Here is a 57,671-nt window from a genome sequence, read left to right as displayed (position 1 = left end):
CCGGTCGTCGCGCACGCTGATTTCTTCAAACGGCAGCGGCGTGATGACATGTTTGTAGTACTTGATCGGCCATTTCAATTCATGCAGCACATAATGCATCGTGTAGAGGAAGTTTTGCGAATCCGATTCGAAACCGATGTAACCGCGATGCAGTGATTTTTGATATTCTTTGTTCTTGGTATAAAACGTATTCTCGCCGTTCGCGCATAACGTATAGCCCTGCAAAAAAAACGGATGCGCCGCATAGCGGACAATATCGTAATTTGTATTTTGCCGGCATTGGACGACGACGTTCTTCGCCATCAGATCGCCGTTGTTTTCCCACAGCCTGAAATACGTCGCGATATCGGCCGGATCGCCGATTTCTTTCAGCGTCAAGACATCCGGCCAGAAGGAATAGACGAAGCCCTCGCCCGCTTCTTCCAGCAGGATGCGCAGCGCCAAACGCGTGCTTAAAAGCAGCTCTTCTTTTTCTTCCCAACTGGCATCGCGATAATGTTCCGGATACTCATAGTTGCGGAAAATATAATAAGGCATCGCCGCGATATCGAGTTTCTTACCGCGCACGCCGCGCGGAATCCACTCTTGAATCGGCGTGAAGTTGTTGGTTTCCATATAGTCTTCGACCATTTTCGCCCCGCGCTGCGAGCAGGCCAGCGAAAGCAGCGGCTTGTCCTTATGGCGGCTGAAGACGCCCGCCAAATCCTGCATCACCATCGCAAACCCGGAATTGTCATGCCCCTCCTGTTGCGGCAGCATGAGATGCAGCGCCTTGGAAGGATGAAAGAACTCCTTACTTTTGATTGCTCCTATTCTGCACATTCTAATCTCCACCTTTTCATCCTTGTTTTATAGAAAGCAAAAGAAAAAAGACGCCTACGAAAATCGGATGCCGATGTTGTCCACCGCATCCAGGACTTTCCGCAGGGTCTTTTATACCCACGGTGTTGTGCAGCACTGCACCTGTACCGCTTGGACCAGACCGCCTCACGGCGCGGAACCCTAGGTACACTCCCGAAAAACTTACGTCCTCGTCACACATCCACCATGTGCCGATTAGTTCTTATTATAAAAAGAGGAGCCAATGCTGTCAATATGCATTTTTAATAAAATATTATTCTGATAAATCCTTGAGTTTCGCGCCACAAGTACGCGTATCCCCTTCTCTCTTTGTATATTTATTCATATCTAGGTACTCAAGAATCGGCATTGCATACTTGCGCGATGTGTTAATCAAGTCCCGCAATTCGCTTACTGAGAGCGTTGCATGGCGCTGAAAATGTTCTTGAATAACAGTGACAATGTTTTGAATTGTTTTGCTGTATACGTGTATGCCGCCCATGCGAATCAATACGCCCTGACGCACAAGCGTCGCCCAAACAACTTTTCGCCGCTCTTCCGGAATGTTCAGCTGTTTTTGCAGCCAGTCTTCCTGAACGTCTTCTAAACCGATCTTTTCCAAGATCTCCTGCGCCTTGGCGATCAGCTCCCGTTCCCACCTTGCATGCCGCTCTGCATGTTCCGTCAAGGCAAGATCTCCGCCAAGCGCCTTCAGCCAGCCGGCGGCAACGAAACGCCGCACCAGGCATTCAAACGTCTTTTCCGCCAGATGTAGGCGTTGGCGCAGCGCCTCCTTACTGATGCCGCTGCGTTCGGGTTCCTCGGCATGAAAAACTTCCAGCGCTGCTTTCAGTTTTTCTTCTTTCTCGTTCAGCCATGCCGCTCTTACATAACCGCTCTCCAGCGAAGTGATCTCTTCAGCCTCAAGCAGCGCCGCCAACGCGTCGAGCAGAGGTTTGGGCGCGCGGTATCCGGCAAGGCTCAAGACTTCCGTTTTATTTAGCGGCTCATCGGCATCCGCTAGCAGTGCCGAGAGAAATTCCTTTTCGTCCTTGCCGGTCAAGGCTTCACCGAGTCGAACCCGACTTTCTTTCGGCGGCGTCCGCCGCGCGCCCGGTCGAAGCATCGTGACTCCAGCCAGCAGATACTGCGGCGAATATTGCCGGATGATCCCCCGATCACCAGGTGCCGCCGCGACCTCTTCTTCGAGCACCAAGCGTCCGACCTCGGCCGGCCGATCTTTGAAGCGATAGAGCCGTCCGATATATTCTCCCGTGCCGATATGCAGGCGGATCCGGCTGCCGCTGTCGACTTCCTCACGCCATTCAAGCCTTACATCCCATACCGCGCCGACTTCGCCGACATGCTCTGCGCTCAGCACCATGCCACGCGCCAGGGCTTCGCTTTCGACGCCGACAATGTTTATCGCGGCGCGTTGTCCGGCAACGACGCGTTCGACTTTTTTTCCATGCCACTCGACGCCCCGCACGCGCACTTGCGCGCCCACAGGATCGAGACGAAGCAAATCTCCGACCGTCGCTTCTCCGCTTAAAAGCGAACCGGTCACTACCGCGCCATGCCCTTTAATGCTGAAGACCCTGTCGATCCAGAGGCGAAACGGCGCTTTGCTGTCGCGCACCCCTGCCAACCTGGCCTGTGCAAGCAAAACGTCTTTCAGTTCTTCGACCCCTTCGCCGCTAAAGGCCGATACACGGCAGCTAGGCGCCGTTTCAAGAAACGTCCCCGCCAGTAACTCCTTTACTTCCGCTTCGACCAGTTCAAGCCACTCCGCATCCACCTTGTCGATCTTGTTGATCACGATGACGCCGCGCTTTACGCCATAAAGACTCAGCATCGCCAGATGCTCGCGCGTTTGCGGCATGACGCCTTCATCTGCCGCGATGACGAGCATGACCAGATCCATGCCGCCCGTTCCGGCCAGCATATTCTTGAGAAAACGTTCATGCCCCGGCACATCGACAATTCCGGCCATGATGTCTTCGGCCAGGGGCAAAAGCGCAAAGCCAAGATCGATCGAGATGCCGCGCTCTTTCTCTTCTTTCAGCCGGTCTGTCTCCGTCCCGGTCAACGCCTTTATCAAGGCCGATTTCCCATGATCGACATGTCCGGCCGTACCAATAATCAGATACTTCATCGTTTCCTCTCTGCCTCCCACGCCGCACAGGCCGCTGCAATTTCAGCCGCATCCGCCGGAAACAAGCTTCTGACATCCACGAGCAGTCGCCCCTCTTGCACACGGACGATGATCGGAATCTGCCAGGCGCGCAAATGGCGTTCTACGCTTGCCGCTTCCGCTTCAGGCGGTATGATCGCTACGCCACAGCTGGCAAACTCGATCTCCGGCAGCGTGCCGCCGCCAGCCATCGACGACATCTCGCACTTTTTAATGCTCCAGCCTTTTTTCTCGAGCGGCGCCAGTTCTTCGGCAAGTTGCTGCTGCATGTTTGCCAATGTCTCTTGTGTTGCCGTCAGCATCCGCAGAACGGGGATTTTTTCTTCCTTGCCAACCAGATAATCGCACAACGTTCCTTCGAGCGCCGCTAATGACAGTTTATCGATGCGCAGCGCTCTTAAGAGTTGATGCTTCTTGATCTTTTCGATGTATTGCCGCTTGCCCGCGATGATGCCCGCTTGCCCTGCGCCCATCAATTTATCGGCGCTGCAGGTGACAAGGTCAAAACCTGCCGCGATTTTCTCCGCGACGGTCGGTTCCTGCCAGCCCGGCAGCGCAAGCGGCAACAGGAGTCCGCCGCCCAGATCTTCCACGACCGGTATCGCCTTCCTGCGTCCCAGCTCCACGATATCCGCATCCTCAGGCTGCGACGTGAAGCCGATGATCCGGTAATTGCTGGTATGCACCTTCATCAGCAATGCCGTTTCCTCGCTGATTGCCGCTTCATAATCCCTTAGATGCGTCTTGTTTGTCGTCCCAACCTCCAATAATTTCGCACCGCTTTCTTCCATTACAGCCGGAATGCGAAAGGAACCGCCGATTTCAACCAGTTCGCCGCGGCTTACAACGACTTCCTTCCCTTTCGCCATGGCAGCGAGCAAAAGCATGACCGCCGCTGCATTGTTGTTGACGACGACGGCATCTTCGGCGCCGGTCAAGCGGCAGATTTTTTCTACGACAAGGCTGTAGCGACTGCCGCGTACGCCGGCTTGCAGGTCAAACTCCAAATTGCTATAGCCGCTGGCGCTTTCCTGGATCAGCTGCAGCGCCGTTTCACTCAGCGGCGCACGGCCTAAATTGGTGTGCAAGACGACGCCGGTAGCATTAATCACACGCCGCAAGCGAGGCTTAACAGCCCGCAACGCCTCTTTTACGCCGCCCTGCACGATCGTTTCCAGCGCAGATGGAATTTCACGCTCACCGGCCAAAACGCGTTCTCTGACCTGGCTGACCGCTTTTCGCGCACAATCCGTCAGTAAACTCGCCGGCAACCTTTTGGCTGTTTCGTCCTGCAGCATCATTTCCAACACCTTATCGACGCCAGGCAAGCGCCTGAGAGAGGCTTGCAATTCATCCCTTTTGCTTCGTTCCGCCATCTTGTTTCCTCCTATTGTCTCGCCGCTTTCAAGCGTGTTTAGTTTTTGCTTACAATATAATGTATATTTTATTATTTGTTATCTTTCCTTTTCTTACGTTTCTACCTTTGTCATTCAGTCTCCTTGTTTCGCTTGACTAATTCTACGCAAAAGGCGTTTTAAAGCAAAAAAACACGACTGCTAAGCAGCCGTGTTTTTTTGCTATTTTTTCTGTGCCTGCGGTTCAACCAAATGCTTCATTTCACAAGCGCCTTTGAAGACCGCACCCTCGCCAATGATCAGGACGCCGACCTTGATGTCGCCGTAAATCTTCGCACTCGCCAACAGCTCCATCTTCTCGGCGATTTCAACGTTGCCGTGAATCGTGCCGCCAATGATCGCATTACGCGCTTTGACATTGGCGGTAATGATCGCCGTATCGCCAACCATCAAATCTCCGGTCGTTTGCAACTCCCCTTCAAACTGACCGTCGACTCTTATCGTTCCTTTGCCGGATACAACCCCTTTGAAGGTCGTATCTTTACCAATAATCGTGCTCATATCCCCAGTCAAAACGCCACTGCTTTTTTTCAAGCCAAACATCATATCCTCCCTTTCTTAAACCCCTTACTTCCCAACTTTTCTCCCAGCTTAGAAAAACGGTCAAAAGCAGCTGCCTTTGACCGTTTCGGCTTCGCATTCACTATTAATTTAAAAAGCTAACCGGATTTACCGCCGTTCCATTCACCCTGATTTCATAATGGCAATGCGAACCCGTGCTGTAACCGGTACTTCCCATATAGGCGATGACTTCACCCTTTTTAACGTGCTGTCCAACCTGCGCCACAATTTGAGAGTTATGGCCATATAATGTTTCAATGCCGCCGCCATGGTTAATCTTGATCAATTTTCCATAACCGCCGTCCCAGCCGCTGCCGGTCACTTCTCCGTCTGCAGTCGCAACGATAGGTGTTCCTACTCCGTTCGCGATATCGATTCCGGGATGCCAATCGCTGCCGCCGCCGCCAAACGGCGAACCGCGCCAACCAAAGCGCGAGGTCACATCGCCATTCGTCGGCCAGATGGAAGGCGTCGCAGCCGCGCGGCTTTGTTTCGCCTTGATCTGTTCTTTCAATTCAAGCAAACTTTCTTCGCGGCTTTTCAAATCGGCTTTTAACGCAACCGTCACTTCATTCAATTGTGAAACCGTAGGTTTTGCGGTCGGACCGCCTTGCCCGCCCTGGTTAGAGCCATTCAGGTTCGGACGCACCGTTCCCGCACGCGACGTCCCCGTCGCTTCTTCCAGATTCATCATGCGGCGAACTTCACTGTCTAAATTATTAAGCCGTTCCATGTCCGCCTGCAAACCCGCGGTCGACTTTGCCAACTGCTCGATCTGCTGCAATTGGCTGCCATTGGTTTGCCGCAGCGCATCCAGTTCCGCTTTTTCAGAAGTCGCTTCCGCAACGGTATAGCGATAATTAAGGAATGCGCCCACCGAGGCCATTACAATCGCGCAACACAGTACCGCACCTATTTTTAATAAATTGACCGGGATTCGTACGCTTTTCACCGCTTTGCCGTCATGCGGCACCAACATAAAAGTGAAAAATTGATTTCGTTTTGCCTGTTGTTTAGTCTTTAACGCCAAACTTTCGCCCTCCTTACAGCACTACTAAGGGAGGCTGTTGAAAAAAGTCCATCTGTTATTGCTTAGCTTCGCAGTACCAGATCATGTCCCTGACAGTACCTCCAGTAGCCAAACCTTTTTCAACAGTCTCTTTTTGCATTTTTACATACTTTTTCTCTATTCGCCGCAAAAGAAAAAAATCCTGCTTTTACGCAGGTTTTTTTTCCATCGCCATTTGCAGTGCCTTACGTTCTTCTTCCGAAAGCAAATACGCAGATTCTCCATTTGTGATCGGCTTTGCATAGGTTCTCGATTCGCTGCGGCTATAGATGCTCGAGAAGACGACGCCGTTGTTTTTTTCGTCCAGCATCGCAATTGCAAAGCTCAAATCGCTTGCGATATCGGGAAAAGCGTTAAAGCGAACCACGCCAAAGCGTTGGATGCATCCCAGCAGCTGTTGGCGCAAGCGCGCGCATTCTTTCTCAAGCGCCTCGCATTGACGGCTCGTTTGCCGCACTTCCGCCACATGTTCGAGCAGAAGCTTCTCTAAATTCACGCCGTCCATACCCTTCGTCATCGTTTCATACTTGCGGCTCAAACCTACCATCTTAATATTAATGCTGATAAAGACAAGCAATGCCGCCAGCAATAATCCCGTCATCGCAAGGATCAATTCCGGCAGATTTCCCATGATCAGATCGGTCAATTCCTTTATATCCATACTACGCAACCACTCTTTCTTTCTGTTTTACTTTTTCTTAGCACGCACTTTCCGTTTTTAAGACGGCTTCGAGCGTTTCAAGAACGATTTTTATTTCCGCTTCGTTATTATAAATTCCTGGGCTAAAACGCACCGCGCCGCTTTCCAGACTGCCGAGCGTCTTATGCGCCCACGGTGCGCAGTGCAGACCGCTGCGCGACGCGATCGCCGCCGTTTCTTCCAATGCACGGCTTATCATGCCGCTGTCGATCCCCTCGACCGCAAAACTGACAACCGCCGTGCGTTCTGCCGCAAAACCCGGCCCAAGCCGCTTTACTTTCGGCAGCACGCCAAGCCCTTCCCAGAGAAGCTGCGCCAACTTCAATTCATGTCGACAGATCGCATCCTGCCCCTTAGCCGCAATATACTCTACTCCGGCCAACAAACCTGCAATGCCAGGAACGTTCGGCGTGCCGCTTTCCAGTCGATCCGGCATAAAAGAAGGCTGTTCTTCGGATTCCGAAAGACTTCCCGTCCCCCCATAGCGCAACGGCTTGCAAGAAAGAGTCTCTTCGATATATAAAGCGCCGACGCCCTGAGGACTTAGCAACCCTTTATGTCCACTAAATGCGACTGCTGAGAAGAGGCCGGCTTGAACATCAATTTCCTTCACACCAATGGTTTGACATGCATCTACGATGCAGCGCACATTTCGTTCCGCCGCCAGACGCCCAATTTCATGGATCGGAAATACCGTGCCGCTCACATTCGATGCGTGCGTGAGGACAATCCACTGCGCACCCGACAAGGCTTCTTTCAACATGCTCCAATTCAGTTCCCCCTGTGCGTTACACGAAACCTTACGTATGATGACACCGGTTTGTTGTAGTTGCCAGAGCGGACGAGCCACCGCATTATGTTCCATCGACGTCGTTACGACGATATCTCCGGGTTTAATTAAACCAAACAACGCCATACTCAAAGCATCGGTGGCATTTTGCGCAAACGCGATTTGCGTTGCGATCGGCGCACGAATCAATTCGGCCAGCGCTTCACGCGCTTCATAGAGCACTTCTGCCGCCTTCCTTGCCTTCTGATAACCGCCTCTGCCCGGGCTTCCGCCCGCGCGCAAAGCCTCTTCCGTTTTTTGATAAACAGATTCCGGTTTCGGCCAACTTGTCGCGGCATTATCCAGATATATCATCTTCATCTCCACCTTTTAACAAGACGTCAAACGTCAGGCAAAACACAATCATGTTTCACGTGAAACATGATTGTGTTTTATTTATACGATTAATTGCCCCGGTACTCGCACTCCCGCTGTCGGTTGCATCATCTGCGTCAATGTTTCAATGATTCGTTCCAAGTCATCTTGCGAGTAAAATTCGATTTCTATTCTACTTTTCAGTTTTCCAGGCTTAATCTTAACCTGCGTCCCTAAGACCATCTTGAGCTGATCTTCGGCTTCTTCCACAAAAACGCCTCTGATCGGTTCAACTTCTTTCTTCGCTCTGTTCTTTTCTCCTACGCCTTTAATGATGCGTTTTACCAATTCTTCTGCATCACGTGAAGACAAACCTTCTGCGATGATCGTCTCAGCAGCTTCCAGCTGCACTTCACGATCCTCTAAGGTCAAGAGAGGTCTTGCTTGCCCCATGCTCAATGTTCCACGTGAAACATGATCTTGCACATCCGGCGATAAATTCAGCATGCGCACCGTATTTGCGATCAACGAACGACTTCGACCAATTTTACGCGCGACTTCTTCCTGCGTCAGGCCGAATTCTTCCATCAAACGCCGGTAAGCCGCAGCTTCTTCAATCGGATTCAGGCTCTCACGCTGAATGTTTTCAATTAGCGCGATTTCCATCATCTCTCCGTCGGTCAACTCTTTTACAACCGCCGGAATTTCTTTTAAACCAGCACGCTGCGAGGCGCGCCAGCGTCGTTCGCCAGCAACAAGTTCAAACCCTTGCATCGTCTTTCGTACAACGATCGGCTGCAAAATGCCGTATTGACGGATGGATTGCACTAATTCATTCAGCGCGTCTTCATCAAACAAACGTCTTGGCTGAAACTGATTGGCGACGATATCTTTTACCATAACCCAGTCTGTCGCCCCATTCTTCTTTTGCACCGTCTCAACCTGATGACTGGCGCCTCCCATCGGGATTAACGCATCCAAACCACGACCCAGACCACGTCCACCCTTATTCATCACCCACAACCTCCTGCGCTAACTCAAAATACACTTCGGCGCCTTTTGATTTAGGATCATATGTAATAACCGGTTTTCCGTGACTCGGAGCTTCACTCAAACGCACATTGCGCGGAATGATCGTCTGATACACTTTATGACGGAAATGATTCTTCACTTCATCCACTACCTGAATTGAAAGATTCGTCCGGGCGTCAAACATGGTCAACACGACGCCTTCCAAAGTCAGTGCCGGGTTCAGATTGCGCTGCACAAGCGAGATGGTACTCATCAACTGCGTCAATCCTTCTAACGCGTAAAATTCGCACTGAATCGGTACAAGCACCGAATTCGCCGCCGTCAGCGCGTTGATTGTTAATAACCCGAGCGAAGGCGGACAATCGATAATCACATAATCATACTCGAAACGTATTTTATCCAATGCCCGTTTTAATTTTGTTTCACGTGAAATAACAGAAACCAGCTCAATTTCAGCTCCAGCTAATTGAATGGTCGTCGGTAAAAGTTGCAAGTTGGCAAGTTCCGTATCGCAAACAGCGCTCTCCGCCGGAACATCATTTACCAAAACGTCATAGATACTTCTCTCAAGCAGCTTCTTGTTGACGCCTAATCCGCTGCTGGTATTCCCCTGCGGATCGAGATCCAATAGGAGTACTTTTTTCCCTAATTCAGCGATACAAGCACTTAAGTTTACCGCTGTCGTAGTCTTGCCGACGCCGCCTTTTTGGTTGGCGATCGCAATGACTTTCCCCAAAATCCTCACCTCATGTCCTGCATATTCAAAACTTCTTTTCTCATTATACAACAATATTCTACTCCCGTATATTTGCAAAATCATTTCCTTATTAATATAAGCGTATAAAAACAGCGCAAATACTTGCGTAATATACAAAATTATGATATTTTAGGCAGAAACACGCTTTACGGAGGAGGTGTTCGTGTGCCGATTTACAACCCGTCCTTGCAGTCCTTGTCCGCAGCAGAAGTTCAACGGTATGCCGGAATGAAGGAAGCGCACAATTTTCCTCCTGCAGCGATTACAGCCGCCGTTCAGGAAGGCCGTCTACTCGCGGAAGCGAAAAGTTCATGGGAAATATTCCCTTATGATTCTGCCACTTCGACGATCCTGGCTGAGAGAAAAATAGAACTGACCGCCACTAGCATTAAACGCCACTTGCAAGCAAGCCAGCATGTTGTCGTTTTGGCAGTCACCATTGGCGAACTTTTAGAAAAAACCTCCGAACATTATTTTGCCCAGGGTTCCTACAGCCATGCCTTATTGCTTGATGCCGCCGGAACAACCGCTGTTGAAGCGGCAGCCGACCAGCTGGAAGCTTTTATCCGCCAACAATATGCACAAAAAGGCTTTATTTGCACGCGACGTTTCAGCCCAGGTTATGGTAACTGGGATATTCGGTTTCAGCCTGAAATACTGCGCTTAGCAAACGCCGGTCAGGTTAATATTACGTCAACTGAATCCTGCATGTTGCTGCCGCGCAAATCCGTTACCGCGGTCATTGGTCTTCAGCCGACCTATCGCCAGCAAAAGCTGCAGTCCAATAGCACTTGCAGCACCTGCTCTCTTACTAACTGTCTCTCCCGCAGAGAGAAAAGAAAGGATGAAACAAATTGAAGGTATCTGTATTTGATGGAGCCATGGGAACGATGCTGCAAGCCGCCGGATTGCCCGCCGGTTATTGTCCGGAATTGTGGAATCTCGAAAATCCTGCCGCAATCAGCAAGATCCACCAGACTTATATTGCAAACGGCGCTGATATCATTGAGACGAATACGTTTGGCGCCAATCGCATCAAGCTTGAACATTACGGGCTGGCCGATCAAGTCGCGACGCTAAATGAAGCGGCCGTGAAAGCCGCGCGCGCCGCCTGCGCACCGCACACTAAAATCGCCGGCTCAGTCGGGCCGACAGGAAAACTATTGGAACCGCTAGGCGATTTGAACTTCGACACTGCCGTTGACGTCTTTCAAGAACAGATCCGCGCACTTGTCGCAGCCGATGTCGATATGATCATTATTGAAACGATTATCGATCTTCAAGAAATGCGCGCCGCTTTGATTGCGGCAAAAACGGTGACGACGAAACCGGTAATCTGTCAGCTTTCTTTTGGCGCGGACGGCAGGACGATAACCGGTACGGATCCTGAGACGGCAGCGATCGTGTTGAGCGCGTTAGGCGCCGATGTCATCGGCGCAAACTGTTCCCTGGGCCCTGCGCAGCTGCTGCAAGTCATTGAACAATTAGCCCTTCATGCGCAAACGCCGATCAGTGTGCAGCCAAATGCGGGCATGCCGGAACTGATTCACGGCGAAACCGTATTCCCCATGACGCCTGCGGAAATGGCCGAATGGGCGCCTAAGCTTGCCGCTGCCGGAGCCTCCTATATCGGCGGCTGTTGCGGCACCACGCCAGCTCATATTCAAGCAGTCAAAACAGCTTTGCTGCATGTCTCCGTCACACGGCAAGCGCGTCAGCGCCGTTTTGATCTCGCCCTGACCAGTCGCACCCGAACGGTGCATATCGGCAGTAAACAGCCTCTTGCGCTGATCGGCGAACGCATCAATCCGACCGGACGCAAAGCGATGGCTGCCGAAATCAAAGCAGGCAACTTTATCGGCGTCAAGAAAGAAGCCTTAGGACAAGTCGCCGCCGGAGCAAAAATATTGGATGTCAATATGGGCGTTCCGGGAATTGATCAAGCAGCCGCGATGACAACCGTATTTCATGAATTATCCATGTTGGTCGACGTTCCTCTGGTTATTGATACAACCGATGCCGCTGCGCTGGAATGTGCATTGAAAGCCTATCCCGGACGCGCTTTAATCAATTCCGTAAGCGCCGAAAGCGAACGTTTGGCAAGCTTTCTTCCTTTGGCGAAAAAATACGGCGCAGCGATCCTTTGCCTGCCGCTTTCCGACAAAGGCGTTCCGCGCACCGCCGCCGAGCGTCTTCAGTGTGCGCGACAAATTATCGCAGCCGCTTTTGCTGCGGGGCTCAAGCCGAATGACTTCTTGCTTGACGCCCTCGTTTTAACCACGGCAGCGGAACAAAATGCCGCACTCGAAACACTGGCAACACTGCGCTTATACCGCCAAGAACTAGGTTATCCGAGCACAATGGGACTCAGCAATGTCTCCTTTGGTCTGCCGCAGCGCCCGATCGTCAACGCCGCTTTTTGCGCCATGGCGCTTGAAGCAGGCCTGGATGCGCCCATTCTTAACCCCTACGACGAAAGAATGAAAGAAACGCTGGCGGCCGCTGCAGCGCTGCGCGGCGAAGACCCTTGCGGGCAACAATACAGTTTACTGTATGCGCCGAACAGCGCACCGCTTGAAGCAAAATCCGCCGCTTTAACGCTTGATACGCTTGGCCAGATCAAGTCAGCCGTCCTGCAGGGCGAAAAAGAAAGCGTCATACCGCTGGTCGAACAGGCGCTTCAAGAAGGCTTTTCCTCGCTCGTCATCACGGACAACGCGCTTACCGCCGCGATGAACGAGATAGGTATTGCTTTTGGCGCAGGACGCTGCTTCTTACCACAGGTACTCCTTGCAGCAGAAACCATGCGCAGCGCTTTTCTAACGCTAAAAAAACACTTGCCCGCTGAAGCGGAAACCTATCTTGGAACCGTTGTTATTGCAACCGTTAAAGGCGACATTCATGATCTTGGCAAAAACATCGTGGCCGCCTTATTGGAAAACAACGGTTTTAAAGTTATCGATCTTGGCAAAGATGTCGCTCCCGATTGCATCGTCGAAGCCGTACGCATTCATAAACCGGATATTGTCGGTCTCTGTGCGCTGATGACTACGACAATGACTAAGATCGACGAAACCATCGCCGCCATCAAAGAAGCCGGTCTTTCACCCTACACGATTGTCGGCGGCGCCGTTTTAACGAAAGAATATGCGCTCGCCGCAGCCGCCGACTGTTTTGCCGCCAATGGAGTTGACGCCGTCACGCTTGCAAAATCCTTTATGAAAGAAAATAAATAAGGCGCTCTCTTCCTGCTTTACAATAACAAAACAGAAGGCTTTCTTCTGTTTTGTTATTTTTTAACTATTTTTTAATTAATTTCAGAAAAAAACTCAAAAGATCAGCAGGGTTTTTGCTGATGAAACTGGAATTTTACCAGAAATATTACTGAGCGATCTTTCATTATCATTGTGTAATAAAAAGGGGACTATTCCATGGCAGACGAAACATTAAACCGAAAAGAGCCCGCATCCGAAAAGCAGGCGTCTTCTCAGCCACAAAACAACTCGATTGCTGCACCGGCTGTTTCATCTGAACAACAGCCGGTGCTTTCGCCTGCCGAAAATTCGGTAAGCAACCCGACCGATGATCCGAACAAAGCGCTAACTCCCGACGACATCGCAGCTTTGCTTGCTTCGATGGAACCGGAAACGCCTGCGCCTGTCCCTGCAGCAGAACCGGTAGACCCTAATAAGGCGATGAGTCCCGATGATATCGCCGCTTTGCTCGCCTCGATGGAACCGGAAGCACCTGCAGCAGCAGCACCTGCTTCTGTGACGGAAGATCCGGTCGATCCGAATAAAGCAATGAGTCCCGACGATATCGCCGCTTTGCTCGCTTCGATGGAACCGGAAACGTCTGCAGCAACAGCGCCTGCTCCCGCAGCACAAGAACCGGTCGACCCGAATAAAGCGATGAGCCCCGATGATATCGCGGCTTTTCTCGCCTCGATGGAACCGGAAGCACCTGCAGCAGCAGCACCTGCTTCTGCAACAGAACCTGTAGACCCTAATAAGGCGATGAGTCCCGATGATATCGCCGCCTTGCTTGCTTCTATGGAACCGGAAGCACCTGCAGCACAGGAAGCTCCTGCAGCACAGGAAGCTCCTGCCCCTGCAGCAGAACCGATTGATCCGAATAAAGCGATGAGCCCTGACGATATCGCCTCTTTGCTTGCTTCGATGGAACCGGAAGCGCCTGCAGCAGCGGCAACCCCTGCTCCTGTAGCAGAGCCAATCGATCCGAACAAAGCGATGAGTCCTGATGATATCGCCGCTCTGCTTGCCTCAATGGAACCCGAATCTGCCGCAGCTCCCGTAGAGCCTACAGCAGCAACGCCGGCTCCTGTAGCAGAAGAACCGGTCGATCCGAATAAAGCAATGAGTCCCGACGATATTGCGGCTTTGCTCGCCTCGATGGAACCGGAAGCACCTGCTGCTCCCGCAGAGCCTGCAGCAGTAGCTCCTGCCCCTGTGGCGGAAGAGCCAGTCGACCCGAATAAAGCGATGAGCCCGGACGATATTGCAGCTTTGCTCGCTTCGATGGAACCGGAAGCACCTGCTGCTCCCGCAGAGCCTGCAGCAGCAGCTCCTGCCCCTCTGACAGAAGAGCCGATTGACCCGAATAAAGCGATGAGTCCCGATGATATTGCGGCTTTGCTCGCCTCGATGGAACCGGAAGCGCCTGCAGCGGCAGCACCTGCTCCTGTCGCGGAAGAGCCAGTCGACCCGAATAAAGCGATGAGCCCCGATGATATCGCGGCTTTGCTCGCCTCGATGGAACCGGAAGCGCCTGCAGCGGCAGCACCTGCCCCTGTCGCGGAAGAGCCGGTCGACCCGAATAAAGCGATGAGTCCCGATGATATTGCCGCTTTGCTCGCTTCGATGGAACCGGAAACACCTGCAGCAGCAGCGCCTGCTCCTGTCGCGGAAGAGCCGCCTGCCCCGATGGTTGATTCTTCCACTACGTCTTCCGCTAACGCGGCGGAAGACCCGAATAAGCAAATGAATCCGGACGATATTGCCGCTCTCCTTGCTTCGATGGAAGCCGAACCGGAAGCAAAACAAGCAACGCCGGAAGAAGAACCGGCTGCGCAGCGCGAAATTGCAACGACAGCTCCTGCTGCAGATGAAGCTTCCGCTGACCCCAACAAACAAATGAGTCCCGACGATATTGCCGCTTTGCTCGCCACGATGGAGCCTATAAAAGAAACGGCTGAAACAACGTCGGCACAAGCGCCGGAAATCGAAAGTCTGCTCGACGAGCCCCTTGAGAGCACTGCCGTCTCTAAAGATAAGGACGAGGCGCCAGAAATCGACCACTGGGAAATCAAAGAACTTGTCAATAATGTAATCGCTTCGCATGAGGCAGAGCAAAAGACAGCGGCTAACAGCGCCGAAACGGCGGCTCAGCCAACGGTCTGGAAACGCTTTTCCCTTTGGCTTGCCGCTTTATTTTCCGACGATGCCAAGACAGCCGAGGCCGAAACGGCTCCGGCTTTACCTGCCGAAACAACGCCTGCCGAAGCCGAAGAAGGCACTGCCGTAGAAACGCCGGAAGCAGCGGCAGCCACGCCGCTTAAAGGGAAAAAACGTTTGCGCATGGCTTTCAGCAAACGCGGCGTCCTCTTTGTCATGGCCGGTTTAATCAGCGTTGCCAGTATCGGCGGTTTCCTCGGCTACCATTCGACCAGGCTGGCTTCCGATTCGATGTCGCCCTTAGATAAGATCGTCAACCTCGGCGTCACTTTCGAAGAAAAAAGTATGGTGCAGATTGCCGCCAAGGGCAATAAGGAAATGGTGAAAGCCTTCATTGACGCCGGAATGGACGTCAATGCTGTGCGCAAAAGCGACGGTTGGACGCCTTTGATTTCCGCCTCCTTTTACAAACAGCCGGAGATTGTCCAACTTTTGCTGGGTGAAGGAGCCAATCCCAACTTGCAGGATAACATCGGGCGGACCGCCTTGATGCAGGCAGCCAGCGTCGGTGCAGAGAGCATTGTCCGCTTATTGCTCGACCAGGGCGCCAACCCGAATGTCCAGGATAAGTTTGGCCGTACGGCGTTAACAGACGCCTACCGGAAAAGCGAGGCAAAAATTGCCGAACTCTTAAAAGCCGCCGGAGCCGATCCGAATCTGCAGCCGGAAACACGTCCGCCGCTAGCGGCAGGATCAACGTTACCGCCAGGTTTCCCTGCCGGTAAGTTCGGCGCCCCGAATACCGCCAACCAGCCGGTTAATGAGTTTTCTTTGACAGTCGGCAAGGCCGGCGCGATCAATATCGGCATGGCCTTAGAAGACTTGCAGAAAAAATATTCCAATGTCTTGATCAATACGGAGCTTATCAACGGCGAGCGAACCACCTTAGCGGTACTTTATCTCGACAGCAGCAAAAAAACACCTGCCGTGAAAATGGAATTGTCGAACGGGAAGATTAAGTTGGTTTCCACCATTCACATCTATGACTCGCGTTATAAAACCGATAAACAAATCGGTCCCGGCTCCAGCGTTGAAGACGTGCGTTCCAATTACGCGATCAGCGATATCCGCATTATCGACGGTACTCCGTTCCTGGTCGTAAAAAGCATGCGTATGATGTGCGAACTGGACGTCACGAAGGATTCTTCCATTGGCAGCTGGCTGCAAGACGGAAGCATTTCCTCATTACCGGGCGATATGAAAATCAAACAACTGCTGCTCTACTAAAAAAAAGCCGTTTCAGATGCAAGATCTGAAACGGCTTTTTTTTATTTCTTTCCTGTTTTGGGGATTTTGAGATTGATATGGATGTACTCTTCATCCTGTTCCTGTTTTACTTTCACTTTAAAGCCGGTTTTCTTCATCTCGCCGACTACCGTATTGATCGTATTCAAGAAAATCCTCACGTCGCGAACCATCTTAACCATTTGACGCTTCGGCGCTTTCTTTTCTTCCACCTGACTTGCAATATCCTCTAAAAACTCTTCGATCAACTCTTCCGACGCTCTTACGTTCAGCCCCCGCTGACAAATCAAATCCAGCACTTCCTGCTGCAAATTATCATCTTCCAACTTCAGCAGCGCGCGTGCATGGCGCTCCGTCAGACCTTCGCGGGCCAAGATCGTTCTGACCGGCGCAGAGAGTTTCAAGATCCTCAGCTTATTCGCGATCGTGGATTGCTTCTTGCCCATCCGCTTCGCCAATTCTTCCTGCGTCAGAGAAAAATGCTGCAATAACGATTGATAGCCTTCGGCTTCTTCCAGGTAATGCAAATCTTCGCGCTGAAGATTTTCAATCATCGCCAGTTCAGCCATTTCCTTGTCGTCAAAGTCACGAATCAAGACCGGCACCTCTGTCAAGCCAGCCAAAAGAGAGGCACGCAAACGCCGTTCCCCGGCTACCAGTTCATAGCCCTGTTCCCGCCTGCGTACAATCAGAGGCTGTAAAATGCCGTACTCGCGAATCGATGCGGACAGCTCGGCCAACGCTTCTTCGCTAAACGTTTTCCGTGGTTGGAAAGGATTGGCGTTAATCGTTTCTATTTCAACCAATTGGCTGTCCGGCGCGCCGTCTTTTTCCGTCAGCGTCATTTCGGCAGGAGACAAATTCGTTGCCTCAGCTCCCTCGGTCCCACCAATTCCAAGTAATCGGGCCCAACGTTTCATTCCTACACCGCCTTATTCCGATAAGCGGGGCGCTTTCCCGCACTCTTTCGTTTATTCTGCAAAGAAGCGTTAACTTCCTTCGCCCAGCAAAGGCTTTTTCTCCGGCAAGCCTGCCTTCCTGGGATAAGTGGCCGCCGTCTTCTTTATCTTGCGTATATATAAGACCGCCCGGATATCTTCTAAGCCCGGCAATTGAACCGGCTGGACTTTTTCCAGCTTGCCGCCCAGCAAAGAAATGGCGTATTGCGCTTCTTCGATTTCCTCTTTATACTGTGCGCCCTTTAAAGCGACAAAATAGCCGCCAGGCTTGACGAACGGCAGACATAGCTCAACAAGTACAGGCAAGCGCGCTACAGCGCGGGAGACCGCAACCTGGAACATTTCCCGCAATTTCTTATCCCGCGCGCCGTCTTCGGCGCGATGATGCACTAAACGGACATCGTCAATGCCGACCTCTGCTAAAACCGTCGCTAAAAAGGTAAGACGTTTTTGCAAACTGTCCAATAAGGTCAGCTGCAAATCCTCACGATATATTTTCAGCGGTAAGCCGGGAAAACCGGCGCCGGTTCCGACATCGATCACGCTCGCTCCAGGCAGAAAAACGTCCGGATCAAGGCAAGTCAGTGAGTCAATCATGTGCTTCAGCGCTACCTCATCGGCCTGCGTGATCGCGGTCAAGTTCATTTTTTCATTCCACTCCACCAGCAGTTGAAAATAACGCTCGAACCCCGCCAATTGTTTTTCATCTAACACAAGCGCCGCCTTAGCCGCCTCTTCTTGCAAAAATTGTTTGAAATTCACGCTTTCTTATCCTCCCGCCGCCGCTGCTCCAGATAAACCAGCAAAATCGAAATATCCGCCGGAGAAATGCCGGAAATCCGGGAAGCCTGACCGACAGACGACGGCCTGATTTCCTGGAGTTTTTCCCTCGCTTCGCCTGCCAAACCTTGCAGCTTCGTATAATCCATATCAAGCGGCAGCTTTTTCGCTTCCAGTTTCGCCGTGCGCTCGACCTGCTCAATTTGCTTGCTGATATAGCCTTCATACTTTGCCGTTATCTCAATCTGTTCGCATACATCCTTCGCCACGACCGGCAAGTCAAAATGCTCCTGCAGCATCGCATAGGACAATTCCGTACGGCGCAACAAATCAAGCAGCGTGATTCCCGTCCGAAGCGGCGAAGTGTTCAAGCGGGAGAAAATCTCCTGTACCTGCGGCGTCGGCGTAATCGTACGCTTTCGCATCAGCTCCAGCGTTTCCTGGATCGTTTTCTTCTTTTCTTCAAAACGCCGGTAGCGATCCTCTTTTACCAATCCGACGGCGCGCCCCTTTTCCGTCAGGCGCATGTCGGCATTGTCCTGGCGCAGCAGCAAGCGATATTCCGCACGCGACGTCATGATCCGGTACGGCTCATTCGTCCCTTTTGTCACCAAATCATCGATCAAAACACCGATATACGCATCCGCGCGCGACAAAATCAGCGGCGGTTTGCCCTGCACCTTGCAGGCGGCATTGATTCCCGCCATCAATCCCTGCGCGGCCGCTTCCTCATAGCCCGACGTCCCGTTGCTCTGGCCCGCCGAGAACAGACCGCCGATATCTTTAAACTCGAGCGACAAATCAAGTTGCGTCGGATCAATGCAATCATAATCGATCGCATAACCCGGCCGCATAATCTTTACCTGTTCTAAGCCCGGTATTGTCCGCAAAAATTCATATTGCACATCGATCGGCAGACAGGTCGACATGCCCTGCACATACATCTCATTCGTATGCATCCCTTCCGGCTCGACGAAGAGCTGGTGGCTCTCCTTATCCGCAAAACGGACGATCTTCGCCTCGATCGAAGGACAGTAACGCGGCCCGACGCCCTCTACCACGCCCGTATACATCGGCGCACGATGCAGATTATCCTGTATAATCCGGTGTGTACGCGGATTCGTATACGTCAGCCAGCAGGGATGCTGTTCGCGCGTCTTTATGTCGCTCATAAAAGAAAAATTATGCGCTTCCTCATCGCCCGGCTGAATGATCATCTTCGAAAAATCAACCGACCGCTGATCGACCCGCGCAGGCGTTCCCGTCTTAAAACGCATGATGCGAATGCCGAGTTTCTTCAAACATACGCTCAGGTTCTCGGCCGCCCTTTGTCCGTTCGGCCCGCCGGGATAGACGGTCTCGCCTAAGATGATCTTCCCCGCCAAATACGTCCCTGTCGCCAAAATAATGCAGCTCGCCTGATAGGTCTCGCCCGTTTCCACGCGGATTCCGCATATCTTGCCGTCTTCGAGCAGGATTTCTTCCACCAAAAGTTGCTTGACGTCCAGCTTTTCCTGATTTTCTACGGTTTCTTTCATCAGAGCCTGATAGAGATGCTTATCCGCCTGCGAGCGAAGCGCATGTACCGCCGGCCCTTTGCCGGTGTTGAGCATCCGCATCTGGATGCAGGCTCTGTCGGCAGTAAGCCCCATTTCACCGCCCAACGCGTCGAGTTCGCGCACCAAATGACCCTTTGCCGGTCCGCCGACGGACGGATTGCAGGGCATCATCGCGATATTATCCATATTCAACGTCGTCAAAAGCGTACGGCAACCCATGCGAGCCGCGGCCAAAGCCGCTTCACAACCGGCATGTCCCGCTCCGACGACAACTACATCATATTGATCTGCGCAAAACATTGTTCTTCGCTCCTTACCTCAAGAAAACTACTTCCCGATACAAAACTGACTGAAAATCTGCTGGATGATATCTTCGCCCACGGTATCGCCGGTAATCTCGCCCAGACTTTCCCAAACGGAACGCAGGTCGACCACGACAAAATCCGGCGGCAAGCCGGCATCGATCGTCCTGAGCGCATCCTTTGCCTGTTCGCTCGCCTTTTCCAGCAAATCAGCCTGGCGAACATTCTGCAAAAACGCATTTTCCTTCGGGCTGACCGCGCCACTGTAAACCAGCTTGACGATCGCCTCTTCGAGTTCGTCTAGCCCGCTGCCGTCAAGCACCGACAGCTTCAATATTTTTTTACCCGCTATTTCCTGCTGCAAATCCGTCTCTTGCCAAAGCGGCGGCAAATCGCTCTTATTCAGGATAATCATCGCCTCTTTGCCTTCGAGCAATCGCAGCACTTCTTTATCTTCGTCCGTCAGCGGCGCCGACGCATCGAGCAGCAGCAAGATCAGATCGGCCTTCTCGATCAGCGCGCGTGCACGCTCCACGCCAATTTTTTCGACGATATCTTTCGTCTCGCGAATCCCTGCCGTATCGACGATCTTCAGCGGGATTCCACGGATGCTGACGCTTTCTTCGATGATGTCGCGCGTAGTCCCCGGAATATCGGTGACAATCGCGCGCTGTTCACGCAACAGCGCATTTAAGAGACTCGATTTTCCTACATTCGGTTTGCCGATGATCACCGTCTCTAAGCCCTCGCGCAAAATACGGCCCGTCTTGCGACCGGCCAGTAAATGGTCCATCTGCGTGAGCAAAGCCGTCAAACGCGAGCGTACCTCTTGCGTCGTCAACTCATCGATATCTTCTTCCGGAAAATCGATCGTCGCTTCCAAATGCGCAATCAACGCCAAGATTTCATGCCGCATTTCCTTTACTTTGGTCGACAGACTGCCTTGCAACTGGCCGAGCGCCATGCTAAGCGACGCATCGCTCTTGGCCCGGATCAGATCCATGACCGCTTCCGCCTGCACCAGGTCAAGACGACCGTTCATGAAGGCCCGTTTCGTGAATTCGCCGGCTTCCGCCAAACGCGCACCATGGCGCAGCGTAAGTTCGAGCGTACGCCGCAAAGGAACGGGACCGCCATGGCAATGAATCTCTACGACATCTTCTTTTGTATAGGAGCGGGGAGAACGCATGACCACAAGCATCGCTTCATCAACCGCCTGACCGGATAGCGAATCGACGACCTTTCCGTAGGTCAGCTGATGGCTGGCCAGCTGCGCGACCGGACTTTTGTTCGTCGGCTTGAAGAGATTTTCCGCCACTTTTACGGCATTAACGCCGCTAAGACGAATAATTCCTATGCCGCCTTCGCCTACGGCCGTAGCAACGGCGCTGATGGTATCTTCCTGGAACATACTAGCTTCCTCCCGCTTATCATGCAAAATAGGGATAAAACCCAGTAATAAACCTTATTACTGGGTTTTTAAACACTTCGTTCAATTTTTAAGGGCAATGACCACTTTGCGAAAAGGTTCTTCCCCTTCGCTATAGGTGCTAACGCGCCAATCTTCTTGCAACGCCATATGAATGATCTTGCGCTCGCTCGGCGTCATCGGTTCAAGAACCACCGTCTCGCCGCTTCGCTTAACCGTGCCGGCCAGGCGCTGCGCCAGGCGCGTCAACGTGTCGGCACGACGCTGGCGATACTGTTCCACATCAAGAATGACTCTGACTTTTTCTTCCGCATCACGGTTCGCAGTCAAATTGGTCAAATACTGCAGCGCATCGAGCGTTTGTCCATGCTTGCCAATCAGTACGCCCAATCCCTCGCCGCGGATATTGAAAACCGTATGATCCTCTTTCGTTAGCTGGTCCACCTCGATAGCAAGGCCCATCGCCTCACAAACCTGAATCACGAATTCCCGGGCTACGGCCATCGGATCAATCGGCTTCACTTTCACGCCGATTCTGGCCATGCGCCCACCAATCAAACCAAACAATCCTTTACTGGGTTCTTCCAGCACTTGATAGTCGACCCGCTCCGGCGGCACTTGCAATTCTGCCAAGGCCAGTTCCAAAGCTTCTTCAATGGTTTTTCCGGTCTTTTCCACATAATTCATGGTGTCCCTGATCCTCCCCTTATGCTTTGGCTCCCGTACCTCTGTACATGAACCACTGCTGAATGATCTGGAAGATATTGCTTACCACCCAGTACAGTACAAGACCCGCCGGGAAAGTGATGCTGATATAGCCGATAAAGAGCGGCATGAACATCAACATCATCTTACTTTGCTGGTTGCTCGTATCCGTGACTTGTTTTTGCGAAAAATAAGTCGTTATCGCCGATACGATCGGCAATACATAGGTGGGATCCGCGTCAGAAAGATTAGCGAGCCACAAAAAGCTAGGCGTCTGCTCATACGTAAAATCACGGATCGCGAAAAAGATGCCCATCAGAATCGGCATTTGCACGAGCATCGGCAGACAGCCCGATAACGGATTGACGCCGGATTCTTTATACATCATCGCCATTTCTTTATTCATTTTTTCCGGATTTTCCTTAAACTTGGTCTGAATCTCTTTCATCTTAGGCTGCAATTCAGACATCGCTTTCATTGATTTAACCTGTTTGACCGTTAACGGATATAAAACAAGCTTTATCATCAAGGTAATCAAAATAATCGCCACACCATAATTCGCGTAGCCGAGTTTTCCGGTTAATTCATAGCACAGCGTCAACAAATGCTGCAGGGGAATGGATATCCAATCGATCAAACTGCTCACGTCCTCAACAATTTCTAATTACTCATCTATTATAACTAAACCGGATCATAACCGCCAGGATGAAAAGGATGGCAACGCAAAATACGCCCCAAAGCCTTCTTGCTTCCGCGCCATGCTCCGTAAGTTTCAATCGCTTCAATGGCATACTGCGAACACGTCGGCACAAAACGACAAGTAGGCGGTTTGAGCGGTGAAATGAATATACGGTAGAAATTAATTACTACTATGAATATCCGTTTCATCGTCATACCGCCTACTTGTTCAAAATTTTTGCCCTAAGACATAAATCCAAAAAAGCATTCACCGTTTTCTGCAAATCAGCCTCTATCAAAGCCTGTCGACCGACTAACACCATATCAAAGCCCGGTTTAACCCGGAACTGTTGCAAGCGATACGCTTCGCGCAAAAGACGTTTAACCCTGTTGCGCACCACCGCATTGCCCAGGCGTTTGCCAGCGGCAAACCCGATACGACTGATTGCCTGTTCATTAGGAACAAGATGAAGAACAGCCATCCGATTGGCAACAGATCGTCCCGTTCTGTAGACGGTCTGAAATTGGCTGTTATCATGCAAGCGCCCACTCTTAGGCAATTTATATTTCATTGACACGGAAAGGCCTTTTGGATCGGCCTACTACGCAGACAGTTTCTTTCTGCCTCTGGCGCGTCTTCTTTGCAGAACGAGGCGACCGCCTTTGGTTTTCATACGCTCACGGAAACCGTGGGTTCTTTTTTTCCAAAGATTATTTGGCTGATATGTGCGTTTCATGTATTCCCACCTCCTTACTAAATAAAGCACACAGAATTCTCACTGTACAATACCTTGTTTTTAACTATTACAGATTATAGACCAGCCGGGAAACCATGTCAAGCCTCTTGGCGCAGGCTATTCGTTTTACTTGTGGATAACATTCCTATTCTTATTCCCATTTATCTAAATTATTGTTGATAACTCTCCCGTTTTTTGTTAATATAAAACCTGCGAGTTATCCCCATAATCCACATAAATTTCGATCTTATCTACATAATATAATATTTATTCACATTTTTATCAACAACTTTGCAAAAACAGTCGATTCCCGGTAAACACCGGCCTCTTTTCTTCTGTTAGTCTTCGTCAGTTGTCTTTTTTTTTCGCTATCGAGGCATTACCGCCCCATATTTATCAACACTTGTGTATAAACCTGTGGATAACTTATCCCCTTGTTCATTATTTCTGTTAATATCATTTTTATTCGCACCATACAGCCTGGAAAGGAATGACCATATGGAAAATTTAGAAGCCTCAATAATATGGGAACAAGTTTTACAAAAACTAGAACAAGAATTGTCCAAGCTCGTCATTGATACCTGGCTTAAGCCGACCACGCCTATATCCATCAGTGACAGTGCGCTGCGCATCGGAACGCCGAAAAGAATCATCAAGGAATGGCTTGAATCACGCTATCTCCCGATCATTACGGCAACAGTCAATTTCATTACCGGCAAACAGCTGGTTGTTGAATTCATCAATTTGGATCTTGAAGACGAAAAAAATGAAGCGCAAACGACCATGGCCGCCGCCGATATTCCTCTTCCCCCTCCCTCCACGGCGCCATCGGCTTATGCCTACGGTCAATCGCCCTCTTCTTTTCCGCCTCCGGTTCCTCCTGCCCGAGCTTCTGAAGAAGGCCGGTCTTTTCCTGTTTCCCAACTTGGTTCTGATGATGCGCGCGCGATTTTAAATCCCAAATACGTATTTGAAACCTTTGTCATCGGCAACTCCAACCGCCTCGCTCATGCCGCGTCGCTGGCCGTCGCCGAAGCTCCGGCTCAGGCATATAATCCTTTTTTTGTTTACGGCGGCGTAGGACTGGGAAAAACCCATCTGATGCATGCCATCGGGCATCGCATCCTGCAAAATCATCCTGACTTGAAATTGATGTATATATCAAGCGAAAAATTCACGAATGAACTGATCAATTCGATTCGCGACGGCAATCCGGAAAGTTTTCGGCAAAAATATCGCAACATTGACGTCCTGCTTGTGGACGATATTCAATTCCTCTCGAAAAAAGAACATACGCAGGAAGAATTTTTCCATACCTTCAATACCTTGCATGAAGCGAACAAACAGATCATCATCTCCAGTGACCGACCGCCAAGGGAAATTCAAACGCTGGAAGACCGTCTGCGTTCACGTTTCGAGTGGGGCTTGATCACCGATATCCAGCCGCCTGATCTTGAAACGCGCATCGCGATCTTGCGCAAGAAGGCGATGCTCGAAAACCTTAATGTCTCAAATGACGTCATGGTCTATATCGCCAGCCGCATCGACAACAACATCCGTGAACTCGAAGGCGCGTTAATCCGCGTCATGGCCTATGCTTCCCTGACCGGTCAGGATATCAGTATTGATTTGGCTACCGAAGCGCTGAAAGATATTTTCCCGCACGGCAAGCCGAAACAAATAACAATTGAATTGATCCAGGAGGTCATAGGTACCTACTTCAAGGTAAGACAAGAGGAATTGCTGGCCAAGAAACGGACGCGCAATGTCGCCTATCCAAGACAGATTGCAATGTATCTGGCCCGCGAACTAACCGAAACCTCCCTGCCGCGCATCGGCGAGATGTTCGGCGGACGCGATCATACAACGGTCATTCACGCCCATGACAAAATTGCCCGTGAACGAATAGCCGATCCGAAATTAGGTACGACAATCAAAGATCTGATCGCTAAAATAGAAAACTCCTAACGGTATAACTCTGTGGGTAAGCCATAGCATATCCTGTCAGCCATATGTTAATAACATTTTCCACATTTTTTTCTGTGGATTTGTGGATAAGTGGTCTCTAGTTTGCCAACAGTTTATGCACATGCTTCTGCCGTTGTATTTCTTCCCGCCTAATGGCTTATCAACATATCTACAGGCCCTACGACTATTACGACTATCTTTTTACTTATATATATAACCCCGTAATAAGCGAACATGATCGGAGGTCACGCATGAATATCACCTGTAAAAAAGACGCTCTACAGCAAGCGGTGCAAACGGTGCAAAAAGCGATTGCCAGCAAGACGCCCATGCCCATACTGACCGGTATTTATCTTGCAGCCAGAGCAGGCCGCCTGGAACTGCAGGCTACTGATTATGAAATAGGCATCAGCTGCGTCATTGATGCGGAGGTCCACGAAGAAGGCAAGACAGTATTGTCCGGCCGTTATTTTCAGGAAATGGTACGCAAGCTTCCCGGCGACAGCGTGAATCTGGTCTCCAGTGAAGATACGAAGACTATGACGATTACCGCAGGCCCTGCCCAATTCAATTTATTGAATCTGCCGGCGGAAGAATTTCCTGTTTTAAAACCGCTGCAAACCGATACAACGATGACGGTTAAAGATAACGTACTCAAAGAACTGATCAAAAGAACGGTCTTCGCTTGTTCTACGGACGAAGCACGGCCCATCTTCACCGGTGCATTGCTTGAGGTCAGTGAGGACAAGGTGACGATGGTCGCGACAAACACGCATCGTCTTTCGATCAAGCATGACAAGCTTGATCAGGTCACGGCTTCTTTCAAAATGATCATTCCGGGGAAAATTCTTACGGAACTGGCACGTTTGCTGGTTGACGATATCCCGACCGATGTGACTCTTTCCTACCGTCACAATCAGGTTTCGTTTGCCTTTAACGATGTTTATATTATTTCCCGACTGATCGAAGGACAATTTCCGGACTATAACCGGGTTATCCCCGAAAGCTTTGCAACGCATGCCCAATTACCGGCAGATGCGTTTCAGTCTGCGGTGGAACGGGTATCGTTATTGGCAAAAGACGGCGATTATAACGTCATCAAGATGTCGTTCAAAGACGGTGAAGTCGTCATAACCTCCAACAACCCGGATGTCGGCAAAGCCTATGAAGCGGTGGCGATCAAGCTCGAAGGCAGTGATGTCGAAATTGCTTTCAATGCGCGCTATGTGACCGATATTTTGAAAAATGTAGATTGTGATACTTTGCTTTTTTCACTGAACACGCCGCTCAGCGCAGCCAGTATAAGGCCGCTGGATGATACGAGTTACGACTATATCGTCACCCCGGTAAGGACGAATTGATATGGAAAAAATAATCATTAACACGCCCGATATTCAGTTGGATCAATTTTTAAAATGGGCCGGCGTCGTAGAGAGCGGCGGTCAGGTTAAAATTCTCATTGAAGCCGGTATTATCATGGTCAATGGTCAGCTTGCCACGCAAAAACGTAAGAAATTGATACCCGGAGATGTGGTTTCAATTCAGGAAGAGGGAACTTGGCTTGTTGCAGCGGAGTGAGGACGTATGAAGGTTCAGCAATTGATCCTGCGGAATTTTCGTAACTATGACGTGTTGGAATTAAGCCCGGCCGCCGGTATCAACATCCTGCTGGGCAATAATGCACAAGGAAAGACGAATATCATCGAAGCCCTTTATTACAGTGCCTTGGGAAGATCGCACCGCACTTCCAGCGATGAAGAAATGATTCGCTGGGAGCAAGACGGCGGCGCCATACAGGTACTGTTTTCCCGTATGGGCGTTGAACAGGAACTGAGGATTCAATTTTTGCCAAGTAAGGGCAAAAGCTGTTTTCATAACGGGCATAAGATCAAGGCGAAGGACATCGTCGGGATGTTCAATGCGGTATTATTCGCGCCGGAAGATTTGATGCTGGTCAAAGGAGCGCCTGTTCTGCGGCGCCGTTTTCTCGATGGTGAGATTTCACAGGCGAGTCCTTATTATTACCAGCAACTGTTGTCCTATAATCGTATTTTAGGCCAGCGTAATCATCTGCTGAAAAAGATACGCGAACGCAAGGCAAAAGAAGAACTGCTCGACAGCTGGGATCCGCAGTTGGCAAAGGCGGCCGCCTCCATCGTGGGGAAAAGGCTGGAAGCGGTAAAAAAATTGGCGATGCTGGCGAACCTGATGCATCGTAAAATCACCGCGAACCAGGAGAATCTTCAGGTTCAATATCAGCTCTCAGGCATCGGAGAAGGCGATCTTTCTCCGGCGGCTTATGAGAAAGCATTGCTGGAGGGAAGAAGGCAGGATGTCTTTCGCGGCAGCACCGGAGTCGGACCGCACCGCGATGATCTGACGCTTTTGGTCAATAATGTTGCGCTGCGTTCCTTCGGTTCGCAGGGGCAGCAACGAACCGGAGCGTTGTCGCTGAAGCTGGCTGAGCTGGAATATATAAAATCGGAGACGGGCGAATATCCGGTATTATTACTTGATGATGTAATGAGCGAGCTCGATGAAAGCCGGCGTGAACATTTATTGGCTTTTATCAAAGACCGGATTCAAACCTTTATTTCGGCTACCGATGAGGCGTATTTCCCGAAAAATTTCAATAGCTGCTACTATCAGGTTGTACAAGGGCGGGTTACGAAAGCATGAAAAACATGATGAAAGGTCTGAAAGATCTGATTCCGGCGACGATCCGTCATATGGGAATGACAAAAGATTTTAACGGCCATGTCGTCGTTATGCGCTGGCCTGAGATTGTCGGCTGCGAAAATGCGGTGCATTGCAGGGCGCTTTCTGTTCAGCGCGGCGTGGTGTTGGTCGAAGTGGACAGCCCGGTCTGGGGACATCATTTGTCGATGATGAAAAGGGAAATGATCGCCAAGGCCAATGAGTTGATCGGTGAAAAACTTATCGAAGATATTCGATTCAAAGCAGGATATTTTAAAGATAGCCAGAATAAGCAACAAGACGGAGAGTTATCCCCAGTGCAGGAAATACCTGCTTTATGGCAAGTTCGTTTATCCACAGGGGAGCGCGCTTGGTTGGAAGAAACGGTGAAAAGCACTGCGGATCCTGCCTTACGCCGCAAGATGACCCGAATTTTGCGCAAGGAACTTGCTTTACGCAAGTTGCGAAAAGAAAAAAGCTGGCATAAGTGCAGCGCCTGCGATGCATTATGTCCGCCGCAAGATGCGCTTTGCACCACCTGCAATCTTCATAAGCGTGAAGGTATGGTCGTACGATTGCTGGAAATGCTTAGAGAAATACCCTGGCTTCGCTATGCGGAGGCGGCCGAGCAGCTGGCCTGCAGCCGTCAGGAATATCAAGCAGCTTGCGAAATAACGCTGTCCAGATTGGCTAGCGCCTTATATCATGGCGATACGGATCGAATGACGGTAAGCAGTTATCTGATGATAAAAACCGGCGCAAAACCGGAAAATATTACCGAAGGCGCGATTCAAAAAGTTCTGGATGGATTCAGGAGGAAAAAGAAAGATGTTTCTACACCTGGGAGCGGATACGGTGGTTCCCCTGCGCGAAGTAATCGCCATAAATGATTTGAAGCATACGCAGTCTAAGGCGAACGGAATTTTTATCAAGAATATGCGGGAAAAAGATAAGGTAGTGGATGTTTCCGACAATCAACCGAAAAGCTTTGTGATAACCGACGGTCTGGTGTATCTGTCGGCTATTTCGGCATTGACGCTTAAAAAAAGGGCGCATCACTTGAATGGCTTGGAACATGACGAAGCGTAACGTGGAGGTTAAGTATGAGTTTTGATGATGATATGACAGTCAGCGGCAATTATGGCGCCAACCAGATTCAGGTCTTGGAAGGTCTGGAGGCTGTGCGTAAGAGGCCAGGTATGTATATAGGCAGTACGTCTGCCCGCGGTTTGCACCATTTGGTGTACGAAGTGGTCGACAACAGCATCGATGAAGCCTTGGCTGGTTACTGCAATCGGGTAACGGTTACGATCGGCAAGGATAATCAGATTACCGTTACGGACAATGGTCGCGGCATTCCTGTCGATATGCATGAAACGGGAAAACCGGCGGTCGAGGTCGTTTTGACGATTTTGCATGCCGGCGGTAAGTTCGGCGGCGAAGGCTATAAAGTGTCGGGCGGTTTGCATGGCGTCGGCGTATCGGTCGTCAACGCGCTCAGCACCCGTCTGGAGGTAGAGGTCAAGCGCAGCGGCAAGATTCATACGATCGCGTTTGAGCGGGGTTATACGTCAGAGCCATTGACCGTAATCGGCGATACCGAAGAGACCGGGACAAAAGTTACTTTTTGGCCGGACGACACGATTTTTGAAGAAACCGTGTACAGCTTTGATATATTAAAGCAACGTCTCAGAGAACTGGCTTTTTTGAATAAAGGCGTCACGATATTGCTGACCGATGAACGAAACGGTGATAGCCGCGAGTTTTTCTATGAGGGCGGCATCTGCTCGTTCGTCGAATATCTTAACCAGAATAAAGAGGCTGTGCATGCCAAACCGATCTATGTCGAAGGTTTGCGGGATACGACGATGGTCGAAGTGGCGATCCAGTACAATGACAGCTATGTCGAAAATATCTACAGCTTTGTAAATAATATCAACACGCATGAAGGCGGCACGCATCTGAGCGGTTTTAAAATCGCTCTGACCAGGGCGATCAACGATTATGCGCGCAAATTCAACATTCTCAAAGAGAATGAAGAAAATTTGAGCGGCGATGATATTCGCGAAGGTCTGACTGCGGTCATCAGCGTCAAAGTGCAGGAACCGCAGTTCGAAGGGCAGACGAAGACGAAGCTCGGCAACAGCGAAGTACGCGGTATTGTCGATGGTTTGGTCAGCGAAGGCTTGAATGAGTTTTTTGAAGAAAATCCGGTTGTGATCAAGAAAATCATCGAAAAAGCGATCATGGCATCGCGCGCCCGGGAAGCCGCGCGTAAAGCGCGCGAATTGACGCGGCGTAAGAATGCACTGGAATTCAGCTCGTTGCCGGGCAAACTGGCGGACTGTTCGATAAAAGATCCGGAACAGACGGAGATTTATCTGGTCGAAGGTGATTCCGCGGGCGGCAGTGCGAAACAGGGGCGGGATCGTCGCTTTCAGGCAATCCTGCCGCTCAGAGGCAAGATCCTGAACGTGGAAAAAGCGCGTCTTGACAAGATCCTGAACAATGAAGAGATTCGGACGATGATCACGGCTTTCGGCTGCGGCATCGGCGATGACTTCAATGTCGAAAAGGCCCGTTACGGCAAAATCATCATCATGACGGACGCCGACGTGGACGGAGCGCATATCCGGACACTGCTTTTGACCTTCTTTTATCGCTATATGATGCCGTTATTGGAAAGCGGCAAAATCTATATCGCGCAACCGCCTCTCTATTTGGTTAAAAAAGGTCGCGAGAGCTGGTATTTGTACAGCGACGATGAATTGAACACACTCTTGGCTCGGATCGGCCGGGACAATATGAATGTTCAGCGTTATAAAGGCCTTGGAGAAATGAATCCCGAACAATTATGGGATACGACGATGAACCCGGAAGCGCGGACTGTGCTGCAGGTCAAGCTGGAAGATGCGGCCGAAGCAGACCAAATTTTCTCCATTTTGATGGGAGACAAGGTAGAGCCGCGGCGCAAATTTATCGAAGACCATGCCCATACCGTCCGAAATCTGGACATATAGCAAGAAAACCCCGTCTTATGCCGGGCCGACTGGCCGGGCTGGAGGCGGGGTTTTTCTTTTAAAAAGCAAGTTGCAAGCGGAAGGGGATAGTGAAGATGCGTTTGTTGTTGGTCGAAGATGAAAAAAGTTTGGCCGATTCGTTGGCTTATTTATTGAGGAGTCAGCGTTATCAAGTCGATGTTGCGTATGACGGCGCAGCTGGCTTGAAGCTGGCGCTTGAAAAAGTTTATGATCTGATTGTTTTGGATCGTATGCTGCCGAAGATGAACGGCATAGAAGTATTGCGCGAACTCAGGGAATTGCAGCTTGAAATTCCTGTTTTGATGGTCACGGCGCGTGATACGGTGCAGGATCGGGTCCAAGGTTTAGATTCGGGCGCAGACGATTATCTGCTGAAGCCGTTTGCCACAGAAGAACTGTTGGCGCGGGTACGGGCCTTAACCAGACGCGGCCAAGCGCCGCTGCAGGAGAGTGAAATGGCAACGCCTTCGTTTCGCTTCACGCCGGCCAAGGGCGAGGTCGTACAGGGCGGCGAAGTGATTCGCCTGACGCCGACGGAAAGCAGCTTATTGGAGTTGTTGTTGCGCAACGCCAACAATGTGGTGACGAAAGAAATCATCCTGGAGCGGATTTGGGGCTATGCTTCTGACATCGAACCGGGCAATATCGACTTATATATTCATTATTTGCGAAAAAAATTGCAGACAACATCCATCCGAACGATAAGAAGCAAAGGATACATGTGGGAGGAATAAGATGTTTAAAAAGTTACGGCGACAGATGACGCTGCTTAATATGACGCTGTTTTCGCTGTTGTTGTTGATCTTATCCACGTTTACTTATTGGACGATGGTCTTTCAAATCGAGGATTATGCGATAGAGAATCTGACGCAGCTAGCCGGAGAGATTCTGGTGGGACATCAATATGATGACATCGGGCAGCGCCGTAAAAGCCGTCTACCCAGCGCTTTTTTCTTTCGCACGGACGAAATGGGAAATGTGATTGCCTCTTCTTCCTATATGCCGGTCGAGAGAGAAAAATGGCATGATTTTTTAAATATGGCATTGGACGATAAAGACGGCAAAGGCATCATCAACTGGCAGACGCAGGAATATGCTTATTTTGTCATGCATGATCCGCAATATAATGGACAGATTGTCGTCCTGCGCAATTTTAGCCTCTACCGGCATTCACTCGACGTCTTGTTGGAGACCGTCCTTTGGTCGAGCATCATTTGCCTGGGCCTGGCTTTGGTCGCCAGTTTCTTCTTAGCGGCCAGAGCGATGATTCCGGTAAAAGAGGCATGGCAGCAGCAACAGGATTTTGTTACCGAAACATCGCATGAACTGAGAACGCCGCTTGCCGTAATACGCGCCAATCTTGACATTCTCTGGCAATGCAAGGCGGAGACGATTCAAAGTCAGGAGCAATGGCTGCGCCATATCGATCTGGAAAGCCAGCGTATGAATAATCTGGTGGATTCCCTGCTTTTCCTCGCCAGGGCGGATGCGCAGCAGCAGCCGTTGGTCAAAGAAGTGATCTGGCTGAATAAGATCGTCTATGAAACGGTGCAGACTTTCCGCTCCTTGGCCATTGGCAAAAAGATCGTCCTGGAACAAGAAGTGGCGCTCGATGTTTCGGTCAACGGCGACCGGAACCGCATCCGGCAGGTCTTATCGATCCTGCTCGATAATGCGCTGCGTCATACAAAGGAAAAAGGTAAGATTGTCATCAAGGTAAAAAAAGTGGAACGAAAAGCCGTCTTAGAGGTGATCGATAACGGCGAAGGAATCGAGCAGGATGAGTTGCCGCGGATCTTCGACCGTTTTTACCAGTCGGCTAACGCGCGTGAAAACGGAGCCGCTGGTCTTGGCCTTTCGATCGCGCGCTGGATCGTCGATTCGCATGGCGGCAGCATCGAAGTGAAAAGCGAGAAAGGAAAAGGAACTTCGTTTTCTGTATTTTTTCCGCTGCTCGAAAAAGGATAAACAAAGTTTGCGAGTGTGAAAAGGGAAGAAATTAACGGTCTGATTGCGATAATGAGACCTAAGGCCAGATTTAGCAGGCTAAATCTATTAGATTGTTAAATTTGGCCGTATTTATCGTTAATTTCTCCAATATACCATTGACGTCAAGAATAGAAGGAGTATAATAAACCAGGAACAATGATTTGATCCTTGCTAAGATATTGTCGTTAAAATGATGAAAAGCAGAGTTGAGTATGGCAATAAGAAACTTGTGATCGGCCTTACTGATTTATTCGGGAAGGTTTTTTCTATGTTTGCAAAATGAAGCGAAGGTTAAGAGGAGGTGAAAGCGTGGACGCTGGCCCTGATAGTAGAAACCAAGATATGATCGCGTTTGAAAAATCAGAGGACGGAGTCCTCTGCATATAAGGAGGGAGTTTCGATGGAACAAAGAACCGAGCTGTATTTCAGCCGTATAAAAGGAAAACCTATCTACGATTCAAATGGACAGCAGGTCGGCAAAGTAAGAGACATGGCCGTATCCTGGGACAATGCAACGCCGTGGATCGTAGGGATAAAATATGAGAAAGATAGTCATTGTCTGATTCCGTGCAGCGTGATCAAGGAGATGTCCGAAGAAGGCATCCGCTTGGCGGGGCCGATGCAGGCAAGCTGCAACATTCAGTTGCGTGAAGAAGAAACCTATATTGCAAAATGGTTGCTCGATAAGCAAATCATTGATTTAAAAGGGACGAAACTGGTTCGGGTCAATGATATCATGCTCTCGTGGTTTACGACCGCGCAAGGCCAAACGCATGTCGCGCTGACGGCGGTGGATATCGGGCTCAAAGGCCTATGCCGTCGTTTAGGCATTGAATTTTTAGTGAAGAACCGGGCCGACAATCTCTTGGGCTGGCAGCATATAAATCCGCTCGAGAACCGGACGTCCAATCTGCAACTGAAGCGGGAAAAAGAACAACTGGGGCAGATGCATCCGGCGGATATCGCCGATTTGATTGAGGATATGGATTATAATAAGCGGGCCAGTTTCCTGGAAAATTTGGATGAACAACAAGCAGCCGATGCGCTGGCTGAAATGGAACTGGAGACGCAGGTAGAAATCATCGAGCAGATGGATCAGCAAAAGGCATCGGATCTGCTCGAAGAATTGCCGCCGGATGAAGCGGCCGATATTCTGGGCGAGTTGCCGGAAGAAAAATCGCGTGAAATTCTCAGTCTGATGGAAAAGGAAGAGGCCGATGAAGTCCAGGAACTGATGGACTACGACGATGAAACGGCCGGAGCGTTGATGACGACCGAATATATCGCGGTTGCGCCTGAATTGACGGCGCAGGAAGCGATCGACGAATTGCGTCGTATGGCGCCGGAAGCCGAGACGATCTATTATCTCTACGTCACGGATGAGCAGGAACATCTGCTTGGCGTGTGTTCGCTGCGCGAATTAATCCTGACGCCGCCCGAGAAAAGACTGACGGATTTCATGCATAAAAAAGTCGTCACAGTCCATTTTGAGGATGATCACTCCACCGTGGCGGATAAAATACATAAATACAGCCTGTTGGCCTTGCCGGTCGTCGATGAGGAAAATGTCCTGCAGGGCATCATCACGGTCGATGACGTCATGGATATCTTGATGTCGGATCGCAGTCGGGTGGAAATATTTTCGAACCTGCTGAGCGGCAAGCGCTCTGGTAGGGGGTGGAAACAGTAATGAAAAGCTGGCGCAAACAATTTCCCCGCTTGGCTATGTTTCTGGGCGTGATGGGGCCGGGTATCGTTACGGCGTTTGCCGACAATGATGCCGGCGGCATTGCGACCTATGCGGCGGCGGGTGCAAAATACGGTTATCAATTAATTTTCACGATGCTGGTCAGTACCGTTTGTCTGGCTATTGCCCAGGAAATATCGGCGCGAACCGGCGCGGTCACCGGTAAAGGATTATCGGATCTGATCCGTGAACAGTACGGTGTGAAATGGACGTTTTTCGCGATGTCCGTCCTGCTGATCGCCAATATCGGCACCACGGTCTCTGAGTTTTCCGGTATTGCCACGAGTTTTGAACTGTTCGGCATATCCAAGTACATCTCGGTGCCCTGTATGGCGCTGATGATCTGGTGGCTGGTGGTGAAGGCGGATTATCAGCGCGTGGAGAAAGTGTTCTTTGCTCTTTGCCTGGTCTTTTTGAGCTATGTGGTGTCGGGCGTGATCGTCGATCCGCCATGGCAGGAAGTCTTAAAGGCTTCGGTAACGCCAAGCTTTTCCGGCGATGTAGACTTTCTTCTGCTTGCGGTTGGCGTCATCGGCACGACGATTACGCCGTGGGGACAGTTTTATGTGCAGTCTTCGGTCGTTGACAAAGGCATCACCGCGAAAGAATACCGCTATACGCGCTGGGACGTGATGATCGGTTCTTTCTTTACCGGCTTTATTGCCTTTTTCATCATGGTCGCCACGGCAGCGACGCTGTACGCGAACGGCATCACGATAGAGACGGCGAAGGATGCGGCAATTGCTCTGGAACCGCTGGCGGGAAAGTACGCCAGTTTCCTCTTTGCCTTAGGCTTACTTGGCGCATCGATGCTGGCGGCGTTTGTTCTGCCGCTTAGCACCTCGTATGCGATCTGCGAAGCGTTCGGCTTTGAACAGGGGATCAGCAAGAATTATAAAGAGGCGCCGGTCTTTTTCGGCCTTTATACGGTGATGATCGTCCTGGGCGCGGCGATCGTGCTTTGGCCGGATTTATCATTGTACCAGGTCATGCTGACGACGCAGGTCGTCAACGGCGTATTGCTGCCGCCGATTTTGGTCTTTATGGTCTTGATCGCCAGCAATGTGAATCTGATGGGCAAACATGCCACGTCGAAGACTTATAACGCCATCACCTGGGTCTTCACCACATTCCTGATCCTGCTCACGTTGGTGTTGTTGGTTACGACGCTCTTTCCGGAAACGGCGGAATGGATCAAAACGCTTCTCTGACAGTCTCCGATGGTCTCAAATTAATTGAGACCATCTTTTTTTTGCGTAATGGGCAATTGTAAGAAGAGTGGCAGTCATCTGTAATTGAAAAAAAATAGGCAGAAAGATAAAGTAAAGAAGCAGACTTATTCTCAGGGCAGGGTGAAATTCCCTATCGGCGGTAGCCCGGCATAGCCGGGGAGCCCGCAAGCGCTCTTGCAGACCGCAAGATGGCAGCAGATCTGGTTGAGCCAGAGCCGACGGTTATAGTCCGGATGAAAGAGGATAAAACAGTCTTTTGCCAAATCACTGTATATTCCTGTGCCTTGATTCGGATGAGTCGCCTAAATAAAGGAGGCGTATCACGATGAATCAGAAAAAAGAAGAAAGCGTATGGAAAAAAAGAGTGACCAATGCGTTGTCATCCTTGCAAGAGGGCAAAGGGGTATTGGTAACCGATGATGAAGAACGGGAAAATGAGGGCGATTTGATTTTTTCAGCCGAAAAGATTGGTGTTGCGGAAATGGCGATGTTGATTCGCGAATGCAGCGGAATTGTCTGCCTTTGCCTGCCTGAAGAGCAGGTAGAAAGATTGGCGCTGCCGATGATGACGGAAAAAAACACCAGCGCCTTTCAAACGAATTTCACCGTATCGATTGAAGCGGCGCAGGGCGTGACGACCGGCGTATCGGCGGCTGACCGGGTGACGACGATCAAAGCGGCGATCAAAGAGGACGCCTGCTATAGCGACCTTTGCAGTCCCGGTCATGTCTTTCCGCTTCGTGCCAGAAAAGGCGGCGTACTGGAGCGGCCCGGACATACGGAAGCAACCGTCGATCTGATGCGGCTTGCCGGGCTGAGACCGTTTGGCGTCTTATGCGAATTGACAAACCAGGATGGCTCAATGGCGCGTCTGCCGGAAATCACTGCGTTTGCGGCAAGACATGCTTTTCCGCTGCTGTCGGTGGCCGATTTAATAAAATATAGAAGAGCAATAGAAGAAAAGTAAGTCAGCAATGGACGGATCGCTTCTTAAGAAAAGAAGGCGGTCCGTCTATTTTGCTGTCTAATGGCGAGAAGATAGTAGGATATGATATAATGACTAGAAGAAAATACGCAAGGAACACAGGGTGATGAATATTGGCAAAAGCAACGGATAAAGAAAGAAGACGCTATGAAGTAATCGGTGTGTTTCTCATGGCGCTAGGCGTTATCGGTTTGATCAGTTTATATGGCGGCAATACCGGCGTGCTCGGGCGCTACTTAGGCAAATTTCTTTCTTACGCCTTCGGTATTGGCGCTGTAGTCGTGCCGATCTTGATCATGGCGATCGGCGGCATGTATATTAAAAGCGGTCAGGCGATTCGTTTCAGCAGCCGCTTTTGGGGTCTGTTATTATTTTATGTTTCGGTACTGGCGTTGTTCCATCATTTTCTGGTTGCCGAAGGGACTGAAATCTTGCCGGAAAGCCTGCTCGAAGGCGGCGGCCTGATTGGCGGCATGGTGCTCTTTCTTCTGCGCAAAGTCGTCGGTTTTTACGGCGGCATGGTCCTGGTTTTGGCGATGGCTGTCTGGGGACTCTTATTGGCGACGACCTGGTCGCTCTACCATACGTTGAGCGCAGCGGGACAAAAGACGCAGGAAGGCATAACCACCGCCTATGAATCCGTTCATAGCAAGGCGGAAACTTTTTATAATCAGGATAAAGACTGGCGTTTTACCACGCATGGCCGTTCCGGCAAACAGGAGAAAGGCGAATACGAATCGCCGACGCTATTTAACCGCCTCTTCAGCAACAGTCGTTTGGCAGGCGAGACAGAGGCGGTAAAAGAAGTGCCGCTTCTGCTGCATGAGGAAAAAGAAAGCGAGCGATACGAAGCGCCGCTGCTGGAGGAACGCGTCAGTACGCCGGAAAGACCGGCAGCGCCGCCGCAAAAGGTTCGTCAAACGGCGCCGCGTGAAAACGTGAAGCCGCCGGAGCGGACGAATAACAAGGAGACGCCGTTGCCAGGACTGCTTGATCCCGCACCAACGCCGGTTCCGGGACAGTATCAGCTGCCGCCGCTCTCACTTCTGAATAAGCCGAGCGTCAAGAATGACGGCAAACAGGATAAGGAAGTGGCGGCTAACGCGAAAACACTGGAAGAAACATTGGAAAGTTTTGGCGTCAAGGCGAAAATAAAGCATGTGAGCCAGGGACCGGCCGTGACGCGCTATGAACTCGAGCCTGCGCCCGGCGTAAAAGTAAGCCGCATCGTGAATCTTGCCGATGACATCGCGCTCAGTCTCGCGGCGTCGGGCGTGCGGATCGAGGCGCCGATTCCCGGCAAAGCTGCGATCGGCATCGAAGTGCCGAATAAGACGGTTTCAAGCGTGCCGCTGCGCGATGTGTTGGACCATCCGAATTTTTTGACCGCCAAGTCGCATTTGACCGTCGCGCTGGGCAAGGATATCGCGGGCAATATCATCACGACTGATCTGGGCAAGATGCCGCATCTTTTGGTGGCCGGTTCGACCGGTTCCGGCAAAAGCGTATGCGTAAACACGCTGTTGGCGAGCATCCTTTTTCGGGCGACGCCGGATGAGGTGCGATTTATCCTGATTGACCCGAAGGTGGTTGAACTTACAAGTTATAATGGCTTGCCTCATTTGCTGACGCCGGTTGTGACCGAGGCGAAAAAAGCAGCGGCTGCGCTTCGCTGGGCGGTCGTGGAGATGGATCGCCGTTATGAAATGTTTGCGGCGGCCGGCGTCAGGGACATCGGCCGTTATAATGAACAGATCGATGCGTTCCCGGTGGGTGACGGTTCGAGCGGGACGAAGATGCCGTATATTCTGGTCGTTATCGATGAGTTGGCGGATCTGATGATGGTTTCGCCGGTCGATGTGGAAGATGCCATCATCCGTCTGGCACAAAAAGCGAGAGCCGCCGGCATTCATATGGTTCTGGCGACGCAGCGCCCTTCGGTCGACGTTATTACCGGCTTGATCAAAGCGAATGTGCCTTCGCGCATCGCCTTCGCCGTATCGTCGCAGGTCGACTCACGCACCATCCTCGATATGGGCGGTGCAGAAAAATTATTGGGCAAAGGCGATATGCTGCTCTATCCGATCGGTACGCCGAAGCCGCTGCGCGTCCAAGGCGCATTCATTGCCGACGGAGAGGTTGAGGCACTGACCGATTACATCAAAGCGCAAAGTGAACCGCCGGAGTATGTGGATGGCGTTACGACCTGCGAAAATCCTAATTCGAGTGCGGCACATCAGGCGGAAGTCTGTGAAGACGAATTATTGGAAGACGCAGTGCGCATTATCATGGAGACGCAGCAGGCCTCGGCGTCGATGCTGCAGCGCAAGTTCCGCATCGGTTTCACGCGGGCGGGCCGCCTGATCGACCGGATGGAAGAATTGAAGATTCTCGGGCCGAATGTGGGCAGCAAGCCACGGGAAATCTTGATGGGCTATGAAAATGCGATGGAACGCTATTTCAGTAAAAATGAAGCGGCGAGTGCAAAAGAAGAGGACGATTAAAAAAGCGGCGAACTGCGTTTTAGCAGTTTGCCGCTTTTTTCAAGTCGTCAAATCCGTTTTTGTTTCGCCTTCGACCGCAGGCGGTTCAGAGATCGTTTCGGCGGTCGATTCCCTGGGCGCTGTCTTCATTTCCGGCTCCGCCGCGCTATTTGGCGCGAAAGTCAGCTGCACAGGCGCATCGAGCGCCGCCTGGCCTTTGGCATAGGCTTCCATGATTCTTTTGTGCCGTTCGGCGAACGGCAGGCCGTCAAGCTGCAAGGCCTGATATTTCTTAGCCGCCTCCGCCAGCAGGAGCGGATCGACGCTGGGCGTTGCGGTCTGTAAGATTTGCTGGATGCGCGCCGAAAAATCGAGTTGGGCGAGCGGTGAAGCGGTCGCAGGTGCGGCGCTTGCCGTGTCTTTACTCGCTTTAGTGTCAGTAGGGACTGTTTTTGTATAAGCGCTTTGCACTTTGCTCAGATCATGGCCGATCATTTTTCCGGCATCCTGCAGGTCAGCCTGCTTGAGATACTCTTTGAACTGCGTTTTATCGCTAGCCGATAATTTTTTATAATCATGGATGAAGGCATCCTGTTCTTCCTTGGGCAGACGATTTTTCAGCGTCGTGATCGATTTGGGATAATCCGTCAGACTTTGGATGCCGAGAGCGCCCGCCAAAAAGCCTAAAATATTCATGCGCTAATGTCCTCCTTGCAAATTGGACGATATTGTATTGCATATACTTCGCTTAAGAAAAGGGAATTCCTGTTATCTTAATTTTTTTAAGTGGTGAAAATCAGTTTTTTTTTCTGGCCGTGCGGAGCGGCAAAATGTTATAATGAACAAGTGCCGAGGTTTGGCAATTTTTAATGCGAAAGACGGCTGCTGCGCAAGCGGCGTTAAGCCGGAGAAGAGAGGGATTTATTTTGACGAAAGCAACGATTGAAACGGCTAAAGGGAAAATCGTTATTGAACTGTTTGAGAATGAGGCTCCGAAGACGGTGGAAAACTTCACCTATTTGATTGAAAAAGGATTTTATGACGGCTTGTCTTTTCATCGCGTGATAAAAGGATTTGTGGCGCAAGGCGGTTGTCCGGATGGTACCGGCGCCGGCGGCCCCGGATATACGATTCCCTGCGAGACGGAAGGAAATCCGCACAAGCATGAACGCGGCTCCTTGTCGATGGCGCATCGCGGTCCCAATACCGGAGGAAGTCAGTTTTTCATCGTATACGAACCGCAACCGCATCTCGATGGGCTGCATACGGTCTTTGGCAAGGTGATTGAAGGTTTGGACGTTGTGGATGACATCCGCCAGGGTGATATCATGGAAAAAGTGACGGTTGCCAAAGAATAGACAGGAATGAAGGCTTGCCCTTGGCCTATGGCTAAGAGCAAGCCTGGTTTTTTCTTATTGGCAGGAATGGAGCATGAAGCATGGAAAATGTAAGTATCGATATCTTATTGTTCTTGATGGGCGCCGGATTCGTCGCATCCTTTATCGACTCGGTGGTCGGCGGCGGCGGTCTGATTTCGTTGCCGTCGCTCCTGATGGTCGGTTTGCCGCCGACGATGGCGCTGGGAACGAACAAAATGGCCAGCGTAATGGGCAGCTTTACCAGTACGCTTTCGTTTTTGCGTTCCGGCAAGATCGATCTCAAAATCATCTGCTGGCAATTTCCGCTTTCCTTTTTTGGCTCGGCCTTAGGCGTTTATACCGTGCAGCAGATCCCGTCACAGTTTTTGAAGCCGCTGGTGGTGGTGATGCTGTTGGCGGTGACCGTTTATACTTTTACTAAGAAGAATTGGGGCGATGTTTCCACCTATCGGGGCGTCAGCGGACGAACGGCCTGGCTTAGCGGTCTTGCTGCGGCCGGCATCGGCTTTTATGACGGCTTTTTCGGCCCGGGAGCCGGTTCGTTTTTTATCTTTTGTTTTCTGATGGTCGGCTTTGATTTTGTTGTCGCGGCCGGGAATGCCAAAGCGCTTAATTTTGCCAGCAATATCGCCGCGGTACTTGCTTTTGCTTATTTCGGTTCGATTCAATACGCGTATGCGATTCCGATGGGCATCGCGATGATTCTCGGCGCATTGGCCGGTTCGCGGCTTGCGATTCGCAAAGGTGCGGCTTATGTCAGACCGCTGTTTTTATTTATGTCGGTTATTCTGATCGGCAAACAGATTTGGGATATGTGGTGTAAATAATATCAGCTATGAGGGGATTTTCAGTGATGGATAAAGACAAAAAAGGTATCGAGTGGCTTTTTCGCCAGCTGCCTGAATGGGTCGAGAAGGGAATCTTGCCGCAAGACAGGGCGGATGCGCTGCGCGCCCACTACCAACGCGAAGAAGAGGGCAGCGGTTCATCGCGTCTGCTGACGCTGTTTGCGATCATGGGACTGGCTTTGATCGGGCTCGGCGTCATCTTGATTCTGGCGCATAACTGGGACCAGCTTAGCCGCATGCATCGATTGGTGCTGCTCTTGGGCCAGTTGTTTGGCGCGCAGCTTTTCGCCGCGTATGCATTATGGCGCAAGCCGGACAGCATCGCCTGGTGCGAGGGAAGCGGCGTCTTATTGGCTTTATTGCTGGGCGCATCGCTCGCGCTGATTGGACAGACCTATCATGTCGCGGCGGAAACGGGTTCCTTTCTGCTGCTTTGGATGCTCTTGGTCCTGCCGATTGTCTATCTTTTGCGCGCGGTACTGCCCGCGCTGATCTATCTGGCTGGGATCATGGCATGGCTCTTCGTAGGCGTCGATTATCCCGGCGAGAAGCAATGGATTTGGCTGCTGCTCGCTTTACTCGGGCCGTATTACTGGCAACGATTGCAAACGGAACGTTATGGAGAACAGGCGGTGATTCTCTCCTGGTCGTTACTTCTTTGCGCCTATGTTAGCTTCGTCGAGATCTTTCAGCGCTATATCGGAGAACTCGATTTTTTGGTCTACGGCACGTTATTTGCCGCAACATATCTGATCGGCCGCTGCTGGTTTGACGAAGAGGTCTCCGTCTGGAAAAAGGCGCATAAGCTGGTGGGCGGCGGCGGCGTTTTGGCGCTGTCGATCGCGTTGACGTTTCAAGAGTTTTGGCATAATGAAAAATGGCAGGCAAGCGGTCAGGAGGAACAGTGGCTGGTCGGAGCGCTGCTGCTCTTGCTGGTTGGCTTCTTATGGCAAAGTTTTCGCAAAGAACGCGGCGCTTGGGCCTTGGGCTTGCAGCCGCTGGTGGTTGCGGGAGGCTTGTTTTTGGTGCAAGCCTGCGGCAGTTGGGCGTCTGCGTTATTATTTAACGTCTATGCGCTGTTCATCGGCATCCGGGCGCTCGTTCAAGGCGTGAAGCGAAACAGTTTCACCCGTTTGAACGCCGGGATGCTGTTGGTAGCCGGTTTGATCCTGGTGCGTTTCTTCGATTTGAATTATAGCTACGTCTTTCGCGGCTCGGTGTTCGTTTCGGTCGGCGGCGCGTTTTTGCTGGTGAATGCCTGGCTGGCGCGGCGAAAAGGCAAGGTGATGAAATGAAGCAGATTACATGGCGAAAAGGGTTATTTGTTGTATTGGCGATTCTGCAAGTCAGCGCGGCGCTCTATATGGTCTGGCGCTGGGAGGATATTTTGCAGACAGGGCAAAGTTACCGTTGGCAGACCGCGCCGGTCGATCCGTATGATGCGCTGCGGGGAAGGTATGTACGGTTTTCTTTTAAGGGAAATAAGGTTCCGCTCGTTGGTGAGGCGGTTCCCGGCGTTGGGCAACGCGCATATGCGCTGATCGGACGCGATGAAAAAGGCTATGCCGTATTGCAGGGCGTTCAGGCTGAGCGCCCGCGAAAAGGAGAATATGTCCGCGTGAAGGTGCAGCAAGTCAGCGCTGCGGGTGTCAGCGTGAACCTGCCGTTCGACCGCTTTTATCTGGAAGAAAGTCTTGCGCCGGAGGCTGAAAAAGCCTTTCGCGCGGCCGCCGGTCAGGAATCCTCGGTTGCGGTGCGCATCAAAAACGGCGATGCCGTCGTCGAAGAGCTGTATATCGAAAACATACCGCTTCTAGACTATTTGAAGCGCTAAAATAAAAGGCCGGAGCGGATGCTCCGGCCTTTTATGAATTTTCTTCGCTTTGTCTGGCCTGCCACCAGGCGTCGGCGAGCGTGACGGCGCTTTGCGAATCGGTGGCATAGCCGTCGGCGCCCAATTGCTGGCAAAGTGTGTGATCGAGAAAGAAAGCAGGGCCGCCGATGAGAATCCTGATGCGGGAAAGATGCTGATCGCAGCGGATCGCTTTGATTAAATCATGCACCTTGATCAGGTTGAACGGCAGAACGACTGCTACGCCTAAAAGAAAAGGTTTCTTCTCATGCAGCAGCGTGAGCAGGTCGGGAATTGGCGTATTGCCGCCAAGGAAATACGTCTGCCAGTTGTCCAGTTCCAAGAGGTCGGAGGCCATATTAGCGCCCAGCGAGTGGTATTCTCCCGGGGCGGCGGTAATCAAGGCCGGCCCTTTCATATGCTTGTTGAAAGAGGAAATTTTGCTGTACTGCATTTGCATGATGCGTGCGACGGTCGCGGTGGCGAGATGTTCCTGGGCGGCGGAGATTTCATCTTGCTCCCAAAGCGAGCCGATCGAATACAGGCAAGGCTGTAAGATGCAACAGTAGAGTCTTGCAATTTCCTCCGGCGTATCGGCGGACGATAAGGCCAGACAAGAGTGATAATCGCCGTTTAAGAGCGATTCACGGCAGGAAGTCAGAATCTCATCCGTTAACGAGTCATCCAAACCGAAGTCGCTGAAGGAAAAGGCCGTCGTATTTTGCGCAAGCTGCAGCAACGTGTTGTGTTTGGCCATCAGCCACTGGTATTTCAAAATGATTTCTTCCGCAGCCGTCGGCGGCAGATGGCGGTCGATGGCTCGCTGCCAGGCGGCAAAGAGAATCGGAAAATAAGAATCGGAATAGCCGCGGCTCTGATAGGTGCGGTAAAACCAGACTAAAACGCGGCAGAGCAGAGGATAATTGTTGAAATAAAGAACCGTGAGCATAAATTTCGCATGATACATGTGATTGTCGAGCATGGTTTGATGCTTTGTATTGCCGGTTATTTCAAGGATGTTGGGATGACGCGATAACGTATCGTTGACATGCTGCAGGAGAAGCGCAGAGTGTTTTTGAAATTCCTGTGTCGAAGCGGCACAAACATGGGGGAGCTGCGAAGCTTCCGTAAGCAGTTTGCTGAACATGGCAAGGCCTCCTTTACGTTTACGGCATAAAGGGCAGAACGGGTGGATCCCAGTAGGTTGTCTCCCAACGGATGATGTCGACGCTGCTGTCATGCGTCAGCGGAATGACGGCGCCGCTCGGCAGCAGCACCAGCGGCCTGATCAGCGGCAATGGGGGAAAAGCGGCGATGAGGGCGTGGTTGCCGTCGGAAAGAAGAACCTTCTCGCCCAAAAAGGAACGACGCATTTCTTCGATGAAGCAATGCAGCATCTCTTTATCGAGTTGGCTGGACATAGAACTCAGCAAGGTCTCTCCGGCTTGTAGCGGCGAAAGACCCTGGCGGTAACAGCGGTGGCTGACCATGGCGTCGTAGACGTCGGCAATCGCCAGGATGCGCGCCGATTGGAGGATGCTGCTGCCCCGCAGGCCGCGCGGATAACCGGAGCCGTCCAGACGTTCATGATGCTGGTAAATCGCTTCCAGTGCGGCGCTGTTGACCTGTTTGTTTTGCAATAAGATCTTGTAGCCGAGCTCAAGATGCTCTTTTGCTTGCTGACGTTCATCGAGCGTCAGCGTATCCGGTTTGTTAATCACATCGTCAGAGACGAATAGTTTTCCGATATCCATGACCAGCGCGCTGAACATGATCTGCGCCACGCTCGGTGTGGGAAATTCCAGCCAGCGGGCGAACAAGCCGGCCAGGATTGCGCAGTCGAACGAATGACGGTAAAGGTAATCCTCCTGTTTGCCGGGCATATGGATGAAAATAGGCAGTTTCGGCAAGTTAAGCAGGGGATAAAGATGATCGCGTACCAGTTCCTGCAAGGCGCCGGTCGCGAGCGTGCCGCTCTCGCGCAGCGCGACAAAGATTTCTCGGATCTTATTTTCAATTTGCGTTTGCTCCTGGCAGAACGCCTTGAAGGCAAAGGTCGACATGGCAGGAAGAGCGGTGATGCGATTATAGCCTGGCGGCTGCGGAATCAAGCTGTCGGGTTCGTCTTCAACCGCAACGGATTTTATCTGCCAGCGCGACAGACGCTTAATCCATTCGGGGCTGATCACTTGACCCGGTGCAATGAGAAAAGTCCCGTGCGGATCCAGTAGGTATTCCGCCAAGATCATGCCGGGACGAAGCTCTTTTACAGGGACGATAGGCATGGCAGTCGCCTCCTTTCCTTTCTGGCAGTCAAGCGAAGCAAGAAAAAAGAAGAATCCAGGTAAGAATAAGATTCGCTAATTTCCTTTAATTTCCTGCTTTGCCAAAATAGTAAAGCAGGAAGCGCAGACGTGTAAAAAGGCGATTCAGACGGGCGATGCGCGCAGGAATGCGGGAAAAAAAACAGAAGTTAATAGAAAAAAATATGGGAGGTTCTTCTGTGAAACGGATCGCTATTGTGACCGACAGCGCCAACTCGTCGTTGGGTCTTTTCATACAAGAGAACTTAATGCAGATTTTTGACGGTTATGCCGAAAGCAAAGTCTACTCTTTTGCCGAAATGCAAGAGGGCGACCGGATTGAAGAGGATGTCGTGCTGGTGATGCTGCCGGCGAAAGCGCTGGCCATCAAGCCCTATGTAAAAGAGAGCCGCCGCGTACTGGTAGTGCAGCGAACGCTGCAGGAAGAAGCGGTCTTCAAATTGCTCGATATTCCTGCAGGAAGCAAGGTTTTGGTCGTCAATGACGCGCCGGAAACGACGCTGGAAACCGTCGCACTCCTGTATCAAATGGGCTTGGATCATTTGCTGCTGGAACCTTATCTTGGAGAGAATTCGACGGAAGAGATACAAATTGCGGTCACGCCCGGTGAAGCGGCAAGTGTGCCGCAGCAGATTGCAAAAGTGATTGATCTGGGACACCGCTGCATTGATTTATCGACATTTCTTCAGATCATGAGCCGCTTAGGTTTGGAGGAAAGGGAGCTTGACCGGCGTTTGATCCAATATGGCGAATCGATCATAACGCTCGACACCGGAATCAAGCGGCAGTATAAAGAGTTGTACCTGAAAAATACGGCGCTCGATACGGTGATCAATTTATCGGCGGAAGGCGTAATGCTGATGGATCGTGAAGGTCAGATCCGATTATGCAACGCCAGCCTGCGAAAAATGCTGGAACTTTCAAGTGAAGAAGTGCTGACGTTTGAAAATTTGCCTAAGCCTGTGCAAAATCTACTAAAACAAGGCGAATTCAGAGATGAAATTGTAGAGTGGCAGGGGCGTTCGCTGCTGGCCAACAAAAAAGAATTGGAACAGTTTGGCGAGGCGGCAGGCATTTATCTTCATTTTCAGGAAGTGACATACATCAGGCAATTGGAGCAAAATCTCAGCAAACGTCTGCAAAGCAAAGGCTTGCTGGCCCGATATGAGTTCAGCGATATTGTGACGGAATCGGAAAGAATGCGCCAACTGATAAAAAAGGCGAGCATGATGGCCGATTCCGATCTGACGGTTTTGATAACGGGAGAAAGCGGTACCGGAAAAGAACTGCTGGCGCAGTCGATGCACAATCAGTCGCCCAGGCGAAAAATGCCGTTTGTTGCGGTGAACTGCGCAGCCGTGCCGGAGGCCTTGCTGGAGAGCGAGTTGTTCGGTTATGAAGCGGGTGCGTTCACAGGCGCTTTGAAAGAAGGGAAAGCCGGTTTGTTTGAACAGGCTCATCAGGGGACGATTTTTCTCGATGAAATCGGTGATATGCCGCATGCGTTGCAGGCCAGACTGCTCAGGGTCTTGCAGGAACGACAGGTGATGCGGGTTGGAGCGCAGCGCGTGATGAATGTGAATATACGCGTAATCGCGGCTACGAACCAGAATTTGATGCGAAAAATAGAAGCCGGCCAATTCAGGGCGGATTTATATTATCGCTTAAATGTGCTGCCGCTCATGATGCCGCCGCTGCGCGAACGTACGGAGGATATTTCTTTATTGCTGCGACATTTTTTGCAGCAGCATAATCGCAGTGAACTAACGCTGTCTGCGCAGGCGCAAGAGCTCTGCGCGCGCTATTCCTGGCCGGGCAATATTCGTGAGCTTGCCAACGCGGCGGCTTACTTGTCTTTTTCCGCCGAGAACGTGGTACAAAGCGATGCTTTGCCGCATTATATCAAGGCGGAAGACGATTTTAGCGCGGAAGAGCAGTTTATCCAAGAACGCTGTCAGCTGGAAAAAGCGTTGGAGGTTAGCGCATTATTGAACGAGCGCCAGGGCCTCGATGGCGGCGCGGGGCGCAAACAGATCGGGCAGGCGCTTAAGGCGCAGCAGGTAAAGATCAGTGAAGGCGAAGTGAGACGTATTTTAAGCATCTTGGCGGAGTGCGGTTTTGTCTGCTCGCAGGTCGGGCGAGGCGGCAGTCGTTTGACGGAAAAAGGCGAGTTGTTTTTAAATAGGTTTAGAAATAGGCAAAATAGCAACCTATAAAACCTATTATTTACAAAAGAGCGGTTTGACAGAAAAAACTTTCAGTGCTAAAATGAGCACTATTATAAAAGAATCAGCTGATCTGAACAACAGAAGGCGATAAATGCTGCCAATGGGGGCGGTTATTTGACGCCTTCTGTTTTTTTGTCGTAATGAGCTGATGTTTGGCTTGATTATTGCATTAAGAGAAGCTGAAACGTAAGGAAAGAGAGGGAACAAAGATGCGTAAACCGATTATTGGCATTTTAGGCAGTATTTTATTAATGGAAAGCGGCCCGTTTCCAGGCCTGGAGCGGACGTATGTGAATCACGACTATATAAGAGCGGTCGAGTTAGCGGGCGGGATACCGATGCTGCTGCCTGTCATCGAAGAGAGTGAAGATATAAAGAGGCAGTTGGAAGGGCTGGACGCCCTGATTTTGTCTGGCGGTTATGATCTGCAGCCGGCCTGTTACCAGGAAGAGCCGCTGCAGGAAATGGGCTTTGTCTGGCCGGAAATGGATGCGCATCAATTGGCGGCCGCCAAAATGGCCTTGGCCGGCGGCAAACCGATGCTGGGAATCTGTCGCGGCATGCAAATCATGAATGTGGCTTTTGGCGGCAGTTTGTATCAGGACATCAACAGTCAAACGGCAAGTCGTCAGCAGCATGTGCAAAAAGGGCGGCGGCAATTCGCCAGCCATGCAGTTGAAGTGACGGCAGGCAGCCTGCTGGCAAAGATCGTAGGCGACGGTTTGCTGCAGACGAACAGTTTTCATCATCAGGCCGTAAAAGATGTGGCGCCCGGGTTCGTCGTCAGCGCGCGGGCGAAAGATGGAACGATAGAAGCGATTGAAAAACCGGGCGCCTGGGTTCTTGGTCTGCAATGGCATCCGGAAATGATGGCACAGGACGACGCAACGATGCTTGGAGTCTTTAAAAAACTGGTCTGCGCGGTACAGTAAAATGAAGGAGGCAAAATGACGATGGCGGAAGAAAACAAGAAAAAATTTGGTTTTTGGAGCATTGTGTTGCTGGGGTTGAACGGCGTTATCGGTTCGGGGATCTTTCTCCTGCCGGGCAAGGCGATGGCGATGGTGGGACCGGGGAGTATTTTTGTCTATCTGTTTATGACGCTCGTGGTTATGGCGATCGCGCTTTGCTTTGCAGAATGCGCGGGGAAATTCAGCCGCAATGGCGCGGCCTATGTTTATGCACGTGAGGCCTTCGGCGAATTTGTCGGCTTTGAAGTCGGGATCATGCGCTGGGCGATCAGCATCATCGCCTGGGCGGCGATGGCCGTAGGTTTCGTTACCGCGCTTAGCGCGGTTTGGCCGCCGGCGCTGCAGGAACCGTATAAGACAGCTATCATTCTTACCATTTTAGTCGGTCTTGGCATCCTCAACATTTTGGGCGTACAGATGGCGAAGATTCTCAACAATCTTGTCACCGTGGGAAAACTGATTCCCTTGCTGCTCTTTATCGGAATCGGCGCATTTTATATCAAAGGCGCCAATTTTGAGCCGATGTTCCCTAAAGGTTTTGAAATGGATTCGTTTGGCGCGGCTGCTTTACTGATTTTTTATGCGTTTACCGGTTTTGAAGCGCTGGCGGTTGCCGCAGAAGACATGGACAATCCGAAGAAAAATCTGCCGATTGCCTTGATGATGGTGATGGGAATTTGCTCGGTAGTTTATTTTATGGTTCAGGCGGTGGCGGTAGGGACGTTGGGCACTGATCTGGCAAAAAGCGTTGCGCCGGTGGCCGATTCCGCCAGTGCGTTTTTTGGTCCGGCCGGGAAATGGCTGGTCACGATCGGTACGTTGATCTCTATCGGCGGCATCAACGTGGCGTCTTCTTTCATCAGTCCGCGCAGCGGCGTAGCGTTGGCGGAAGACGGTATGGTGCCGCGTAAAATTGCCGAGCACAGCCGCTTTGGCACGCCTTACCTGGCGATCATCATTACGGTTTTGTTGGCGATACCGGTCGCCTTATCGGGCAGTTTCGTCAAGCTGGCGGCAATCAGCGTCGTATCGCGTTTTGCGCAGTATCTACCGACCTGCCTGGCGGTTATCGTATTACGGCGCAAGCGTCGCGACCTGCAAGGCTCTTTCCAGGTGCCGTTTGGGCCGGTGATTCCGCTTGCGGCGGCGGCGATCAGCAGCTGGCTACTGACGAAAGCGTCGCCGGAACAATTGTATTGGGGGCTGGGCGCGTTGGTGCTAGGTATGCCGCTCTATTTGCTGCAACGCTATAACAAGAAGTCGGTGTTATAGTTTCATAGAAAAAGGACTGTCATCAGCCGGAAATGACCGGTTGGAGACAGTCCTTTTTTACGGATAAAGACGAATTAAAAAGGAAATTTGACGACAAAGGTGGTCCCATTTGCGTCGCTGCTCGGATACAGCGTCGCGTTATGACGGCTGACAATGCTGCAACAGACCGCGAGACCTAAACCGGTGCCGTTTTGTTTGGTGGTCAGAAACGGAGTGCCGAGGTTGCTAAGGATGTCGGCCGGAATGCCGCCTCCCTGGTCGCTGATGGACAGGCAAACGTGGCCCGGCTCCAAATAGGTGCGCAGCAATAATTTCCCGCCGTGCGGCATTGCTTCAATGCCGTTGCGCACGAGGTTTAAAATCAGCTGCCGTATTTCTTTTTCATCCAGCAAAATAGAAGGAACGAGTTCTAAGACTGCTTCGAGGTAGGTATCGGTAAGCGTTGCATCGGCTTGCATTAGAGGAAGCAACGATTGAATGATTTTGACGAGATTTTGTTCCTCAAGATGAACCGGTTTGTTTTTCGCCAGCGAAAGGAATTCGGTGATGATCGAGTTGGCGCGGTCGAGCTCTTCAATCATCAGTTGAAAAAATTCATATTGCGGTTGGAACTCCGTTTTACGCTGCAGCACCTGCAAAAACCCGCGTACTGTTGTCATCGGGTTGCGCACTTCATGTCCGATGCCAGCCGCCATCTCACCAATCAGATTCAAGCGGTCGAGGCGGGCGATTTCTTTGAGCATTTGTTTGTAGATCGTAATATCATGAAAGATGCAAAGTGCGCCGCGCATTGTGTCGTGCGCCGTTTTTTCCGGCATGTAGCGGGCATGATAATGGCGTGTTTTTATGCCGTCGTCAAAGGAAAATTCAGCGGTCAGGATCTGTCCGTGTTCAAAGAGTTGGTTGATGCTGTTCTGAAAAGAACGGACAAAAGACGGATCGATATTGTCTACTTCGCAAATTCGTTTTCCAAGAAATTCTTTTGTCATCCGGCCCGACAGATCGCAGACTGCGTGATTAACGAAGATGATGCGCTGCGCTGCGTCGAGGCGCAGGATGATGTCAGGGATGCTTTCGATGATGCAAGAAAAATCTTCTTGTTCGTTCAGCAATGGCGTTGCGATTGCTTCTGCCGGAACGTCCTTGCAGCAGGGGCAGGACAAAGCGGCGGAAGCAGAGTCTGAATCGGCATGAAAAGCCTGCAGCGTTTTGCGCAACCGTGCATTTTCCGCAAGCAAATCGTCATAGCTTTTCTTTCGATCGCTCAATTTCAATACGCCTCCTCCCGCAAAAACGACTGACAAATTATATATTCCCTATTTTAACCAGATTCCCTTTCGCGAATGCTTGCCAAGGCAAATAAAAAAGGCTGCCGAGTGGCAGCCCCAGAGTGTAGACAATTGAAAAAACAGAATGCGATAGCAGGAACGAATAGAAGGATTAAAGGAAACGATAACACGAAGAAGCGAAGCGGGCCGATTGTATCGGCCCGTCGGGAAGAAAGGAAGAAGAATTTAAAAATCCTTCCGATCTTCCCTTCTTCAACTCTTCGTGTAAAAAACGTCCCACTTGAGTTCGTTTTGTCGACAGTCTGAGGCTGCCGGGTGGCAGCCCCAAAAGAGCGTTATTGATACTGAAGCGCATCTTCCTCTTGCGTCAAAACGCGCAAAGCGCCTTCCGCTAAGGCCTGCAGCTCATTTTCGCCCGGAATCACCGTGACCGGTGCGATAAAACCGATGTACTCTTTCAGTTTTCCGGTGATGTATTCGGAGTGGGCGATGCCGCCGGTCAGCAGAATGTAATCGACTTTGCCGCAGACCGGAACGGCCGCTGCGGCAATCGAGCGGGCGACCTGATAAATCATTGCTTCATAAACCTGCTGAGCCTTTTTATCGCCAGACGCAACTAGTTTTTGCACCTCGCGTACATCGTTTAACCCCAAATGCGCGACCAAGCCGCCGGAACCAGCGATTTTCTTGGCTATTTCAGCGCCAGTTAGATGATTGCGCAGCACGTAGTCGGCTAGTTGCTCAGCGGGAAGCGTGCCGGCTCGTTCAGGTGAAAAAGGACCGTCGCCGTTCAGAGCGTTGTTGACGTCGACGACTTGGCCCTGCCGATGGCAGCCGACGGAAATGCCGCCGCCCAGATGAGCCACGATCAGATTCAATTCGCCATAGGGGCGACCAATGCGCTTGGCGAAGCGTTTGGCCACCGCTTTTTGGTTAAGGGCGTGAAAGATGCTTTTGCGCGGCAGCTCCGGCAGACCGCTGATGCGGGCCAAATCGCTCAATTCATCGACAACGACTGGATCGACGATGAAAGAAGGGCAACCGCTTTCTTTTGCTAAGCGCTGGGCCAAGATGGCGCCGAGATTAGAAGCGTGATCGCCGTAGCGCGCGCTGCTGAGGTCGGCTAGCATGACATCATTGATTGCATACGTGCCGCTGAGCATCGGCTTTAATAGACCGCCGCGCGCGACGATCGCGGAAAAATCGGCAGGGGAAAGAGAGTTGGCGTGCAGGAAATCTTGAATCTTTGCCAGGCGGTACTCCAACTGGTCGATGATGTTGGCAAACTGCGCCAACTCGGCGGCGCTGTGGCTGAGATTTTGACTCAGCGTTTCTTTGTCGTCATGATAGACAGCCAGTTTCGTGGAAGTGGAACCGGGGTTGATCGTCAAAATTCTGTACATGCTCTTCCTCCATGGATGTTTAAAAATTTTGTATGTTTACAGTATATCTCATTTTGCTCGCTAATGAAATCATCTAATTTAAGAGATTTAAAATATTATTAAAGGCTTAGAATTACTTGTCTAATCTTTGTTTTTTGTATTCGAAAATCAGTTCTTGAGAAAAGAGAAAGAAAATAAAAAGTGTAAAGTTGTTTCACATAAAGCGGAGATAAAAAGGGAAGGGACTGGCGTTGTTGACGGAGAAGCTTATTTTAGTTGCAAAAGATGCCGCCGCGCTAAATTAACGCGTTGAAAAGCAGGAATTTTGTTGTTCGGTGCGGAATATATGTATGTTTAGATATTGACGACGTCATTGTCGTTAGCTGAGGTGAGAACGTGGATTTTGGTTTAGGAAGAGTATTGCCGATACAAATCGAAGAGGAAATGAAAAATTCGTATATTGATTATGCCATGAGCGTTATCGTCATGCGCGCGTTGCCGGATGTGCGGGACGGTCTTAAGCCGGTACATCGCCGCATCTTATACGCGATGCATGAAGCGGGCATGGCGCCCAACAAGCCGTACAAGAAATCGGCTCGTATCGTCGGGGAAGTTCTCGGTAAGTATCATCCGCACGGCGACAGTTCCGTCTATGAAGCCGCGGTCCGGATGGCGCAGGATTTTTCGACGCGGAATTTGTTGGTCGACGGCCATGGCAACTTTGGTTCTGTCGACGGCGATTCGGCGGCGGCCATGCGTTACACAGAGGTGCGCATGTCTCGCTATGCCGAGGAAATGCTGGCGGATATCGAAAAGGATACCGTCGATTTTGGGCCGAACTATGATGAATCGCTGCAGGAGCCTAGCGTGCTGCCGGCTAAAGCGCCGAATCTGCTGGTCAATGGTTCTTCCGGCATTGCGGTCGGCATGGCGACGAACATACCGCCGCACAATTTAGGCGAAGTCGTCGATGCGCTGGTCATGATGATTGAGGATCCGGATATCTCGATACCGGATCTGATGATGGCGATTAAAGGGCCTGACTTTCCGACCGGTGGTCTTGTCTTAGGTCGTGAAGGCATTAAGTCTGCTTACATGACGGGGCGCGGCGTCGTCAAGATGCGTGCGCAGGCGCGCGTCGAAAAGATGCAAAGCGGCAAGAACCGTATTCTTGTCACCGAATTGCCGTACCAGGTCAATAAGGCACGCATGATTGAAAAAATTGCCGATCTCGTGCGCGACAAAGCCATTGACGGCATTACCGATTTGCGCGATGAAAGCGATCGCAACGGCATGCGCGTGGTCATCGAATTGCGCCGCGACGTCAATCCGGACGTCGTTTTGAACCTGCTCTATAAACATACGCAAATGCAGGAAAGCTTCGGCATCATCATGCTGGCGCTTGTTAATCGCAAACCGCAGGTTCTCAATCTGCAGCAGGTGCTTTATTATTATCTCGAGCATCAAAAAGAAGTCGTTGTCCGTCGGACTCGCTTCGAGCTGGCGAAAGCCAAAGCGCGGGCACATATTTTAGAAGGTTTGAAAATCGCGCTCGACAATATCGATGCGGTCATCAAGATGATCCGTGCATCGAGTACGGCCGAAATCGCACGCAACGCCCTGATGGAAGGCTTTAGCCTTTCGGAAAAGCAGTCGCAGGCGATCCTCGACATGCGCCTGCAGCGCCTGACCGGTTTGGAACGCGACAAGATCGAGCAGGAATACAAAGACATCATGGAAACGATCGAATGGCTGGAAAGCGTTCTGGCTGACGAGGCGAAAGTGTTGAATATCATCAAAGAAGAACTGCTGGATGTGAAACGGCGCTTCGCCGATGCGAGACGCACGGTCATTACCAGCGACCTGTCCAAACTGGAAATGGAAGATCTGATTGCCGAGGAGGATATCGTCATTACGCTGACGCACGGCAATTACATCAAGCGTCTGCCGGTCGATACCTATCGCAGCCAGAAACGCGGCGGACGCGGCGTGGCCGGCATGGGCACGAAGGAAGAAGATTTTGTCGAGCAACTGTTCGTCACTACGACGCATCATAACATCCTCTTCTTTACCAGCCGGGGCCGGGTTTATCGCCTGAAAGGCTATGAAATTCCGGAAGCCAGCCGTACGGCGAAAGGGACCGCGACCGTGAACCTGCTGCCGCTTGAGGCGCAGGAACGGATCACCGCAGTCATTCCGATCAAAGAATTCTCCAACGACCGCTTCTTATTCATGGCGACCCGTTTGGGCACTGTCAAGAAGACGGAACTGATGGAATATGATACGGCGCGCAAAGGCGGCATCATCGCGATCGGCCTCAGGGATGAGGATGAATTGATCGGCGTCAAACTGACCGCCGGCGAACATCATGTCATGATGGGGACGCGCGGCGGCAAGGCGATCTGCTTCCCTGAATCCGATGTACGGTCGATGGGCCGTTCGGCCTCGGGCGTTCGCGGCATCAGCCTGGATGACGATGATGAAGTCGTCGGCATGGATACCTTCCGCAAAGACGGCGAGATCCTTACCGTCAGCCGCGATGGCTACGGCAAGCGGACCGCAGCCGCCGAATACCGCAATCAAAAGCGCGGCGGCAAAGGCGTCATTAATCTCAAGGTCACCGATAAGACCGGTCCGGTAGTCGGCATCAAGGTTGTCCGTCCCGGCCAGGAAATCATTCTGATCAGCAGCGAGGGCATTGTCATTCGCATCGATCTGGAAGAAGTATCGTTGATCAGCCGCAACACGCAAGGCGTGAAACTGATGAAGACCGCCAGTGACGACACGGTCGTCGCAATGGCGTTAGTCGAAAAGAAGAGCGACGAGTAAAAAAATAAGCAGTCTGCATAGGCAGGCTGCTCAGACTGTAGACAAAACTCCACTCCCGCTAATGATATGATAAAATCATTAGCGGGAGTGATTTTATGTACGAGAAAAAAGATCGAAGTCAACAAAGCCAAATTGAATTCTTCTGCTTAGAAGATTTAGTACCGAAAGATCATATATTACGAGACATTGAACGAGCCATCGATTTTCGCTTCATCTACGACGAAGTCGACGGTTTATATAGCGACTCCGAACGAGGCAAACCAGGAATTGATCCGGTGAGTCTGTTTAAGATCGTACTGATTCAATACCTGTTCGGCATTCGTAGCATGCGTCAAACCATGAAAGAAATTGAAGTAAATATGGCTTACCGCTGGTTTATCGGATACGGCCTTACCGAAAAAGTCCCGCACTTTTCAACCTTCGGCAAGAATTATACCCGGCGTTTTCAAGGAAGCGATGTGTTTGAGCGGATCTTTATGCGCATCCTGTACGAAGCAGTAAACTGCGGTTTCATTGATGCAAGTTCCGTATTCATTGACGGAACCCATATCAAAGCACGAGCCAACAAAAAGAAAAGCGCAAAAGTGTTTGTGCCGATTCCGGCCAAGCAATATCAAGATGAACTGAATGCGGAAATTCAAGCCGATCGCGAAAACCATGGCAAGAAACGGTTAAAAGATAAAGACGACGATGAAAATCCGCCGCAAGGTAAAACCATCACGCAAAGTACGACGGATCCGGAAAGCGGCTTGTTTCATAAAGGCGAGCATGAAAAATGCTTTGCCTACGTAACCAACACGGCTTGTGACCGGCATAACTTCATATTAGGATACGAAGTCGCAGCGGGCAATGTTAATGACAGTCGATTGTTTGATGAACTGTATGAACGAGTCGTCAGTTATTTCCCTGAAACCGAAACCGTTGCCGTCGATGCGGGCTACAAAACGCCCTGGATTATGAAACAAATTATCGACAGTGGCCGAATTCCTGTCGTTCCCTACAAGCGTCCTATGACAAAAGAAGGGTTCTTCAAGAAATATGAATACGTATATGATGAATATTATGAATGCATGATTTGCCCTGGCAACCAGGCGCTTGGCTACAGTACGACGAATCGTGAAGGATATCAAGAATATAAAAGCGATGCAAAACAATGCAAAGTGTGTCCGCATTTAGAGCAATGCACGCAGAGCAAAGCGCATCAAAAGCAAGTCCAAAGGCATGTATGGGAATCCTATCTGGAACTTGCTGATGAGTATCGGCACATGCCGATATATCGCGATATTTACAAATTGCGCTCGCAAACAATTGAGCGTGTCTTTGCAGATGCAAAAGAAAAGCATGCAATGCGCTATACGCAACTGCGTGGCCTGCAGAAAGTGAAAATGCAGGTGACGCTTACTTTTGCATGCATGAATCTGAAAAAACTGGCGACCTGGAAGAAACGCAGGGGTATATTACCGCCTGTTTTTCAACGTTTTTTCGAAAAACTGCGTTTTTGCAGTGAAAATTGGATAACTGAAATTGAAAAATGCACCTTACGCTTTGCGTAAAGTGCATTTTGTCGACGGTCTG

48 protein-coding genes and 1 riboswitch (1 of these 49 running past the window's edge) are annotated in these 57,671 nt (G+C 51.0%); of the genes, 25 read left to right on the top strand and 23 right to left on the bottom strand.

Annotated elements, in window-relative coordinates; genetic code table 11:
• The 9 genes from QTL79_RS11515 to QTL79_RS11475 all read right to left on the bottom strand — a co-directional run.
• Positions 1–822, bottom strand: partial view of a class II glutamine amidotransferase domain-containing protein gene (locus QTL79_RS11515; protein ID WP_346355114.1) — the 5' portion only. The gene continues 285 nt to the left of window position 1, outside the view; only the first 822 of its 1,107 coding nucleotides appear in the window; its start codon is at positions 820–822; the stop codon falls past the left edge of the window.
• A gap of 292 nt (positions 823–1,114) precedes the next feature.
• Positions 1,115–2,995 carry a selenocysteine-specific translation elongation factor gene (gene selB / locus QTL79_RS11510; RefSeq protein WP_346355113.1) on the bottom strand — a complete coding sequence of 627 codons (1,881 nt, stop codon included), beginning with the start codon at positions 2,993–2,995 and terminating at the stop codon, positions 1,115–1,117.
• Positions 2,992–4,410, bottom strand: coding sequence for an L-seryl-tRNA(Sec) selenium transferase (gene selA / locus QTL79_RS11505; protein WP_346355112.1), 1,419 nt, complete (start codon positions 4,408–4,410; stop codon positions 2,992–2,994). The genes selB and selA overlap by 4 nt, the downstream gene beginning before the upstream one ends.
• A gap of 201 nt (positions 4,411–4,611) precedes the next feature.
• A complete protein-coding gene (locus QTL79_RS11500) occupies positions 4,612–4,995 on the bottom strand; it encodes a bactofilin family protein (RefSeq protein ID WP_346355111.1) in 384 nt (127 codons plus the stop codon).
• A gap of 100 nt (positions 4,996–5,095) precedes the next feature.
• A complete protein-coding gene (locus QTL79_RS11495; RefSeq protein WP_346355110.1) occupies positions 5,096–6,040 on the bottom strand; it encodes a peptidoglycan DD-metalloendopeptidase family protein in 945 nt (314 codons plus the stop codon).
• Between the two features lie 187 nt (positions 6,041–6,227).
• Positions 6,228–6,740 (bottom strand): DUF4446 family protein, encoded by a 513-nt coding sequence (locus QTL79_RS11490; RefSeq protein WP_346355109.1) that lies wholly within the window; start codon positions 6,738–6,740, stop codon positions 6,228–6,230.
• A gap of 37 nt (positions 6,741–6,777) precedes the next feature.
• Positions 6,778–7,923 (bottom strand): aminotransferase class V-fold PLP-dependent enzyme, encoded by a 1,146-nt coding sequence (locus QTL79_RS11485; RefSeq protein ID WP_346355108.1) that lies wholly within the window; start codon positions 7,921–7,923, stop codon positions 6,778–6,780.
• Between the two features lie 81 nt (positions 7,924–8,004).
• Entirely contained in the window at positions 8,005–8,937 is a 933-nt protein-coding gene (locus QTL79_RS11480) for a ParB/RepB/Spo0J family partition protein (RefSeq protein WP_346355107.1), read from the bottom strand.
• Entirely contained in the window at positions 8,930–9,700 is a 771-nt protein-coding gene (locus tag QTL79_RS11475; protein WP_346355147.1) for a ParA family protein, read from the bottom strand. The genes QTL79_RS11480 and QTL79_RS11475 overlap by 8 nt, the downstream gene beginning before the upstream one ends.
• A gap of 177 nt (positions 9,701–9,877) precedes the next feature.
• Between QTL79_RS11475 and QTL79_RS11470 the strand changes: the two genes are divergently transcribed.
• The 3 genes from QTL79_RS11470 to QTL79_RS11460 all read left to right on the top strand — a co-directional run bounded on the left by QTL79_RS11470 (position 9,878) and on the right by QTL79_RS11460 (position 16,413).
• Complete coding sequence (locus QTL79_RS11470) at positions 9,878–10,570, top strand: vitamin B12 dependent-methionine synthase activation domain-containing protein (RefSeq protein ID WP_346355106.1); 693 nt, start codon at positions 9,878–9,880, stop codon at positions 10,568–10,570.
• Positions 10,567–12,948, top strand: coding sequence for a homocysteine S-methyltransferase family protein (locus QTL79_RS11465; RefSeq protein ID WP_346355105.1), 2,382 nt, complete (start codon positions 10,567–10,569; stop codon positions 12,946–12,948). Before QTL79_RS11470 ends, QTL79_RS11465 begins: the two co-directional genes overlap by 4 nt.
• A gap of 195 nt (positions 12,949–13,143) precedes the next feature.
• On the top strand, positions 13,144–16,413 hold the full coding sequence (locus tag QTL79_RS11460; protein WP_346355104.1) for an ankyrin repeat domain-containing protein: 3,270 nt from the start codon (positions 13,144–13,146) through the stop codon (positions 16,411–16,413).
• A 41-nt stretch (positions 16,414–16,454) separates the two neighbouring features.
• On the opposite strand, the gene noc is transcribed toward QTL79_RS11460, so the two are convergent.
• The 9 genes from noc to rpmH form a co-directional block, all read right to left on the bottom strand.
• Complete coding sequence (gene noc / locus QTL79_RS11455; protein WP_346355103.1) at positions 16,455–17,351, bottom strand: nucleoid occlusion protein; 897 nt, start codon at positions 17,349–17,351, stop codon at positions 16,455–16,457.
• A gap of 69 nt (positions 17,352–17,420) precedes the next feature.
• On the bottom strand, positions 17,421–18,152 hold the full coding sequence (gene rsmG, locus QTL79_RS11450) for a 16S rRNA (guanine(527)-N(7))-methyltransferase RsmG (protein ID WP_346355102.1): 732 nt from the start codon (positions 18,150–18,152) through the stop codon (positions 17,421–17,423).
• Positions 18,149–20,029, bottom strand: a complete 1,881-nt coding sequence (gene mnmG / locus QTL79_RS11445) for a tRNA uridine-5-carboxymethylaminomethyl(34) synthesis enzyme MnmG (RefSeq protein WP_346355101.1) — start codon at positions 20,027–20,029, stop codon at positions 18,149–18,151. The genes rsmG and mnmG overlap by 4 nt, the downstream gene beginning before the upstream one ends.
• A gap of 27 nt (positions 20,030–20,056) precedes the next feature.
• Positions 20,057–21,442, bottom strand: a complete 1,386-nt coding sequence (gene mnmE / locus QTL79_RS11440) for a tRNA uridine-5-carboxymethylaminomethyl(34) synthesis GTPase MnmE (protein WP_346355100.1) — start codon at positions 21,440–21,442, stop codon at positions 20,057–20,059.
• Between the two features lie 81 nt (positions 21,443–21,523).
• The gene (jag, locus tag QTL79_RS11435; RefSeq protein ID WP_346355099.1) at positions 21,524–22,147 is read right to left on the bottom strand and encodes an RNA-binding cell elongation regulator Jag/EloR; all 624 of its coding nucleotides are present in this window, start codon (positions 22,145–22,147) and stop codon (positions 21,524–21,526) included.
• A 19-nt stretch (positions 22,148–22,166) separates the two neighbouring features.
• The gene (locus tag QTL79_RS11430) at positions 22,167–22,802 is read right to left on the bottom strand and encodes a YidC/Oxa1 family membrane protein insertase (RefSeq protein WP_346355098.1); all 636 of its coding nucleotides are present in this window, start codon (positions 22,800–22,802) and stop codon (positions 22,167–22,169) included.
• Between the two features lie 44 nt (positions 22,803–22,846).
• Complete coding sequence (yidD, locus tag QTL79_RS11425) at positions 22,847–23,053, bottom strand: membrane protein insertion efficiency factor YidD (protein ID WP_346355097.1); 207 nt, start codon at positions 23,051–23,053, stop codon at positions 22,847–22,849.
• Between the two features lie 11 nt (positions 23,054–23,064).
• Positions 23,065–23,415, bottom strand: coding sequence for a ribonuclease P protein component (rnpA, locus tag QTL79_RS11420; RefSeq protein WP_346355146.1), 351 nt, complete (start codon positions 23,413–23,415; stop codon positions 23,065–23,067).
• A 30-nt stretch (positions 23,416–23,445) separates the two neighbouring features.
• Positions 23,446–23,580 carry a 50S ribosomal protein L34 gene (gene rpmH / locus QTL79_RS11415; protein ID WP_346355096.1) on the bottom strand — a complete coding sequence of 45 codons (135 nt, stop codon included), beginning with the start codon at positions 23,578–23,580 and terminating at the stop codon, positions 23,446–23,448.
• 498 nt (positions 23,581–24,078) lie between these two features.
• On the opposite strand from rpmH, the gene dnaA reads away from it, so the two are divergent.
• The 13 genes from dnaA to QTL79_RS11350 all read left to right on the top strand — a co-directional run bounded on the left by dnaA (position 24,079) and on the right by QTL79_RS11350 (position 39,743).
• Complete coding sequence (gene dnaA, locus QTL79_RS11410) at positions 24,079–25,548, top strand: chromosomal replication initiator protein DnaA (protein WP_346355095.1); 1,470 nt, start codon at positions 24,079–24,081, stop codon at positions 25,546–25,548.
• Positions 25,549–25,799: 251 nt separating this feature from the next.
• Positions 25,800–26,909, top strand: coding sequence for a DNA polymerase III subunit beta (dnaN, locus tag QTL79_RS11405; protein ID WP_346355094.1), 1,110 nt, complete (start codon positions 25,800–25,802; stop codon positions 26,907–26,909).
• A 1-nt stretch (position 26,910) separates the two neighbouring features.
• Positions 26,911–27,126: an RNA-binding S4 domain-containing protein gene (locus tag QTL79_RS11400; protein WP_346355093.1), complete on the top strand. Its 216-nt coding sequence runs from the start codon at positions 26,911–26,913 to the stop codon at positions 27,124–27,126.
• A 6-nt stretch (positions 27,127–27,132) separates the two neighbouring features.
• Positions 27,133–28,227, top strand: coding sequence for a DNA replication/repair protein RecF (recF, locus tag QTL79_RS11395; protein ID WP_346355092.1), 1,095 nt, complete (start codon positions 27,133–27,135; stop codon positions 28,225–28,227).
• Positions 28,224–29,135 carry a DciA family protein gene (locus QTL79_RS11390; RefSeq protein ID WP_346355091.1) on the top strand — a complete coding sequence of 304 codons (912 nt, stop codon included), beginning with the start codon at positions 28,224–28,226 and terminating at the stop codon, positions 29,133–29,135. Before recF ends, QTL79_RS11390 begins: the two co-directional genes overlap by 4 nt.
• Complete coding sequence (gene remB, locus QTL79_RS11385) at positions 29,074–29,334, top strand: extracellular matrix regulator RemB (RefSeq protein WP_346355090.1); 261 nt, start codon at positions 29,074–29,076, stop codon at positions 29,332–29,334. Before QTL79_RS11390 ends, remB begins: the two co-directional genes overlap by 62 nt.
• Positions 29,335–29,348: 14 nt before the next feature.
• Positions 29,349–31,265 (top strand): DNA topoisomerase (ATP-hydrolyzing) subunit B, encoded by a 1,917-nt coding sequence (gyrB, locus tag QTL79_RS11380; RefSeq protein WP_346355089.1) that lies wholly within the window; start codon positions 29,349–29,351, stop codon positions 31,263–31,265.
• 95 nt (positions 31,266–31,360) lie between these two features.
• The gene (locus QTL79_RS11375; protein WP_346355088.1) at positions 31,361–32,020 is read left to right on the top strand and encodes a response regulator transcription factor; all 660 of its coding nucleotides are present in this window, start codon (positions 31,361–31,363) and stop codon (positions 32,018–32,020) included.
• A gap of 1 nt (position 32,021) precedes the next feature.
• On the top strand, positions 32,022–33,254 hold the full coding sequence (locus QTL79_RS11370; RefSeq protein WP_346355087.1) for a sensor histidine kinase: 1,233 nt from the start codon (positions 32,022–32,024) through the stop codon (positions 33,252–33,254).
• Positions 33,255–33,675: 421 nt separating this feature from the next.
• The gene (locus tag QTL79_RS11365) at positions 33,676–34,965 is read left to right on the top strand and encodes a magnesium transporter MgtE N-terminal domain-containing protein (RefSeq protein WP_346355086.1); all 1,290 of its coding nucleotides are present in this window, start codon (positions 33,676–33,678) and stop codon (positions 34,963–34,965) included.
• Positions 34,965–36,233: an Nramp family divalent metal transporter gene (locus QTL79_RS11360; protein ID WP_346355085.1), complete on the top strand. Its 1,269-nt coding sequence runs from the start codon at positions 34,965–34,967 to the stop codon at positions 36,231–36,233. Before QTL79_RS11365 ends, QTL79_RS11360 begins: the two co-directional genes overlap by 1 nt.
• A 123-nt stretch (positions 36,234–36,356) precedes the next feature.
• Positions 36,357–36,503: riboswitch (FMN riboswitch) on the top strand.
• A gap of 76 nt (positions 36,504–36,579) precedes the next feature.
• Positions 36,580–37,221: a 3,4-dihydroxy-2-butanone-4-phosphate synthase gene (gene ribB / locus QTL79_RS11355; protein WP_346355084.1), complete on the top strand. Its 642-nt coding sequence runs from the start codon at positions 36,580–36,582 to the stop codon at positions 37,219–37,221.
• Between the two features lie 188 nt (positions 37,222–37,409).
• A complete protein-coding gene (locus QTL79_RS11350) occupies positions 37,410–39,743 on the top strand; it encodes an FtsK/SpoIIIE family DNA translocase (protein ID WP_346355145.1) in 2,334 nt (777 codons plus the stop codon).
• A gap of 39 nt (positions 39,744–39,782) precedes the next feature.
• Here QTL79_RS11350 and QTL79_RS11345 read toward each other — a convergent pair whose 3' ends face one another.
• On the bottom strand, positions 39,783–40,418 hold the full coding sequence (locus tag QTL79_RS11345; RefSeq protein ID WP_346355083.1) for a hypothetical protein: 636 nt from the start codon (positions 40,416–40,418) through the stop codon (positions 39,783–39,785).
• A 230-nt stretch (positions 40,419–40,648) separates the two neighbouring features.
• Between QTL79_RS11345 and QTL79_RS11340 the strand changes: the two genes are divergently transcribed.
• The 4 genes from QTL79_RS11340 to QTL79_RS11325 all read left to right on the top strand — a co-directional run bounded on the left by QTL79_RS11340 (position 40,649) and on the right by QTL79_RS11325 (position 43,783).
• On the top strand, positions 40,649–41,080 hold the full coding sequence (locus QTL79_RS11340; RefSeq protein ID WP_346355082.1) for a peptidylprolyl isomerase: 432 nt from the start codon (positions 40,649–40,651) through the stop codon (positions 41,078–41,080).
• A gap of 80 nt (positions 41,081–41,160) precedes the next feature.
• Positions 41,161–41,928 carry a TSUP family transporter gene (locus tag QTL79_RS11335; protein ID WP_346355081.1) on the top strand — a complete coding sequence of 256 codons (768 nt, stop codon included), beginning with the start codon at positions 41,161–41,163 and terminating at the stop codon, positions 41,926–41,928.
• A 26-nt stretch (positions 41,929–41,954) separates the two neighbouring features.
• Positions 41,955–43,244 carry a DUF2157 domain-containing protein gene (locus QTL79_RS11330; RefSeq protein WP_346355080.1) on the top strand — a complete coding sequence of 430 codons (1,290 nt, stop codon included), beginning with the start codon at positions 41,955–41,957 and terminating at the stop codon, positions 43,242–43,244.
• Positions 43,241–43,783, top strand: a complete 543-nt coding sequence (locus QTL79_RS11325; protein WP_346355079.1) for a GDYXXLXY domain-containing protein — start codon at positions 43,241–43,243, stop codon at positions 43,781–43,783. The genes QTL79_RS11330 and QTL79_RS11325 overlap by 4 nt, the downstream gene beginning before the upstream one ends.
• A gap of 31 nt (positions 43,784–43,814) precedes the next feature.
• On the opposite strand, the gene QTL79_RS11320 is transcribed toward QTL79_RS11325, so the two are convergent.
• Together QTL79_RS11320 and QTL79_RS11315 are read right to left on the bottom strand one after the other, a co-directional pair.
• Positions 43,815–44,948: a cobalamin B12-binding domain-containing protein gene (locus QTL79_RS11320; RefSeq protein ID WP_346355078.1), complete on the bottom strand. Its 1,134-nt coding sequence runs from the start codon at positions 44,946–44,948 to the stop codon at positions 43,815–43,817.
• Positions 44,949–44,967: 19 nt separating this feature from the next.
• On the bottom strand, positions 44,968–46,086 hold the full coding sequence (locus QTL79_RS11315; protein WP_346355077.1) for an HD-GYP domain-containing protein: 1,119 nt from the start codon (positions 46,084–46,086) through the stop codon (positions 44,968–44,970).
• Positions 46,087–46,304: 218 nt separating this feature from the next.
• Here QTL79_RS11315 and QTL79_RS11310 point away from each other — a divergent pair, with 218 nt between their 5' ends.
• The 3 genes from QTL79_RS11310 to QTL79_RS11300 all read left to right on the top strand — a co-directional run bounded on the left by QTL79_RS11310 (position 46,305) and on the right by QTL79_RS11300 (position 50,596).
• Complete coding sequence (locus QTL79_RS11310; protein ID WP_346355076.1) at positions 46,305–48,341, top strand: sigma 54-interacting transcriptional regulator; 2,037 nt, start codon at positions 46,305–46,307, stop codon at positions 48,339–48,341.
• Positions 48,342–48,562: 221 nt separating this feature from the next.
• Positions 48,563–49,285: a gamma-glutamyl-gamma-aminobutyrate hydrolase family protein gene (locus QTL79_RS11305; protein WP_346355075.1), complete on the top strand. Its 723-nt coding sequence runs from the start codon at positions 48,563–48,565 to the stop codon at positions 49,283–49,285.
• A 21-nt stretch (positions 49,286–49,306) separates the two neighbouring features.
• Positions 49,307–50,596 carry an APC family permease gene (locus QTL79_RS11300; protein ID WP_346355074.1) on the top strand — a complete coding sequence of 430 codons (1,290 nt, stop codon included), beginning with the start codon at positions 49,307–49,309 and terminating at the stop codon, positions 50,594–50,596.
• Between the two features lie 74 nt (positions 50,597–50,670).
• On the opposite strand, the gene QTL79_RS11295 is transcribed toward QTL79_RS11300, so the two are convergent.
• Together QTL79_RS11295 and buk are read right to left on the bottom strand one after the other, a co-directional pair.
• On the bottom strand, positions 50,671–51,870 hold the full coding sequence (locus tag QTL79_RS11295) for an ATP-binding protein (protein ID WP_346355073.1): 1,200 nt from the start codon (positions 51,868–51,870) through the stop codon (positions 50,671–50,673).
• Between the two features lie 350 nt (positions 51,871–52,220).
• Positions 52,221–53,288, bottom strand: a complete 1,068-nt coding sequence (gene buk / locus QTL79_RS11290; RefSeq protein ID WP_346355072.1) for a butyrate kinase — start codon at positions 53,286–53,288, stop codon at positions 52,221–52,223.
• Between the two features lie 375 nt (positions 53,289–53,663).
• On the opposite strand from buk, the gene gyrA reads away from it, so the two are divergent.
• Both gyrA and QTL79_RS11280 read left to right on the top strand, forming a co-directional pair.
• The gene (gene gyrA, locus QTL79_RS11285) at positions 53,664–56,096 is read left to right on the top strand and encodes a DNA gyrase subunit A (RefSeq protein WP_346355071.1); all 2,433 of its coding nucleotides are present in this window, start codon (positions 53,664–53,666) and stop codon (positions 56,094–56,096) included.
• Positions 56,097–56,191: 95 nt separating this feature from the next.
• Positions 56,192–57,649: an IS1182 family transposase gene (locus tag QTL79_RS11280; RefSeq protein WP_346354798.1), complete on the top strand. Its 1,458-nt coding sequence runs from the start codon at positions 56,192–56,194 to the stop codon at positions 57,647–57,649.
• The last annotated feature ends 22 nt before the right edge of the window (positions 57,650–57,671 follow it).

Origin of the sequence: Azotosporobacter soli (assembly GCF_030542965.1) — a bacterium.
Taxonomy (GTDB): Bacteria; Bacillota; Negativicutes; order SG130; family SG130; genus Azotosporobacter; species Azotosporobacter soli.
Note: the sequence above shows the minus strand (reverse complement) of the source record. Positions and strands in the feature narration are given on the sequence as shown.

Bases quoted from the DNA above. Each gene is read 5' to 3' on its own strand.
- mnmE (WP_346355100.1), bottom strand. From the start codon at position 21,442: ATGTTCCAGGAAGATACCATCAGCGCCGTTGCTACGGCCGTAGGCGAA.
- yidD (WP_346355097.1), bottom strand. From the start codon at position 23,053: ATGAAACGGATATTCATAGTAGTAATTAATTTCTACCGTATATTCATT.
- selB (WP_346355113.1), bottom strand. From the start codon at position 2,995: ATGAAGTATCTGATTATTGGTACGGCCGGACATGTCGATCATGGGAAA.
- QTL79_RS11345 (WP_346355083.1), bottom strand. From the start codon at position 40,418: ATGAATATTTTAGGCTTTTTGGCGGGCGCTCTCGGCATCCAAAGTCTG.
- QTL79_RS11390 (WP_346355091.1), top strand. From the start codon at position 28,224: ATGAAAAACATGATGAAAGGTCTGAAAGATCTGATTCCGGCGACGATC.
- QTL79_RS11490 (WP_346355109.1), bottom strand. From the start codon at position 6,740: ATGGATATAAAGGAATTGACCGATCTGATCATGGGAAATCTGCCGGAA.
- QTL79_RS11365 (WP_346355086.1), top strand. From the start codon at position 33,676: ATGGAACAAAGAACCGAGCTGTATTTCAGCCGTATAAAAGGAAAACCT.
- remB (WP_346355090.1), top strand. From the start codon at position 29,074: ATGTTTCTACACCTGGGAGCGGATACGGTGGTTCCCCTGCGCGAAGTA.
- QTL79_RS11305 (WP_346355075.1), top strand. From the start codon at position 48,563: ATGCGTAAACCGATTATTGGCATTTTAGGCAGTATTTTATTAATGGAA.
- QTL79_RS11320 (WP_346355078.1), bottom strand. From the start codon at position 44,948: ATGTTCAGCAAACTGCTTACGGAAGCTTCGCAGCTCCCCCATGTTTGT.
- QTL79_RS11400 (WP_346355093.1), top strand. From the start codon at position 26,911: ATGGAAAAAATAATCATTAACACGCCCGATATTCAGTTGGATCAATTT.
- QTL79_RS11280 (WP_346354798.1), top strand. From the start codon at position 56,192: ATGTACGAGAAAAAAGATCGAAGTCAACAAAGCCAAATTGAATTCTTC.
- gyrB (WP_346355089.1), top strand. From the start codon at position 29,349: ATGAGTTTTGATGATGATATGACAGTCAGCGGCAATTATGGCGCCAAC.
- rpmH (WP_346355096.1), bottom strand. From the start codon at position 23,580: ATGAAACGCACATATCAGCCAAATAATCTTTGGAAAAAAAGAACCCAC.
- QTL79_RS11315 (WP_346355077.1), bottom strand. From the start codon at position 46,086: ATGCCTATCGTCCCTGTAAAAGAGCTTCGTCCCGGCATGATCTTGGCG.
- QTL79_RS11485 (WP_346355108.1), bottom strand. From the start codon at position 7,923: ATGATATATCTGGATAATGCCGCGACAAGTTGGCCGAAACCGGAATCT.
- QTL79_RS11480 (WP_346355107.1), bottom strand. From the start codon at position 8,937: ATGAATAAGGGTGGACGTGGTCTGGGTCGTGGTTTGGATGCGTTAATC.
- QTL79_RS11460 (WP_346355104.1), top strand. From the start codon at position 13,144: ATGGCAGACGAAACATTAAACCGAAAAGAGCCCGCATCCGAAAAGCAG.
- QTL79_RS11375 (WP_346355088.1), top strand. From the start codon at position 31,361: ATGCGTTTGTTGTTGGTCGAAGATGAAAAAAGTTTGGCCGATTCGTTG.
- QTL79_RS11360 (WP_346355085.1), top strand. From the start codon at position 34,965: ATGAAAAGCTGGCGCAAACAATTTCCCCGCTTGGCTATGTTTCTGGGC.
- QTL79_RS11370 (WP_346355087.1), top strand. From the start codon at position 32,022: ATGTTTAAAAAGTTACGGCGACAGATGACGCTGCTTAATATGACGCTG.
- QTL79_RS11335 (WP_346355081.1), top strand. From the start codon at position 41,161: ATGGAAAATGTAAGTATCGATATCTTATTGTTCTTGATGGGCGCCGGA.
- recF (WP_346355092.1), top strand. From the start codon at position 27,133: ATGAAGGTTCAGCAATTGATCCTGCGGAATTTTCGTAACTATGACGTG.
- QTL79_RS11330 (WP_346355080.1), top strand. From the start codon at position 41,955: ATGGATAAAGACAAAAAAGGTATCGAGTGGCTTTTTCGCCAGCTGCCT.
- rnpA (WP_346355146.1), bottom strand. From the start codon at position 23,415: ATGAAATATAAATTGCCTAAGAGTGGGCGCTTGCATGATAACAGCCAA.
- QTL79_RS11500 (WP_346355111.1), bottom strand. From the start codon at position 4,995: ATGATGTTTGGCTTGAAAAAAAGCAGTGGCGTTTTGACTGGGGATATG.
- QTL79_RS11325 (WP_346355079.1), top strand. From the start codon at position 43,241: ATGAAGCAGATTACATGGCGAAAAGGGTTATTTGTTGTATTGGCGATT.
- QTL79_RS11300 (WP_346355074.1), top strand. From the start codon at position 49,307: ATGGCGGAAGAAAACAAGAAAAAATTTGGTTTTTGGAGCATTGTGTTG.
- QTL79_RS11350 (WP_346355145.1), top strand. From the start codon at position 37,410: ATGGCGCTAGGCGTTATCGGTTTGATCAGTTTATATGGCGGCAATACC.
- dnaN (WP_346355094.1), top strand. From the start codon at position 25,800: ATGAATATCACCTGTAAAAAAGACGCTCTACAGCAAGCGGTGCAAACG.
- mnmG (WP_346355101.1), bottom strand. From the start codon at position 20,029: ATGTTTTGCGCAGATCAATATGATGTAGTTGTCGTCGGAGCGGGACAT.
- buk (WP_346355072.1), bottom strand. From the start codon at position 53,288: ATGTACAGAATTTTGACGATCAACCCCGGTTCCACTTCCACGAAACTG.
- noc (WP_346355103.1), bottom strand. From the start codon at position 17,351: ATGAAACGTTGGGCCCGATTACTTGGAATTGGTGGGACCGAGGGAGCT.
- dnaA (WP_346355095.1), top strand. From the start codon at position 24,079: ATGGAAAATTTAGAAGCCTCAATAATATGGGAACAAGTTTTACAAAAA.
- ribB (WP_346355084.1), top strand. From the start codon at position 36,580: ATGAATCAGAAAAAAGAAGAAAGCGTATGGAAAAAAAGAGTGACCAAT.
- jag (WP_346355099.1), bottom strand. From the start codon at position 22,147: ATGAATTATGTGGAAAAGACCGGAAAAACCATTGAAGAAGCTTTGGAA.
- selA (WP_346355112.1), bottom strand. From the start codon at position 4,410: ATGGCGGAACGAAGCAAAAGGGATGAATTGCAAGCCTCTCTCAGGCGC.